The sequence below is a fragment of the Cupriavidus sp. PET2-C1 genome (assembly GCF_054515855.1).
In genome coordinates, this window is sequence record NZ_CM137259.1 from 3913373 (window position 1) to 3969611 (window position 56239).

The window sequence follows — 56239 nt, forward strand, 5'->3', positions numbered from 1 at the left end:
CGACGTGGCGCTCAAGGTGACTTCGCAGCCTCCGCTGGACCACGTAGCGCGCGACATCTGCGCCATCGACTGGCAGCTCTGCGCCTCGCCCGGCTACCTGGCCCGCCACGGCCCGCTGCAAACCCCGGCCGACCTGGCGCGCTGCCAGTTCCTGTGCCCGCCCTACCCCGCACGGCGCTTCATGCTCACGCTCGACCGTGGCGAACAGCGCGAGGAGGTGGAACTGAGCCCGCACCTGCAGTCCGAGCATTTCCCCTTCCTGATGCGCGCGGTACGCGACGGCCACGGCGTCGGCCTGCTGCCCGTCTACGCCGGCTGGGACGATGTGCGCGAAGGCCGCCTGGTGCCGGTGCTGACCGAATGGAAACCGGAAGGATTGGGCAGCCGGCTCTACATCATCACCACGCCCAACCTGCATCCGTCGATGGCCACGCGCGCCTTGATCGACTTCCTGCGCGAGCGGATTCCGGCGCTGGATGTCTTCAGCGCCCCGGGCGGTACCACTTTGTGCGCACCGTAGTCCCCGCATGCCGCTTGCAGCGCGCCAGCAAACTTTCAAATTGCAAGTTAAGATGCGCCGAAACCCCTGGCTTGCAAAACGAAAGTAAAAATCCGAGCCAACCCCGCAAGCCGCGCGAGAGGAGACCATGGGACATACCGACTTTGCCAGCATGCCTTGCCCGATTGCCCGCTCGATGGCGGTGCTGGGCGAGCGCTGGGCCATTCTTTTGCTGCGCGAGGCCTTCTACGGCAGCACTCGCTTTGACGAATTCCAGCGCCACCTCGGCATTGCGCCCAACATCCTCAGCGCGCGCCTGAAGACGCTGGTGGAACACGGCATGCTGGAGCGCGTGCCGGTGCCCGACGGTGCGCGGCATGTCTACCACCTCACCGAGAAAGGCCGCGACTTCTTCCCCGCCTTCGTGGCACTGAAGGCCTGGGCCGACCGCTGGATGACCGACGAGCGCGGCCCGCTCACCTTGCTGCAAGACAAGCACACCGGCGCGGAGATCGCCGCGCCGGCGCTGGCCCGCCCGGACGGCAGCCCGCTGACGCTGGACGACCTGCACGTGGCTCCGGGCCCCGGCGCGGGCAGCTATCTGCGGCGGCGCTTTGGCGCCGCTGGCGGCCAGCAGGCCGCGGACGAACCGCTGTCAGGCAAAACGGAGTCCAGCCATGAATGAGCCGCAAGCCAATCCCATGGCCGGAGCCGCGATGGCGCCAGCCACAGCCGCACCCATTGCCACCCCCACGCACCCGCTGATGCGCGAACTGATGCGCCGCATCCTGCTGCTGGCCGCGCCCACCAGCCTGATCGCCTTCCTGCAGGCAGGCGCGCAACTCATCGAGACCTGGCTGGCGGCGCGCCAGGGCACGGCGGCGCTGGCAGGCTGGGCGGTAGTGCTGCCGTTTGCCTTGCTGCTGCAGCAGATGTCCACCGGCGCCATGGGCGGTGGCGTGGTGGCGGCCATCGCCCGCGCGCTGGGCGCCAACAAGCGCGAGGAGGCCTCGTCGCTGGTGCTGCACGCGCTCATCATCGCGGTCACGGCGGGGCTGGCGTTTGCCGTGGCGATGGCCGGCTTCCCGCGTGGCATCCTGGGCGCGGTGGCAGGGCAGACCGCGGCGGACGCGGCCGCCACGTATGCCATCTGGCTGTTCGGCGCCGGCGCGGTGCCGGCCTGGCTGGCCAACACGCTGGCTTCGGTGCTGCGCGGCGGTGGCCGCCATGCGCTGGCGGCGCGGGTGCTCTCGCTGATGTGGATCGCCTTCCCGGTGCTGGCCTGGACGCTGGCCGAGCCGGTGGGCATGGGCCTGGCCGGCATTGGCGCGTCGCTGGCGGTGGTGTCGTGGGCGGCGGCGCTGGCCATGGCCTGGGTGGTGCTGCGGGGCGGCGCGGGGTTCGTGCCGATGCTGCGGATCCGTCCGTCACGCGCGCTGTTCACACGCATCCTGTCGGTGGGGCTGGTGGCCTGCGCGCTGGCCTCGGTGGCCAACCTGTCCACGATCCTCGTGACCACCCAGCTGCGCCACTATGGCACTGCCGCGGTGGCCGCGTACGGCATCTCGGCGCGGCTGGAGTTCCTGATGATCCCGCTGGCGTTCGGCGTGGGCTCCGCGCTCACCGCGCTGGTGGGGCGAGCGGTCGGCGCCGGCGACTGGGCCACCGCACGCCGCACGGCTTGGGCCGGCGCGCTGATGGCGCTGGCGGTGGCCGGCGCGGTGGGTGCGGTGGTGGGGCTGGTGCCGGATGCCTTTGCCGGGTTCTTCACCAAGGATGCCGAAGTGGCGAGCATCGCCGCGCGCGCGCTGTCCTGGGTTGCGCCGGCCTTCGGCGGCTTCGGACTGGGCATGGCGCTGTATTTCGCGTCGATGGGCGCGGGCCGCATGGGCTGGCCGATCGCGGCCGGCATCTCGCGCATCGCGCTGGCCGCTGGCGGCGGCTGGCTGCTGGCGAACGTCGGGGGCATGGGCCTGGACGGGCACTTCCTGGGCGTGGCGCTGGGCATCACCGCTTACGGCGTAGTGACGGCGGTCGGCGTGCGCGGCGCCAACTGGTCGGCGCGCTGAGCCTGAGCGGGCGGCGCACGCGGCCCGCTCAGCGCATCACGGCGCGCGCGTTGCCGCCCAGCCCGGCATCGCCGGCCATCCACCGCCCAGCGACTTGTACAGGGCTGCCGTGCCGCTCAACACATCGACCTGCCCCTGGATCGCGGCGAGCTGCGCATCGAACACGGTCTTGCCCCTTGAATCTGCGGGCCGGGGGCCTCACGTACGCCACCGATGCGCAAAGCGGAAAAGCGGCTCGGAGCCGACAATTCCAGGATGCCCGCCACACTGTCACAGCGTCGCGGCATCGCGGCGTCGCCGGAATGCTCTAAAACAATATCAATGCTGGAAGCATCCGGCCCCGACTCTCACACCCTGGAGGTGGCATGCCCCCTCGCACCACCGTTTTCGCCGCCGCCCTCGTGGTTGGCCTGCTGCACGGCTATATCGGGTTGCGCCTGTTACCCGACATGCCGGTGTCTTTCGCCTTCAAGGCGCTGGCCGTAGCGTGGCTGGCGATGTCGTGGCCGCTGATCCCCGCAGGACTGCTGGCGCGGCGCCTGGACCAGCCATGGTCCGATGCGCTGACCTGGGTGGGCATGCTGGCCATGGGTTTCTTCTCTTCCTTGCTGATCCTGACGCTGGCGCGCGACGTCGCGCTGCTGGCGAGCGCGCTGGCCGGCTGGCACCCGGCATGGCTGCTGCCCCGCTCCGCCGCCGCGGTGCCGGTGCTGGCGCTGCTGGTCACCGTGATGGGATTCTTCAATGCGCGGCGGCTGGCGCAGGTGGTCGAGGTGGAAGTCCCCATCGCCGGCCTGCCTGACTCGCTGCACGACTTCACCATCGTGCAGATCAGCGACATCCACGTTGGCCCCACCATCAAGCGCGCCTACCTGGAACGCATCGTCGCCCGCGTCAACGGGCTGGCCCCGGACGCCATCGCCATCACCGGCGACCTCGTCGACGGCACCGTGCGCGAGCTGTCCCGGCACACCGCGCCGCTAGGCAACCTGAAGGCGCGCCATGGCACCTACTTTGTCACCGGCAACCATGAGTACTATGCTGGCGCCGAGCCATGGATCGCGGAGCTGAACAGACTGGGCCTGCGCGTGCTGATGAACGAGCATGTGGTGATCGGGGAGGAGGAGGAAGCGCTGGTGCTGGCAGGCGTGACCGATTTTTCCGCCCACCGTTTCGACGAGAGCCATCGCAGCGACCCGGCGCGCGCGCTGCATGGCGCCCCGGCAGTGGTAGCCGCGCGCGTGCTGCTGGCGCACCAGCCGCGCACGGCGCCGGCGGCATCCACCGCGGGCTTCGACCTGCAGCTTTCCGGACATACGCATGGCGGCCAGTTCTGGCCCTGGAACCTGTTCGTGCCGATGCAGCAGCCTTATACCGCCGGTTTGAACCGGCATGAAGCGATGTGGGTGTATGTGAGCAGGGGGACCGGGTATTGGGGGCCGCCCAAGCGGTTTGGGGCGCCGTCGGAGATTACTAAGTTGAGGTTGGTGAGGAAGTGAGTGATGGGGGGGATTGGGGGGACTGAGCAACATCAGCTGCAACTGCAGCTACAACCGCAGAATCAGCTTCAAATTCAAGGGCTTAACGTCAAAATCAACCGCAACTGCAGTTTCACCTCCCCTGCGGGGCGGCGACCTACTTTTTTGTCTTGCCAAAAAAGTAGGCAAAAAAGGCGCGCCGGATGGGGCGACTACCCCCTCGGGATTTCACGAAAAGAGCGGCCGGGACCCAAACTCGCATCGCCTTAAGGCGATACTCAGACATGGGTCCCTCTTTTCCGCTCTTTTCGTGAAATCCCGAGGCGCCCCATACGGCCTTGGCACACCTTCACGGCTCGCTTCGCATCGCGCACGGGTGTTTCCCGCCCCCAGGCGGGAAACACGGCTTACCACAGAGGGATCAAATTTCGATTCGGTGTGGCCGTGATTGCCGCCCCCAGGCGGCAATCACCCACCCGCGATGCGCAGCGAGCCGTCTGCCTTTCATCTCCCGTTATGGGGCGCCTCGTCGTCGGGCGAAAAGAGCGGAAACGAGGAGGCCATGTTTGAGTATCGCCTTAAGGCGATGCGAGTTTGGCCTCCGGCCGCTCTTTTCGCCCGACGACGAGGGGGGGTCGCCCCATCCGGGTCGCTTCTTTGCCTACTTTCTTGGCGAGCCAAGAAAGTAGGTCGCCGCCCCGCAGGGGAGGTGAAACTGCAGTTGAAGTTAAGCAGTTGCAGCTGAATTTGCAGTTGCAGTTGCAGTTCAAAGCCCCCCCTTTCCCTTTACCGAACAATAGGCTTATACCGAATCCGCTTAGGCTTAGCCCCCTCCTCACCCAGGCGGCGCTTCTTGTCCGCCTCATATTCCTGGTAGTTGCCCGGGAAGAATTCCACATGCGACTCGCCTTCGAAGGCCAGGATGTGGGTGGCGATCCGGTCCAGGAACCAGCGATCGTGGGAGATCACCATCACGCAACCGGCGAACTCCAGCAGCGCGTCTTCCAGCGCGCGCAGCGTTTCCACGTCGAGGTCGTTGGACGGTTCATCGAGCAGCAGCACATTGCCGCCGGAGATCAGCGTCTTGGCCAGGTGCAGGCGTCCGCGCTCGCCGCCCGAGAGCGTGCCCACGTGCTTCTGCTGGTCCGAGCCCTTGAAGTTGAAGCGGCCGATATAAGCACGCGACGGCGTTTCGTAGCGGCCGACCGTCAGCACGTCGGCGCCGCCGGAGATCTCTTCGAACACGGTCTTGCTGCCGTCGAGCGCATCGCGGCTCTGGTCCACGTAGGCCATCTTCACGGTGGGGCCGACCTTGATCTCGCCGCTGTCCGGGGTTTCCTTTCCGGTGAGCATGCGGAAGAAGGTCGACTTGCCGGCGCCGTTGGGGCCGATGATGCCGACGATGGCGCCGGGCGGCACCTTGAAGCTGAGGTCATCGATCAGCAGGCGGTCGCCGTAGGCCTTGCTCACGCCGCTGAACTCGATCACCTCGTTGCCCAGGCGCTCACCCGCGGGGATGAAGATTTCCTGGGTTTCGTTGCGCTTCTGGTATTCCTGGCTGTTCAGTTCGTCAAAGCGCGCGAGACGTGCCTTGGACTTGGCCTGGCGCCCCTTGGGGTTCTGCCGCACCCATTCCAGTTCCTTGTGCAGCGCCTTCTGGCGGGCCGACTCGCTCGACTCTTCCTGCTTCAGGCGGGCTTCCTTCTGGTCCAGCCAGGAGCTGTAGTTGCCCTTCCAGGGGATGCCGTGGCCACGGTCAAGTTCCAGGATCCACTCGGCCGCGTTGTCGAGGAAGTAGCGGTCGTGGGTCACCGCCACCACGGTGCCGGGGAAGCGCGTGAGGAACTGCTCCAGCCATTCCACCGATTCCGCATCCAGGTGGTTGGTGGGTTCGTCGAGCAGCAGCATGTCGGGGCGCGACAGCAGCAGGCGGCACAGCGCCACGCGGCGCTTCTCGCCACCCGACAGGTTGCCCACCTTGGCGTCCCAGGCCGGCAGGCGCAGCGCATCGGCCGCGATCTCCAGCTGCAGCTCGGCGTTGTTGCCGTCGCTGGCCGCCAGGATGGCTTCGTACTTGGCCTGGTCCGCTGCCAGCGCGTCGAAATCCGCGTCCGGCTCGGCATAGGCCGCATAGATCTCGTCGAGCTTCTGGCGGGCTTCGAACACACCGCCCAGCGCGGCTTCCACCGACTCGCGCACGGTTTGCTCGGGATCGAGCTGCGGCTCCTGCGGCAGGTAGCCAATGTTCAGGTTGGGCATGGGCGTGGCTTCGCCCTCGATTTCCTTGTCGAGGCCCGCCATGATCTTCAGGACGGTCGACTTGCCCGAGCCGTTCAGGCCCAGCACGCCGATCTTGGCGCCCGGGAAGAAGGACAGGGAAATGTCCTTGAGAATGTGACGCTTGGGCGGGACGATCTTGCCCACGCGGTTCATGGTGAAAACGTACTGTGCCATGCGGATCCGGGTGAAATTGGGGGGAATCGGCCAAGTGTAGCAAAGCCGGTCCGCACAAGGCCCGTCAGGACGCCTTCCTTGCGCGTGGCGCGGCGCCCGGCGTGCCGGCTGCGCGCTTGCGCGCACGGGTCAGGCTGGAGGTCAGGCGGCGGTAAGCGATGTCCATATGCCGCTGCATGACCGTGCGCGCCAGCTCCGGGTCCTTGCCGCGCAGCGCCGCCAGGACTTCGCGATGCTCGGCGATGGCCTGGGCCCAGACCTCGGGCGTCTCGAAGTGGCTGTTCAGCTGATCGAACAGCGGCCCGAGGCGCAAGTCGAAGAGCCGGCGCACCACGCCCACCAGCACGCTGTTGCCGGTGGCTTGCGCCACCCGCACATGGAACAAGCGATCCGCATCGAGCGGCTTGATGCCGGCGGCGGCTTCGGCGGCCATCTGCGCGATGGCTTCCTCGATTGCATCGAACTGAGCCTTGCGCCCGCTCCGGGCTGCCAGCGCGGCGACCTCGCCTTCCACCAGGGCACGTGCGCGGATCAGCTCGAGCGGCCCTTCCTCGCCGGACAGGTCAAAGCCCGCGTCGACGGAAGACGGCGGCTCGCACACATAGATGCCGGAGCCCATCCGCACTTCGATATAGCCCTCAACCTCGAGCGCGATCAACGCCTCGCGCAGCGATGGGCGGCTCACGCCGAGCTGCACCGACAAATCCCGCTCCGCCGGCAGGCGCGAGCCCACCGGAAATTCGCCGGCCTGGATCAGCGTGCGCAGCTGGGCGCTGATCTGGCGGTACAGGCGTTGCGGTTCGATCGAATGGATAGGCATGTGCAGCCCGAGCGTCTGGCGAAATTGGTTTGACCATTTGTCCAGCCGGCTGGAGTCTAGGCAGCGCGCCAGCGAATGTCCAGGCGGATTCATCGCGCGCTGCAGCATACGCAGCGGCATCGGTAAAGACCACTAATTGGTAATACCAGTTTACCTGTCCAGACTCGTGAACTAGACTCCGCTCACTCGGCATGCATGCGGCAAGGCAGTGCAATTGGTCGTGGGCATCCGTATCTGCAGCGCACAAAAAAGCGGGCATCAGCACACGTAGCGCCTACGCGCCAGCCGTCGCTGCATGGCCCCCGCAATGACGCAGGAGACCCGAGTGAACGACGACAAGCCGACGCCCCCCACGCGCCGCAGCCAGGCCTGGTTTGGCCGCCTCGACCGCGATGGCTTCATCTATCGCTCGTGGCTCAAGAACCGCGGCATTCCTCACGACCAGTTCGATGGCCGCCCGGTCATCGGCATCTGCAACACCTACTCCGAACTCACGCCCTGCAACTCGCATTTCCGCACACTGGCCGAACAGGTCAAGATCGGCGTGTGGGAAGCCGGCGGCTTTCCGCTTGAATTCCCGGTGATGTCGCTGGGCGAGACCATGCTGCGCCCCACCGCCATGCTGTTCCGGAACCTGGCCAGCATGGACGTGGAAGAATCGATTCGCGGCAACCCGATCGATGGCGTGGTGCTGCTGATGGGCTGCGACAAGACCACGCCCGCGCTGATGATGGGCGCAGCCTCGTGCGACCTGCCCACCATCGGCGTCTCCGGCGGCCCCATGCTGAGCGGCAAGTTCCGCGGCGGCGAGCTGGGCTCCGGCACCGACGTGTGGAAGATGTCGGAGGAAGTGCGGGCCGGCCAGATGTCGCAGGAAGACTTCTTCGAAGCCGAGAGCTGCATGCACCGCTCGCACGGCCACTGCATGACGATGGGCACCGCGTCGACCATGGCCAGCATGGTGGAAGCGCTGGGCATGAGCTTGCCCGGCAACGCGGCGATTCCCGCCGTGGACGGCCGCCGCAATGTGCTGGCGCGAGCGTCGGGGCGCCGCATCGTGGAGATGGTGAAGGACAACCTGGTGATGTCGAAGATCCTGACCCGCGATGCGTTCGAGAACGCCATCCGCGTCAACGCGGCCATCGGCGGCTCGACCAATGCCGTGATCCACCTGCTAGCCATCGCCGGGCGCATCGGCGTCGAGCTCAAACTGCAAGACTGGGATGCGCTGGGCCACGAGCTGCCGTGCCTGCTCGACCTGCAGCCATCCGGGCGCCACCTGATGGAAGACTTCTACTACGCTGGCGGCCTGCCCGCGGTGATTCGCGAACTGGAATCGGTGCTTGCGCGCGACACACCCACCGTCAACGGCAAGACGTTGTGGGACAACTGCAAGGACGCGCCCAACTGGAACCGCGAAGTCATCCACGCCTTCGGCGCGCCCTTCAAGGCCAGCGCCGGCATCGCTGTGCTGCGCGGCAACCTGTGCCCCGATGGCGCGGTGATCAAGCCGTCGGCCGCCACGCCGGCGCTGCTCAAGCACACCGGCCGCGCGGTGGTATTCGAGAACAGCGAGCACATGCACCAGCGGCTCGACGATGAATCGCTCGATGTCGACGAGACCTGCGTGCTGGTGCTGAAGAACTGCGGCCCGCGCGGCTACCCCGGCATGGCCGAAGCCGGCAATATGCCGCTGCCGCCCAAGGTGCTGCGCAAGGGCATCACCGACATGGTCCGTGTATCGGATGCGCGCATGAGCGGCACGGCCTACGGCACGGTGGTGCTGCATGTGGCGCCCGAGGCCGCGGCCGGCGGCCCGCTGGCGCTGGTGAAGGACGGCGACATGGTGGAGCTCGACGTGGCCGCGCGCAAGCTGCACCTGCATGTCGATGAGGCGGAGCTGCAGCGTCGCCGCGCCGCGTGGCAGGCGCCCGCGCTGCCGATGGAGCGCGGCTGGACGCGCCTGTATGTCGAGCATGTGCAGCAGGCCAACCTGGGCGCCGACATGGATTTCCTGGTGGGCAAGAGCGGCGCCGCGGTGCCCAAGGACAACCACTGAGACACCCTGCCGCCCAACGAATCACCACGGCAATCCAATCGCGACGAACTGCCGCCCCCGGCACGAACGGGCATAAGCGGCTCACGGAGACACCACGCATGGCATCGGTCCAGATTCGCGGCATCCAGAAATACTTCGGCAGCACGCAGGTCATCCGCGGCGTGGACATCGATATTGCCGATGGCCAGTTCACCGTGCTGGTGGGGCCATCGGGCTGCGGCAAGTCCACGCTGCTGCGCATGATCGCCGGACTGGAGGAGATCACCACCGGCGAGATCGCCATCGGTAACCGCGTGGTCAACCGACTGCCGCCAAAGGAGCGCGATATCGCCATGGTGTTCCAGAACTATGCGCTCTACCCGCATATGACGGTCTACGACAACATGGCCTTCTCGCTCAAGCTCGCCAAGGGCGACAAGGACGAGATCCGGCGCAAAGTGGCCAAGGCATCCGCCATCCTCGGCCTGGACAATTTGCTGGAACGCTACCCGCGCCAGCTCTCGGGCGGCCAGCGCCAGCGCGTGGCCATGGGCCGCGCCATCGTGCGCGATCCGCAGGTGTTCCTGTTCGACGAGCCGCTCTCCAACCTGGACGCCAAGCTGCGTGTGCAGATGCGCGCGGAGATCAAGGAGCTGCACCAGCGCCTGCGCACCACCTCGGTCTATGTCACGCACGACCAGATCGAGGCCATGACCATGGGCGACCTGATCGTGGTGATGCGCGACGGCCGCGTGGAGCAGCGCGGCAAGCCGCTGGAGCTTTACGACCATCCCGACAACCTCTTCGTGGCTGGCTTTATCGGCTCCCCGGCGATGAACTTCCTGCCCGGCGTGCTGCGCCGCAGTGGCGGCGATGCCGCAGTCGAGTTTCCCGATGGCACGCGCCTGCCAGTGCCTGCGCGCTTCGATGCCACTGCCGGCACTGACGGCCAGCGCGTGATCTACGGCGTGCGGCCCGAGCACCTGATCCTGGGCGTGCCGGGCCAGGGCCTGCAAACGCGCGTGTCGGTGGTCGAGCCCACCGGCGCCAACACCGAGATCTATTCCCGCTTCTGCGAGGCGGAGTTCATCTCGATCTTCCGCGAGCGCCATGACTTCGCCGCGGGCGACATCCTGAACCTGGTGCCCGACCACCAGCACACGCATCTGTTCGATGCCGACTCGGGCCAGACGCTATTGCAGCGCGGCCCGGCGGCACTGGCGGACGATCCGGGAAGCAGGCATGACCAGCACGGGGCGGAGCCCCTGACCACGGAGGAGACAAAGCGATGAGCACACCGAGCAACTTCACGAGACGCGATTTCCTGGTGTCCACGGCGGCCGTTGCCGCCACCACGGCGATCGGCGGCCATGCCTTCGCCGCACCGGCTGCCCTGCAATACAAGCCGGAAGCCGGCGCCAAGCTGCGCGTGCTGCGCTGGAAGCGTTTCGTGCAGGGCGACGAAGACCTGTGGAACGCCAACACGAAGAAGTTCACCGAGCTGACCGGCGTCGAGGTACGCGTCGACAACGAAGGCTGGGAAGACGTGCGGCCCAAGGCCGCCGTCGCGGCTAGCGTCGGCAGCGGGCCGGACGTCATCGTTGGCTGGTTCGATGACCCGCAGCAGTACCCCGACAAGCTGGTCGACCTGACCGACCTGGCCACCTACCTGGGTGGCAAATACGGCGGCTGGTACGACGTGTGCCGCAAGTACGGCACGCACAACGGCAAGTGGATCGGCCTGCCGCTGGGCGTGGTCGGCAATGCGCTGGTCTATCGCGAAAGCCACGTCAAAGCCGCTGGCTTCGACACCATCCCCAAGGACCTTTCCGGCTTCCTCAAACTGTGCCAGGGCCTCAAGGCCAAGAACACGCCCTGCGGATTCGCGCTCGGCAAGGCCGTGGGCGACGGCAACAACTGGGCACACTGGCTGCTGTGGTCGCACGGCGGCATGCTGGTCGACACCAAGGGCAAGGTGGTGGTCAACTCGCCCGAGACGTGGGCCGCGCTGGAATATGCCAAACAGCTCTACGCCACCTTCGTGCCCGGCACGCTGTCGTGGCAAGACCCGTCCAACAACAAGGCCTTCCTCGACGGCCAGATCAGCCTGACCGCCAATGGCATCTCGGTCTACTACGCGGCCAAGAATTCGAAGGAACCCAAGCTGCAGGAAATGGCGCGCGACATCCAGCACGCGCACTTCCCCATCGGCACGCCCGGCAGGCCCACCGAGCTGATGCAGATCACGCAGATGATGCTGTTCAGGTATTCCAAGTTCCCGAACGCGGCCAAGGCCTACCTGCAGTTCATGATGGAGCCGGAGCAGTACAACCCGTGGATGGAAGCCGCCATCGGTTACGTCAGCCAGCCGCTCAAGGCCTATGAGGCCAACCCGATCTGGACGGCCGACCCCAAGCACACCGTGTATCGCGACTCCGCCGCGCTGATGCTCGACAACGGCCACGCCGGGCCGCTGGGCACGGCCTCGGCCGCGGCCATGGCGGACTACATCGTGGTCGACATGGTGGCCGAAGCGGCAAGCGGCTCCAAGACACCGAAGGAAGCGGCGGCGCGCGCGGCGGAGCGGGCGCAGCGGTACTACAAGACGTAGTGGCCAACTAATGGCCAATTAATGGCCAACGCCTGAAGCGAGATGAGGGCGCGGCGCCACCGCCGCGCCCGCCGAGCCGAACCCTGCGAGGTGCGCCATGCGAGGTGAACCATGATTTCCCGCCTGTTGAACAACCGCCATGCGCTGGGGCTGCTGTTCATGCTGCCCACCGCGCTCTTGCTGCTGGTTTTCCTGACGTACCCGCTCGGCCTCGGCGTATGGCTCGGCTTCACCAACACCAAGATCGGCGGCACCGGCGAATGGATCGGGCTGTCCAACTACAGCTACCTGGCGGGCGACTCGCTGACGCAGCTGGCGCTGTTCAATACGATCTTCTACACCGTGGTGGCCAGCGTGGTGAAATTCGCGCTGGGCCTGTGGCTGGCGCTGCTGCTCAACAAGAACCTGCCGTTCAAATCCTTCTTCCGCGCCATCGTGCTGCTGCCATGGATCGTGCCGACCGCGCTGTCGGCACTGGCATTCTGGTGGATCTACGACGCGCAGTTCTCCATCATCAGCTGGACGCTGGTCAAGCTAGGGCTGATCGATCGCTATATCGACTTCCTGGGCGACCCGTGGCTGGCGCGCTTGTCTACCATCGCGGCCAATGTCTGGCGCGGCATTCCCTTTGTCGCCATCTCTCTGCTGGCTGGCTTGCAGACGATCTCGCCCACGTTGTACGAGGCCGCATCCATCGACGGCGTGACGCCATGGCAGCAGTTCCGCTATGTCACGCTGCCGCTGCTGACGCCGATCATCGCGGTGGTGATGACCTTCTCGGTGCTGTTCACGTTCACCGACTTCCAGCTGATCTATGTGCTCACGCGCGGCGGCCCGCTCAACGCCACGCACCTGATGGCCACGCTGTCGTTCCAGCGCGCGATTCCCGGCGGCTCGCTGGGCGAAGGCGCGGCGATCGCCACGATGATGGTGCCCTTCCTTCTGGCCGCCATCCTGTTCTCATACTTCGGCCTGCAGCGGCGCGGCTGGCAACAAGGAGGCGACAAATGAAAGCGACGGCCGCAGCGGAGCAGCAAGACACCGCGCAGGGAATGGACTACCTGCAATCGATGCCGCGGCGCTGGGTGACCATCTACATCCCGCTGGGCATCTTCGTCTTCGTGCTGCTGTTCCCCTTCTACTGGATGGCGATCACTGCCTTCAAGCCGGACGGCGAACTCCTGATGCGCAGCGCCAACCCGTTCTGGGTGATGGCGCCCACGCTCGCCCACTTCAAGAAGCTGCTGTTCGACACCCCCTACCCGGAGTGGCTGCTCAATACCGTGATCGTCTCCACGATCTCCACCTTTGCCTCGCTGGCCGCCAGCGTGCTGGCCGCGTACGCCATCGAGCGGCTGCGCTTCCAGGGCGCGAAGCAGGTAGGCCTGGCCATCTTCCTGGCCTACCTGATCCCGCCCTCGATCCTGTTCATCCCGCTGGCATCGATCGTGTTCCAGCTCGGCCTGTTCGATACGCGCTGGGCGCTGATCCTCACCTACCCCACCTTCCTGATCCCGTTCTGCACCTGGCTGCTGATGGGCTACTTCCGCTCCATCCCCTACGAGCTGGAAGAATGCGCGCTGATCGACGGCGCCACGCGCTGGGAGATCCTGGTCAAGATCATCCTGCCGCTGGCCGTGCCGGGGCTGATCTCGGCCGGCATCTTTGCCTTCACGCTCTCGTGGAACGAGTTCATCTACGCGCTGACCTTCATCTCCTCATCGGAGGTGAAGACGGTGCCGGTGGGAATCGTCACCGAACTGATCGAAGGCGACGTCTACCACTGGGGCGCGCTGATGGCGGGTGCCTTGCTGGGTTCGCTGCCGGTGGCGCTGGTGTACTCGTTCTTTGTGGAGTACTACGTGTCGGGCATGACGGGCGCGGTGAAGGAGTAGCCGCATGGCGGCAGCCAGGACGCGTGGGGCCATGGCAGGCTAAAATGCGAAGTTATCCTGCCGTGAGCCCGCGCGCCCGGTAATGTCGCATTCGAACCACTCCGCCTCCAAGCCCGATCCCATGAGCAAACCCGCCCGCACCCTCACCTTCAAGTGCAAGAAGTGCACCAAGCCCGTCACGCTATTCCTGCAGAAGGTGTCCGCCTGCTCGCACATCACCCCGTACCAGGGCTTTTGCAAGTGCGGTGAAATGGTGCGCCACGCCACCGGCGACAAGGACGCCGTGGAGTCCTTCGTCAGCTCGGTCGACGGCAGCTGGGCCCACCATCACCACCATCACCACCATCACCATTGAGCACCCGTAGCACCCCCGCGCCCACCAGCGAGACCTGGCGCCCCGGCGTGAAGGATCCCCTGCGCTTCCTCGCCGCATATCCCGACGGCGTGCTCGACCAGGTGCGCCAGATGGTGGCCGCCAATCGCCTGGGCGAGCACCTGGCGAAGAAATATCCCGCGCGGCACACCGTACAGACCGACCGCGCGCTGTACGACTTCACCGCCGAGCTGAAGCAGGAATTCCTGCGCACCGCGCCGCCGATCCATAAGGTCGCGTTCGACGCCAAGATCGACGTGGTCCATCGCGCGCTCGGGCTGCACACCGCCATCTCGCGCGTGCAAGGCGGCAAGCTCAAGGCCAAGAAGGAAATCCGCGTGGCGTCGCTGTTCAAGGAAGCACCGCCCGAGTTCCTGCGCATGATCGTGGTGCACGAGCTCGCTCACCTGAAGGAAAGCGATCACAACAAGGCGTTCTACCGCCTGTGCGAATACATGGAGCCGGCGTACCACCAGCTGGAGTTCGATACGCGCCTGTTTTTGGCGTGGCGCGAACTGGAGCCGGCGCAGGGCTAAGCCAGGCTCCCTCACGCGCAGCCTGCTGGCTTTACCTGCGCCGCCAGGCGATGCCAGCCGGCGAAGACCCGGGCGAAGATCGATCCGAGCGGCCTGGCGGCCTTCCCATTCCGCGTACGTCAATCCGGCGATTCCGCCCCCGCAAAAATACCGAAAACGCCAAGACGCGCAAAAAATCTATATTTTCGATTCTATTGTATTTACAATCGGCCCAGATCAATGCCTGCAGCATCTTGTGGCCGCACTGGGTCCGCGGCGGTACGTAGCAAGACGCGCAGCTTTCCACAGACAAAAACAAGAAGGCTATGGCAACGCTGATTCCCGCGCTTGGCTCGGTCACGTCGCGCATGACAGGTGGGGAAAGACGCTTCGCAGAGCGGCTCGAGGCCAAGCTGGAAGACGACTATCTGTGCTGGTACGACGTCGCCATCGGTGAGAAGACCCGCCACCCTGACTTCATCGTCTTCCACCCTAGCCGGGGCCTGCTGGTGCTTGAGGTCAAGGACTGGAAGCTCAGCACGATCCAGCGCATGGACCAGCGCACCGCCGCATTGATCACCGAGCGCGGCGTGGTGCATGAAATGAATCCGCTGGAGCAGGCGCGGCAGTTCATGTTCTATGTGCTGGACCTGCTGCAGCGGGATCCGCAACTTGTCTGGCCCACCGGCTCGCTCAAGGGCAAGCCATTCTTTCCGTATGGCGCAGGCATCGTCCTCGCCAACATCACGCGTGCGCAGTTCGAGCAGACCAACCTTGGCGAAGTACTGCCCGCGCACCTGGTGATCTGCAAGGATGAAATGGCGCCCGAGGCGGAACCCGAGGCGTTCCAGAAACGGCTCTGGGAGATGTTCCCGGTCAAGTTCACGTTCAAGCTGTCGCTGCCGCAGATCGACCGTATCCGCTGGCATCTTTTCCCGCAGATACGCATGCCGGAACAGCGCGCGCTGTTCCCGGAAGACACACACGATCCGCAGGACATTCCCGACATCCTCCGGGTGATGGACCTCCAGCAGGAACAACTCGCCCGAAGCCTGGGCGAAGGCCATCGCGTCATTCACGGTGTAGCCGGGTCCGGCAAGACGCTGATACTCGGCTACCGGGCCGAATACCTCGCCAGGGCGGCAACGCGGCCCATCCTGGTGCTCTGCTTCAACAAGACGCTGGCGGCCAAGCTATCCGCGACGATGGCGGAGAAAGGCATTGAAGACAAAGTGCATGTGCACAACTTCCATGCCTGGTGTTCGCGGCAGTTGCAGGCATTCAACATTGATCTGCCCAAGGGCAGGGCCGACGACGCACTCTTCGAGTCCTTTGTGTCGCGGGTCATTGAAGGCGTCGAGCGCAAGGCCATTCCCGGTGGGCAGTACGACGCGGTGCTCATCGACGAAGGTCACGACTTCCGGCCGGAATGGTTCAAGCTCATCGTGCAGATGGTCAATCCGGATAGCAACTCGCTGCTCGTTCTGTACGACGACGCGCAATCCATCTATGGCGGCGCAAAGAAGCGCAAATTCAGCTTCGCCAGCGTCGGCGTGCAGGCAAAAGGCCGCACCACCATCCTGAAGATCAACTACCGCAATACACAAGAGATCCTGGCGGTGGCGCGCGCCTTCGCCGACGACCTGCTACGGCCGAATGACAATGGAGAAGACGAAGCGCCAACCGTACAGCCGATCGGGGCAGGCCGGCGCGGACAAAAACCGCTACTGATCGCGCTCCCCACCATCGAAGCTGAAGCGGAGCGCATCGCGCAGGTCCTGCTCGAAGAAAATCGCACGGGGACGGCGTGGGCGGAGATGGCGATCATCTATCGGCATTGGGAAATGGCAGGCCAGGTCACCAGCGTACTCGCACGCAAGGGCATTCCATTCGAATGCCCGCAGATCACCAAACGCTTTACGCCGGGTGGCGACAGCGTCAAGGTGGTGACCATGCACAGCAGCAAGGGGCTGGAGTTTCCCCTGGTCTGCATTCCAGGTGTCGGCGCGCCGCACAAGAAAGAAGAAGCCATCGAGGATGAGGCCCGCCTGCTTTACGTCGCCATGACGCGCGCCACACGCCAGCTGGTGATGACGCATGGCGAGACATCGCACTTCTCCGCGCGGCTGCGGGGGGCATTGGACAAACTGGCTTGATCGCAGGCAAGCCGCCGGCGATCATGTGACGGCGGCTTGGACCGCCGTGCTACTTCGCCACCACCCGCCAGACCACATTGCCAACATCGTCCGCCACCAGCAACGCGCCGCGCTTCTCGATGGCAACGCCCACCGGCCGGCCTTGTGCGTCGCCGTCCTGCGTCAGGAAGCCGGTCAGCACGTCGAGCGGCTCGCCGGCCGGCTTGCCGTTGGCGAACGGCACGAAGATCACCTTGTAGCCGCTGCGCGGATTGCGGTTCCACGAGCCGTGCTGGCCGACGAACATGCCGCTCCTGAAGCGCGAAGGCAGCGCGTTGCCTTGCGCCGATGCCAGGCCGAGTGACGCGGTATGCGGGCCGACGGCGTAATCGGGCGCAATGGCCTTGGCCACCATCTCCGGCCGCTGCGGCTTCACACGCGCATCGACATGCTGGCCGTAGTAGCTGAAGGGCCAGCCGTAGAAGGCGCCGTCTTTGACCGAAGTGATGTAGTCCGGCACGAGATCGCTGCCGATCTCGTCGCGTTCGTTCACCGCGGTCCATAGCGCGCCACTGTCCGGATCCCAGGCCATGCCGTTGGGATTGCGCAGGCCGCTGGCAAACACGCGGTGCACGCCGGTCTTGGGGTCGACCTCCCAGATGGCGGCCCGCCCCTCTTCCTTGTCGAGGCCATTCTCGCCGACGTTGCTGTTGGAGCCGACGGTGACGTAGAGCTTGCTGCCGTCCTTGCTGGCGATGATGTTCTTGGTCCAGTGGTGATTGATGGCGCCGGCCGGCAGGTCCACCACCTTCACGCCGGGCGCGGTGATCTCGGTCTGCCCCGGTTGATACGGGAAGCGCAGCACCGCATCGGTGTCCGCCACGTAGAAATCATTGCCCACCAGCACCATGCCGAAAGGCGAATGCAAGTCCTTGAGAAATACGGAGCGCGCGTCCGCGACGCCGTCGCCATTGGTGTCGCGCAGCAGCGTGATGCGATTGGCGCTGGGCACGCCGGCGCCCGCGCGCTTCATCACCCGCTTCATCACCCAGCCCCTGATGCCCATGCCATCTTCCGGCTTCGGCGGCGCATTGGTCTCGGCGACCAGCACGTCGCCATTGGGCAGTACGTAGAGCCAGCGTGGATGGTCCAGCTTGTCCGCGAAAGCCACGGCGACGAGGCCATCCGCTGCCGTTGGCTTGGCGCCGTCGGCCCAGCCAATGGCAGGCGCAATGCGCACCGTCGGCAGCAAGGTCTTGATTGGCGCCGGCAACGCCGGGTTGAAGCCTGTACCGGCGGACACTGGCAGGGTCGCGGTGTCGCCGCATGCCGTGAGGCCGGCCGCCATCGGCAGGCAAAGCGCCAGGACAGTTAAAAGAACTGTTAGACGCTGCACCGGCATGATCGGCTCTCCGCGGTAACACGCTTGATCGCTAGATAAAGGCGTCGCTGCGCCCTGCTGCGTCCACTATAGGACGCGCGCCCGGCAGCCGCTGTCAGCAGACTGGCATCGCGCTGTAGGACAGAGGCGATGCGCGGCAGGCACAGGCCGGGCAAGCTGGAGGGAAGGCTTCAGGCGGGGAACCCCGCCCGGGAGGACCGGCGCCGGCCTGTGGCCAGCGCCGCCTATTCGTCGTGGCCGCTCAATCGCAAGCGTAGCGGAACGCATCATCCAGGTTCAGCGGGAGCACCAGTGTACGAAGGTGTGCTGCCTGGGCCGAAGCGCACAGCGCGGCGCGCGTCGATGCGGTCTTGTACTTCGACGCGTACTCCACGTTGAATACCGCCTTGCCCTGCGCCGTGAACGGCTTGTAGCTCGCGCACTCGTTGTATTGGAAGCACTGCTCGTTCACCGCGAAATCAAAGTCAGTCGCCAGCTGCGAAACCTGGTCCACATCATTCTTCAAGCCCACGGCCAGGCCGCGCGCATGTGCCTGCGCCGCCAGGAAGCGGTTGTAGTCCAGCTGCGTGGCCGCCGTCAGCGCAAAGCCCGGCTGATTGGTATAGCCATCCACGTTATCCGCGTCCACGCCATCGCAGCCCTTGGACTTCGCCAGATCCATGCGCGCCTGCATGATTTGGCGCACGTTGGCCGAGCGCGTATCGAGCCAACGCTCGCCCGCCCAGCCCGACAACGCGTTGCCCATATCCGCCGCGGCAAACTGTTTGAAATCCGGCCGCCAGTTCTCCGAGCTACCCGCCGAGAAATAGCAGACCACACGCTTGCCCTGCGCCTTCAGAGCATGGATGGTCGCCTGCGGCGTATCCACCAGGTCGATGTCGAAGACCTGCGCCGGGTAGCTCGTGTTGACCGTACCCGTCAGCTGCAATTGCCATGTATCGGCCGCCGTCGGCACCCAGCGCGAGACTGCCAGCGTTTGCGCCGGCGGCGTCAGGGTCGCAGACGACGCATTCACCGCCGGCACGGACTTGACGGAAGCATCCGACTCCGCCGACGAGCCATCCCCTCCGCAGGCCGACAGACAGGCGATCGAGGCCATCCATGCCATGCGTGCGAGTTTCCGATTCACGGATGTGTTCCTTTTGGTTTGCTGCGGTCGGGGTGACGAAACCGGGAGAGCCAGGGCTCTGTAAGGTTGTCGGCTGGTGTGGGTAGACCTTGCAGGGTTTCGCGACAGGGTAAGGTATTCGGGTTGGATGACGGGCGCAAGGCGGGCGCAGGAACCGTTGTATTCGAGGCAGCGCGAAAGGTGTCCGGCCCAAAAAACAAAACGGGCTACGCGAATTGCGTAGCCCGTTCTTAAATTCTGGTGCCGGCTGCAGGACTCGAACCCGCCACCTGATGATTACAAATCAACTGCTCTACCTGATGAGCTAAGCCGGCATGTTTGGTGCAGACCGCGATTCTACTGCATGCGGCGCAAATTGACGATGCCTTCCTGTGCTTACTTCACTACCTTCAGCGAAGGTTTCTTCGCGCCAATGCGCGACACGGGCGGGGGCGTGGGTTCGTCGTCGCCGCTGTGGTCTTCGTTGGCTTCCGCGGTGACCAACGGCTCGCTTTCCACCGAGGACAGCTTGGGTGGCGGGTTGTTCTCGCGCTCGGTTGCTGCCTGGGTCTCGGGCACGCTGCGTTCCACGGGGAAGGCCATGCCCTGGCCGTTTTCGCGCGCGTAGATGGCGAGCACGTTTTCGATGGGCACGTCGATCTTGCGCGAGATGCCGCCAAAGCGGGCGCTGAAGCCGATCCACTCGTTGCCCATGTCCAGGCCGCTGGTGGCGTCGAAGCTGACGTTAAGCACGATCTCGTTGTTCTTGACGAACTCGCGCGGCACGCTGGTGTTGGCGTCGACGAAGACGGCGATGTACGGCGTGAAGCCGTTATCCGTGCACCACTCGTAGATGGCGCGGATCAGGTAGGGCTTGGTGGAGGTTTCAGGCATTGTGCTTCCAGTGGCGCAGTCCGGCGGCCCGAAGCGAGATTGTCGCTTCGGGCCAGAGCCGGTTTAGCGGCGCATCACCTTTTCAGACGGGGTGAGCGCTTCGATGTAGGCCGGGCGGCTGAAGATGCGTTCGGCGTACTTGAGCAGCGGCGCGGCGTTCTTCGACAGTTCGATACCGTAGTGGTCCAGGCGCCACAGCAGCGGGGCGATGGCAACGTCGAGCATCGAGAACTCTTCGCCAAGCATGTACTTGTTCTTGACGAAGATCGGCGCGAGCTGGGTCAGACGGTCGCGGATGGCGGAGCGGGCGCGCTCGTGGTTCTTCTCGGCGGCCTTGCCCTTTTCGTTTTCGAGGGCGTAGACGTGCGTGAAGAGTTCCTTTTCGAAGTTGAACAGGAACAGGCGGGCGCGGGCGCGCTGCACCGGGTCGGCCGGCATCAGCTGCGGGTGCGGGAAGCGCTCGTCGATGTACTCGTTGATGATGTTCGACTCGTACAGGATCAGGTCGCGCTCGACCAGGATGGGCACCTGGCCGTAGGGGTTCATGACCGAAATGTCTTCCGGCTTGTTGAACAGGTCGACGTCACGGATCTCGAAATCCATGCCCTTTTCGAACAGGACGAGGCGGCAACGTTGGGAGAACGGGCAGGTGGTGCCCGAATACAACACCATCATGGTTGGATTCCTTTGATGCGGGGTCGATTGGCTGGATCGGTATTCTGGCAGAACCGATATAGAGAAAGCAAATTAGAGATTCTTGCTGCACATTTAAGTGCATTCGATGCGCAATAAAGACGGCTTTGACGCACATTCATCCAGCATTGCGCCTGCAGCCTATAAAGCAAAAGGGCTGGCGCGGGGTTGCTCTGCACAACACCCGCCCCAGCCCTTCTCCCCCATCAGACCCGCGGGTCTTCCAGGGCTTTACCGCGTTTTACTTGATGTCTTTCCAGTACGAAGCGTTCAGGCGCCAGGCGAAGATGGTGAACACGCCGAGGAACATCAACACCCAGACGCCCAGGCGCTTGCGCTGGTTCTGCGCGGGTTCCGCCATCCAGTCCAGGAAGCCAACCAGGTCGCTCGTGGCCTGGTCATACTCGAGCGTGCTCATCTTGCCCGGAGTGAGCTGCTCGAAGCCGGCAAACTTGTGCACCTTCTCGCCGTGCTCTTCCACCTCGACGAACTTGGCGGCGCGCTGGCCTTGCAGCTCCCACAGCACGTGCGGCATGCCGACGCTCGGGAACACCAGGTTGTTCCAGCCCGTGGCGCGGTTGTCGTCACGGTAGAAGGTACGCAGGTAGGTGTACAGCCAGTCGTCGCCGCGGGCGCGGGCGATCACCGACAGGTCCGGCGGCGTGGCGCCAAAGAAAGCCTTGGCATCCTTCGGCGGCATGGCGATGGTCATCATGTCGCCCACCTTCTCACCGGAGAACAGCAGGTTCTGGCGGATCTGGTCGTCGGTCAGGCCGATGTCCTTGAGGCGGTTGTACCGCATCATGGACGCGCCGTGGCAGTTCAGGCAGTAGTTGACGAACAGCTTGGCGCCGCGCTGCAGCGAGGAAAGATCGCTGGTTTGCACGGGCGCCGGCTCGAGGGGGTAGCCCCCTTCGTTGGCCATGGCGGGCGCGGCGGCAAAGCAGGCGCCGGCCAGCGCGAGAATCGAAAGCAGCTTTTTCATCTTTTGTCCTTGTGCTCTTGTCGGGGTAAGTCCGGGCTCAGTGCGGGTGGAACGTGACACGTTCCGGCACTTGCTTGAACTGGCCGACTCGGCTCCACAGCGGCATGGTCAGGAAGAAGGCGAAGTACAGCAGGGTTCCCAGCTGCGACACCTTTTCACCCACCGGCGACGGAGGCTGTACGCCAAGGTAGCCCAGCACGATGAACACCACCACGAACACGACGAGAATGCTCTTGTGGAAGGACGGGCGATAGCGGATCGATTTCACCGGCGAGTGGTCCAGCCACGGCAGGAAGAACAGGATCACGACCGAGCCGCCCATCACCAGCACGCCCCAGAACTTCGCGTCGATGAAGTAGAAGCCCACGGCCAGGATCACGGCGATGGCAAGCGCGCCAACCTTGATGCGGGCGTCCTTGCTACGCAGGAACACCAGGCCAAGCAGCACCGCGAAGAACACCCACAGGATCGGCAGGAAGTTCGAGGTGGTGGCGCGCAGCATCGAGTAAAACGGCGTGAAGTACCAGACCGGCGCGATATGCGGCGGGGTCTTGAGCGGATCGGCCGGGACGAAGTTGTTCGACTCCAGGAAGTAACCGCCCATCTCCGGGAAGAAGAAGATCACCGCGGAGAAGATCATCAGGAAGCCGCCCACGCCCATCAGGTCGTGCACCGAGTAGTACGGGTGGAAGGGGATGCCGTCCAGCGGCACGCCGTTCTCGTCCTTCTTGGCCTTGATCTCGACGCCATCCGGGTTGTTCGAGCCCACTTCGTGCAGCGCGATGATGTGCGCGACCACCAGGCCCAGCAGCACCAGCGGCACGGCGATGACGTGGAAGGAGAAGAAGCGGTTCAGGGTCGCGTCGCTCACCACATAGTCGCCGCGGATGAACAGCGACAGGTCGCCGCCGATCACGGGGATGGCCGAGAACAGGTTCACGATCACCTGGGCGCCCCAGTACGACATCTGGCCCCAGGGCAGCAGGTAGCCCATGAAGGCTTCTGCCATCAGGCACAGGAAGATCAGGCAGCCGAAGACCCAGACCAGCTCACGCGGCTTGCGGTACGAGCCGTACAGCAGGCCACGGAACATATGCAGGTACACCACCACGAAGAAGGCCGAAGCGCCGGTGGAGTGCATGTAGCGCACCAGCCAGCCCCAGGGCACCTCGCGCATGATGTACTCCACGCTGGCGTAAGCCACGGGAATGCCGGCGGCGTTGAGCGTGCCGTCCGGCTTGTAGTTCATCACCAGGAAGATGCCCGTGACGATCTGGATGACCAGCACCAGCAGGGCGAGCGAGCCGAAGAAGTACCAGAAGTTGAAGTTCTTCGGTGCGTAGTACTTGGAAAGATGATCTTCCCAAAGTTGGGTTGCGGGAAAGCGTGCGTCGATCCAGCCAAGCAGGCCGGTCGTCTTTACTTGTTTTTCGGCCGCCATGGTCAAGCGTCTCCTTTTTCATCCTTGCCGATCACGATCTTGGTGTCGGACAGGAACTGGTACGGGGGTACGTCGAGGTTTTGCGGAGCCGGCTTGTTCTTGAACACGCGGCCAGCGAGGTCGAACGTCGAGCCGTGGCAGGGACAGAGGAAACCGGGATCGGAGCCGAGCTGGGGATTGGAGCCGGAGCCGAAGGGGCCGGAGGGCGAGCAGCCCAGGTGGGAGCAGATGCCCACCACGACCAGCAAATCTTTGTGTTCTGCGCGGGAACGGGTTTCGTTCTTGCAGTACTCGGGCGTCTTCATGGTGAAGGGAACGTCCGAGTTGGGGTCGGCGACTTCGGCATCGGTTTTCTTCAGCGACGCGAGCATTTCCTCGGTGCGCTTCAGGATCCAGACTGGTTTGCCGCGCCATTCAACGGTCATCATCTCGCCCGATTTCAGGGCACTGATGTCGGCTTCTACCGGGGCTCCGGCGGCCTTTGCCTTCTCTGACGGCGCAAACGTACTGACGAACGGAACCGCTACCGCCACGCCTCCGATGCCGCCAGCGACTGACGTCGCAATCAACCAATTGCGGCGACCCTTATCCACGTTCTTCACGTTTTGCTGGTCACTCATTCCAAACCCCAGGGGATGTCAAATTAGATTTTGCGTCAACCGTAAATTGTACCTTAGGCACATGTGGCATTGAAAGGCGCACGGTGATTGCGCGACGTACGATAATCGGCCACAAAAAGGGCGATGTGGCCTGTACGCTTGCGTTACAGGCGGTGATGGGGCAGGCTTTTATCCTGACGACCGTTCAACGAAAGCAACACTGGGAGAAAAGCATGGGGATGATGTCGGAGTTCAAGGCCTTCGCAATGCGGGGCAATGTGGTCGACCTGGCAGTCGGTGTGATTATCGGCGCCGCGTTTGGCAAGATTGTCGATTCCGTGGTGAATGACCTGATCATGCCGGTGGTGGGCCGCATTATTGGCAAACTCGACTTCTCTAACCTTTTCGTGGTGCTATCCGAGCCGCCGGCGGGCGTGCCGCACACGCTCGACGCCCTTAAGAAAGCCGGCGTTCCCGTATTTGCCTATGGGAATTTCCTGACTATTCTGGTCAATTTCGTCATTCTGGCTTTCATCATCTTCATGATGGTGCGCGCCATCATGAAGATGCGTGCCGCCGAACCGCCGCCGGCACCGGCCGCCACGCCCGAGGACGTGGTGCTGCTGCGCGAGATCCGCGACAGCCTGAAGGCACGCCAGCCCTGAGGCAATGCCAGGCGGGGCCCGCCACCACGCCGGGCTCGCGGCATCCGCCCGGAATCAAACCGGGTTGGGAATATCGATAAAGGTATGGCGCAGGCCGAATTGCTGCGCCAGGTGTTCGCCGAGCGACTGGATGCCATAGCGCTCGGTGGCGTGATGCCCCGCCGCCAGGTAGGCCACACCGCTCTCGCGCGCCAGATGGGTGGTCTGCTCCGAGACCTCGCCGCTCAGGTAGGCATCCACGCCGGCTGCCACCGCCGCGTCGAAGTAGCCCTGGGCGCCGCCGGTGCACCAGCCCACGGTGCGGATCATCTGCTCAGGGTCGCCGATGGCAAGCGGCTCGCGGTTGAGCACGCCACCCACATGGGCGGCCAGCGCGGCTAGCGGCATGGATTGCGGCAAAGTGCCGGTCCAGCCAAGCTGGCCGTCTCCGAAGCGCCCGGTGGGGGTGAAGCCGAGCTGCAAGCCTAGCTGCGCGTTGTTGCCAAACTCGGGATGGTCGTCGAGCGGCAGGTGATAGGCGAGCAGGTTCACGTCAGCGCCCAGCAACCGCTTCAAACGCGCGTGCTTTTGCCCGATCACTCGGGCATCCTCGTTTTTCCAGAAGTAGCCGTGATGGACCAGGATGGCATCGGCGCCGGCCTCGATGGCGGCTTCGACCAGGGCCAGGCTCGCGGTCACGCCGGTGGCGATGTGCTCCACCTCGGGGCGGCCTTGCACTTGCCATCCGTTCGGGCAATAGTCTTTGTATCGAGGCACTTGAAGCAGGTCGTTCAAGTACAATTCAAGATCTTTTGTTTTCATATCCTGCCCAAAATCCAATATGTTGCGCCGCTTTTGGCTGTTCTTTGCTCAGGCTGTCACCGTTGTGCTGGCAGTGTGGTTCGTCGTGGCCACGCTCAAACCCGAATGGCTGCAGCGCGGCCGGGTGGCCGTGCAATCCGGTTCGCCCATCGTTGCGCTGAAGGAAGTCGTCCCCAATGTGGCCGGCTCCTCCGCGCCGGGCTCCTACAGCGAGGCGGCCCAGCAGGCGATGCCCGCGGTGGTCAACATCTTCACCAGCAAGAACGGCAATAAGCAAACGCCCAATCCGCAGGCAGAAGACCCCTGGTTCCGCTTCTTCTTTGGCGATCGCCTGCCGGAGCGGCAGGAGCCGGTGTCCAGCCTTGGCTCGGGCGTCATCGTCAGCGCGGAAGGCTACATTCTAACCAACCACCACGTGGTGGACGGCGCCGATGAGATCGAGGTCGCCCTGACCGATGGCCGCAAGGCCAACGCCAAGGTCGTGGGATCGGACCCGGAAACCGACCTGGCCGTGCTCAAGATCACGCTCAAGGACCTGCCGGCGATCACGCTGGGGCGTATCGAGAACGTCAAGGTAGGCGACGTGGTGCTGGCCATCGGCAACCCCTTCGGCGTCGGCCAGACCGTCACCATGGGCATTGTCTCGGCGCTGGGCCGCAGCCACCTGGGCATCAACACCTTCGAGAACTTCATCCAGACCGACGCGGCGATCAACCCAGGTAACTCTGGCGGCGCACTGGTCGACGCGCAGGGCAACCTGCTGGGCGTCAACACGGCCATTTATTCGCGCTCCGGCGGCTCGCTGGGCATCGGCTTCGCCATTCCGGTGTCCACGGCCAAGCAAGTGATGGAATCCATCATCTCGACCGGCTCCGTGACGCGCGGCTGGATCGGCGTGGAGCCCCAGGACATGACCCCCGAGATTGCCGAGTCATTCGGCCTCGAGGCCAAGGAAGGCGCGCTGATTGCGGCCGTGGTCCAAGGCGGCCCGGCGGACAAGGCCGGCGTGAAGCCGGGCGACGTGCTGGTGTCAGTGGGTGGACAGAGCATTACTGACACCACCGCCCTGCTCAACGCCATCGCCCAGCTCAAGCCAGGCGCCGAGGCAAAGATGAAGGTTGTGCGCCGAGGCAAGCCCACCGAGCTGACGGTGATGATCGGCAAGCGGCCACCGCCGCCGCGCCGTGCCCTGCCGCTGGATGAGGAAGAGTAGCCAGCATTGCATTCCCGGACAACACGCTGCCTAACCCGACCCCGCCCTTTGTGGCGGGGTTTTTGTTGCCAATAAAACACCGGCGTGCTCAGTGCTGCGCAAGGCAATCCCGCAACATGGTTCGGCGCCCAGCCGAGCCAGGACGAGCCGCTCGGATGAAGGAACAAGCAACGCGAGAGATGAACGCCATGACGGCCTCGGGCCAGCATGGCTGGCGCGTGCGCTGACGGCGCAAGGCAAGACCGACCGCCTCGACGTCCACCGCAGCGGTCCGTGCGGCGTCGGAACGGATGGCGACGCCGCAAATCACGACTGAGACGATACTGCGCCATGACTTGAAACGCCAAGTCACGAACACCCTAGTTGCCCCATGGCGAAGCCGCCGCCAGCCGCACAAAACAAAGCGCCGGCATCCTTACGGATGCCGGCGCTTTGAGTTCAAGCCAATCTGGAGCAGGCTTACGCCTGCGCTAAATTAGAACTTGTGGCGAACACCAACCACGCCGCCGAACTGATTGCCACCAGTTTGGACGAGCGGACCGGACGTGAGCGTGTCGTTGAAACCATTCACGCTCAGAGCCGAGTTGGCACCCTTGTTCAGGATGTACGTAGCCGATGCGTACACGTCGGTACGCTTCGACAGCGCGTAGTCGGCGGTCGTCACGAACTGCCACGGGTTAGCCTTGGCGTTACGCAGGTTCTGGTAGTAAGCGGAGCCCGACAGCGACAGAGCCGGGGTCAGCTGGTAGCCGAGACCAACCCAACCCAGGTTCGAGGCAGTGTTCTGCGCGCCAGCAGCACCCGGCAGGCTCGCGTTGTTGAATGCCTTGGCATAACGGTAACCAGCGTAGAGCTTGGCCGGACCGAAAGCGTAGGTACCAGCGATGGTAGCGCGACGGATCAGCTGATTGTCGGTGAGCACGCCTGCCGACGACTTGTTCGACTGGTCATAAGCAGCACCAACCGAGAACGGGCCTGCGGCGTAGCTTGCCAGGAAGCCGTACTCGCGACCGTTGGTGAAGTTGCCAGCAACTTCTTGGTTGTTGTTGTTGAAGCTGTAGAAGGCCGAAGTGGTCAGGCCACCGAACGTGCCGGTGTACTTGATCGCATTGTCAGCACGCGAAGCGAATTCCGTACCCTGTGCGGTGATCGAGTAACGGGTCGAAATGGCCATCGGGTCATACAGCAGGCCGAAGTCATAGAACGTGGTCTGCTGACGGCCCAGGGTCAGGGTGCCGTACTGGTTCTGCAGGCCAACGTAGGCGTTACGGCCAAACAGGCGGTTGCCTTGACCCGACGTACCGTTGTCAACGTTGAAGCCGCTTTCCAGGACAAAAATGCCCTTCAGACCGCCGCCCAGATCTTCGACGCCACGCAGGCCCCAACGCGAACCGGACTGGTTGCCCGACTGCAAGGCAAACAGGTTGTGGTTGCCGGTAGTGCTTTGGTTCTTGTTGGTGTATTCAATACCAGCGTCAACCACGCCGTACAGGGTCACGCTCGATTGGGCATACGCACCACCAGCGGCCAGGGCAGCTACAGCGGCTGCAAACAGTTTCATCTTCATATCGACACTTTCCTTGTCAACTGATTGGGAAATCTTGGCTTGCCCAAGTGCTTGGGCGACGCATTTACCTTCACGTCTGTTGCGTATTATGGGTCAGCGCCCCCGGCCGCTAGAAGGCTTTTTCATCGTTAACCATGGTTACGGACACATTTTGTTGTGATGTCGCAACAGCATGGACGACGTTTTTCACCATTTTGGTGCAAAAGTTACGGCGCCAAGCCTTGTTCTCGCCATTCTGTCCGGCCGTCAATCCGGCTGGGCTTCGCTGGCTGCGGCGTCCGCTGCAACGGGCTTTGTGGTGAATCGCGCCATGATCAGCCCCAGTTCATAGAGCGCAATCAAAGGCACCGCCAGCAGCAGCTGGGACAGCACATCGGGGGGCGTCACCACGGCGGCAATCACGAAGGCGCCGACGATCACATAGGGGCGAATCTGCTTGAGCTTCTCCAGCTCGACCACGCCGAAGCGCACCAGCACGATCACGACCACCGGCACCTCGAAGGTAATGCCGAAGGCCAGGAACATGGTCATGGCGAAGCTGAGGTATTTGTCGATGTCGGTCGACATCTCGGCCCCCAGCGGCGCGTTGTAGTGCGCCATGAAATGGAACACCGTGGGAAACACGAGGAAATAAGCAAACGCCACGCCGCAGATAAACAGGATGTAGCTGCTGCTCACCAGCGGCACGATCAATCGCTTCTCATGCTGGTACAAGCCGGGCGCGACGAACTGCCATATCTGGTAGAGCACCCAGGGCAGCGCTATCAGGAAGGCTACCAGCAGCGTCACCTTCATCGGCACGAAGAAGGAGCCGGTGACGTCGGTGACGATCATCCTGCCGCCCTTGGGCAGGGACTCCATCAGCGGCCTGGCAAAGAGGTTGTAAATGTTCGGCGCCCAGTAGACCAGGCTGACGAACACCAGGATCACCCCCGATGCGGCCTTGACGATACGCGAGCGCAACTCCACCAGGTGAGAGATGAAGGTTTCCTGCGGACCATCGTCTTGCGGGTCTTGGGGATCTTGGGAACGAGAGTCGCTCATGGCGTGGACCGCTCAGCCGGGATGGCTGGCATCGAGGAATCAGTGGCGATACAACGGCACGGCGCGCAAGTCGGAACGCACGACAGCGGTGGCCGGCCGGATACCGGCGTGTGGACAAGCCCCTTCATGCTCACTCGAAGAAAGAGCGAGCGGGACCGGTGGCGGGACGGTGGCGCTTGACGCGCGCGGCGCCGGATTGCGCCCAAACGCGTACATTGTGCTGGCGCTTGTACCACAGGGGCTGCGCGCCTTGCTTGACGCGCCAGCTCTTGCGGCCGTTGCGGGGCTTGTGCGCCGCGTCCCAGGAAGGCACGTAGCCGCCGGCCGGGCTTGCCCCTGCCTGCGTGCCGGAATCGGTGCCGGTCAGCGCATCGTTCAGGGCCTGGCCGTGCTCGTGCACTTCCTTGTGGATGGTGCGCTCGACATCGCGCGCGGCATCCTCGAACTCCGTGCGCATCTTGCGCAGTTCGTCGAGCTCGACCTCGCGGCTGACTTCTGCCTTCACATCATTGATATAGCGCTGCGCGCGGCCGACCAGTGCGCCGACCGTGCGCGCCACCTTCGGCAGCCGCTCGGGACCGATCACCACCAGCGCCACCGCGCCGATCAGTGCAAGCTTGGAAATGCCGAGATCGATCATGCGAGGTTCGAGAGGATGAGGCCGTAACAACGGCCGCCCCGGCCAGCGCGCAGATCGTCACGCAGGCAAGCGTGGCAAAGCGAACGTGGCCGGCAAGGCATTGCTGCCAGGAGGAAAGACATCGGGCGTGCTGACAAGGATGGAATCGCGCTTACTGCTGGCGCGACTTTTCCTTGGCTTCGACGTCGATGGTGGTGGTGTCGCGCAACTCCTTGGCGGGCGCGTCCGGCGCGTCAGCGGGGTTCCCGTTGGCATCCTTCATGCCGTCCTTGAAGCCCTTCACGGCGCCACCGAGGTCCTGGCCGATATTGCGCAGCTTCTTGGTGCCAAAGACCAGCATGACGATCACCAGCACGATGAGCCAGTGCCAAATGCTAAACGAACCCATTTTCTGCTCCTGATGAAGCCTGGGGCGGCGCCTTGCCATCCCGGCTTGTTGTTCCGTCACTGAAGGCCATGCCGGGCGACGGTTGCCGGCACGGCATCTGACCGAAGGCCACGTGGCCCGCGGTCCTGCATGGGCTGGCTGCCAGGCTGGCTTGAAGCCAGTTTTAAGGCAGCGGCACCTTCCACTGGCTGCGCGGGCCGCCAAGCACATGCAGATGGAGGTGGTACACCTCCTGTCCGCCATCCGGGCCGGTATTGATTACCGTCCGGAAACCATTGCCACAGCCTTCCGCGCGCGCCAACTCCGGCACTTTCAACATCATTTTAGCAAGCACCGCGCCTTCGCCGGGTCCGCAATCGGCCAGCGAATCGACATGCACCTTGGGAATGAGCAGGAAGTGTACCGGGGCTTTCGGGTGGATATCGTGGAAAGCCAGCATTTCGTCGTCTTCATACACCTTGCGCGACGGCAGCTGGCCGGCCACGATCCGGCAGAAGAGGCAATTGTGCGGTGAATTCATGAAAATTTCATTGCGCGCAGCAAATCAGGCTGCGATTTCGCCGCGAACCCGTCGGGGTCCCGCCGGGATCCCGTCAGAAACATCAGAAACGCTGATCCGGGTACATCGGCTTGCTGTCGTTCAGGTAGAGCCAGCCCTTGACGATACGATACAACATCCACAGGGACAGCACGCCCCATACCGCAAAGGCCAGCGGTATCAAGAACACCGTGGCAAACAGCGCGCCGCCCAGAACGGCCCACGCCACCGACCACCAGAAGGAGCGGATCTGCCAGGCAAAGTGGGAGGCGTAGAGGGTGCCCCGGGTGTCGTCGCGCTTGACGTACCCGACCACGATGGCGATCAGCGCGGTGATGCCGCCAGTCAGCCAGAAAATGGCGTACAGGGCATAAAGAATGTGCGTCAGCTTGCGCAGGCTAGCGAGCCGGTCGTTGTCAGCGGTGATCACATCCCCCATCGTCGTTGCTCCTGAAAGCGGCTCGTAGTTGCGGGTTGCCGGCGGGGCCGGCGCGGTCATTCAACTGCCGTCGGCCTTGCGCTGGGCTTTTTCCTCGAGGCCAGACAGGCCTTCGCGGCGAGCCAGCTCGTTGACCACGTCGGCCGGCTTCAGGCCGAAACGGGCGAGCAGCACCATGCTGTGGAACCAGAGATCGGCCACCTCGTACACCACCTTGCCAATCGCCTCCGGACCCAGGCCGGCAGCGCGCGCATCCTTGGCGGCCATCACGGTCTCGGTGGCTTCCTCGCCGATCTTCTTCAGGATGGCGTCGTCACCCTTGTGGAACAGGCGTGCCACGTAAGACTTGTCAGGGTCGCCGCCGTTCTCCGGCTTGCGCGACTCCAGCACGGCGGCCAGGCGGGCCAGCACGTCCGCGCTGCTCAAGTGTTGTTCGCTCATGGCTTGGCCGCGTAGATGGTGGACGGATCCTTGAGCACGGGCTCGACGGTCTGCCAGTCTCCGCTCTCGGCGTCGCCCTCGAACTTCTGGAAGAAGCAGGAGTGGCGCCCGGTGTGGCAGGCGATGCCGTCGTTCTGGGTGACCTTGAGCAGGACCACGTCTTCGTCGCAATCCAGGCGCATCTCGTGCACCTTCTGCACGTGGCCGGATTCCTCGCCTTTGTGCCACAGGCGCTTGCGCGAGCGCGACCAGAACACGGCCTCGCCGATCTCCGCAGTGCGCTGCAGCGCTTCGCGGTTCATGAACGCGAACATCAGCACGTCGTTCGAGCCGACTTCCTGGACGATCACCGGCACCAGGCCGTTGTCGTCCCACTTAACCTTGTTGAGCCACTTCTTTGCCATGTCGGTTCGCCGTGTTCAGATTCGCACCGGAATGCCCTCGCGGGCCATGAATGCCTTTGCTTCGCCAACGGTGTGCTCGCCGTAGTGGAAGATGCTGGCGGCCAGCACCGCGTCGGCGTGCCCCAGCTTGATGCCGTCGGCCAGGTCCTTCAGGCCGCCCACGCCACCCGAGGCGATCACCGGCACGGACACCGCGTCGCTGACAGCCCGCGTGAGCTCGAGGTCGAAGCCGCTTTTGGTGCCGTCGCGGTCCATGCTGGTTAGCAGCAGCTCGCCGGCGCCGCGCGCGGCCATCTCGCGCGCCCATGCCACGGCGTCCAGGCCAGTGGCCTTGCGCCCGCCATGGGTGAAGACTTCCCAGCGCGCCGGCTCGCCGGGCGCGGAACTGCGTTTGGCGTCGATCGCGACCACAATGCACTGCGACCCGTAGCGCGCGGTGGCGTCCGACACCAGTTGCGGGTTCGCAATGGCCGAGGAGTTGACGCTGATCTTGTCCGCGCCGGCATTGAGCAGGCGCCGCACGTCTTCCACGGCGCGCACGCCGCCACCCACCGTCAGCGGGATGAAGACCTGGGAGGCCACCGCCTCGATGATGTGCAGGATCAGGTCGCGGCCGTCGCTGGTCGCGGTGATGTCAAGAAAAGTGATTTCATCGGCACCCTGTTCGTCGTAACGGCGGGCGATCTCGACCGGGTCGCCCGCGTCGCGCAATTCGACGAAGTTGACACCCTTGACCACCCGCCCGTTGGTCACGTCGAGGCAGGGGATGATACGTTTGGCTAGCATGAGATTCCTTGCCCGCCACGGCGCTGCGCGCATGCGCGGCGCCGGTGGCTGCAATTGTCGCGCGCGAGGCGCGTTGTCTTACTGCTCGGCGCCGAGCTTGTCGGCAAGCGCCTGGGCTTCGGCGAAATTGAGGTCGCCCGAATAGATCGCGCGGCCGCAGATGACGCCCTCGACACCATCCTTTTGCACACTGCACAGGCGTTCGATATCGGCCAGGTTGGACAGCCCGCCGCTGGCGATCACCGGAATCGTCGCCGACTGTGCCAGCTTGACGGTGGCATCGATATTGATGCCCTGCAGCATGCCGTCGCGGCCGATGTCGGTGTAGATGATGGCTTCCACGCCGTAGTCCTCGTACTTGCGCGCGAGATCTGCGACTTCGTGGCCGGTCAGCTTGCTCCAGCCGTCGGTGGCAACCTTGCCTTCGCGAGCGTCCAGGCCGACGATGATATGGCCGCCGAACGCCGTGCAGGCATCCTTGAGGAACCCGGGATTCTTGACCGCGGCCGTGCCGATGATCACGTACGACAGGCCGCCGTCGAGCCAGCGCTCGATGGTGTTCAGGTCGCGGATGCCGCCGCCGAGCTGGATCGGGATCTCATCGCCCACCTCGGCGATGATGGCCTTGATGGCAGCTTCATTGCGGGGCTTGCCCACGAACGCACCATTGAGGTCGACCAGGTGCAGGCGCCGTGCGCCCTGCTCCACCCAGTGACGTGCCATGGCGGCGGGATCTTCGGAAAAGACGGTGGCCTGGTCCATGTCGCCTTGTTTAAGGCGTACACATTGACCGTCCTTCAGGTCGATGGCCGGAATGAGCAACATAAGTGTGACGAGCGTGATTGAGTGAAAGAGAAAATTGAGCTAGCCACCGTGGCCGGCCAACTCGGTCCCGAAAAAGCCGCTATCGAGGTTCAGGGATTCCAATGCACGAAGTTCCGGTACAACTGCAAGCCCATGGCGGCGCTCTTTTCCGGGTGGAACTGCGTGGCAAAAATATTATCGCGCGCTACCGCGCTCGTAAATAAGACACCGTAGTCGGTTTCGCCGGCGATATGCGCCGGATCCTGCGCATGCACGTAGTAACTATGCACGAAATAGAACCAGCTTTCATCGGGGATGCCAGCCCACAGCGGATGGGAGCGCGCCTGCCGCACCCGGTTCCAGCCCATCTGCGGCACCTTGTAACGTGAGCCATCCGGCTGGGTCATGCCCTCCAGCTCGAAGCGGATCACCTCGCCGGGCAACAGCCCCAGGCAAGGCGTGCTGCCGTCCTGCGCCCTACTTTCCTTGCTGAAGTCGAACAGCATCTGTTCGCCAACGCACACGCCCATCATCGGCTTGCTGGCAGCGGCCTCGATCACCGCCTGCTGCAAGCCGGACGCGCCCAGCGCGCCCATGCAGTCGGGCATCGCCCCCTGGCCGGGCAGCACCACGCGGTCCGCCGCGCGGATCGCCTCGGGCTGGTCCACCACCTGCACGTCCGCCTCGGGCGCCGCCGCACGCAGGGCCTGCGCCACCGAGCGCAGGTTGCCCATGCCGTAATCCACAATTGCTATGGTAGTCATGATTTCAAAACAGGCAACAATGTCTTAAGCCCGTCCACAATGAATTCCACGGCCAGCGCCGATAGGATCAGTCCCATCAGGCGCGTGCCGATATTGATGCCAGTGCGGCCGATCACGCGCGCGATCGGGTCCGCCGCGCGGAATACTATATATACCACTGCGCCAAGCGCGATCCCAATTCCGACCAAAATCAGCAACTGGTACCAGTGCTGGGTCTTGCCGGCATAGACGATGACCGTGCTGATCGAGCCGGGCCCGGTCAGCAAGGGCAGCGCCAGCGGCACCACCGCGATGCTGGCCTTGGCTTCCGCCTCGTCCTCTTCCTCGGGCGTCGCCTTGGTACGGCCGGTCTGGGCGTTCAGCATGTTCATCGCCATCATGATCATGATGAGGCCACCGCCGACCTGGAGCGAGGCCACCGAGATATTGAAGAACTCAATGATCTGCTGGCCCAGCAAGGCGGAAATGCCCACTACCGTCGCCACCGAGATCGACGCGATCTTGATGGTATGCCGCTTTTCTTCTTCGGTCTGCTGGGTAGTCAGGCTGATGAAGAACGGGATGGCCCCGATCGGGTTGATCAGCGCCAGCAGCGAGATGAACGACTTAAGCGTATCCATCGGGTTGGGCTAATGTCGCGCTAATGCCGCGTTGGTGCCGCATCGGCACCACATTGATCGGAAATTTGCCGCCGGCGGCGCAGAACGCGCCGCCATGCGAGGCTGGTGGACGCCGCTAAGGCTCAGCCGACGAGGGTGCCCTTGGTCGACGGAATCGTGTTGCCGGCGCGCGGATCCATTTCCACCGCCATGCGCAGCGCGCGGCCGAAGGCCTTGAACACGGTTTCGCATTGATGGTGGGCATTGATGCCGCGCAGGTTGTCGATATGCAGCGTCACCGCGGCATGGTTGACGAACCCGCGGAAGAACTCGATGGTCAGGTCCACGTCGAAGCTGCCCACCCGCGCGCGGGTAAACGGCACGTGGAACTCCAGGCCCGGGCGGCCGGAGAAGTCGATCACGACGCGCGACAGGCATTCGTCCAGCGGCACATAGCTGTGGCCGTAGCGGGTGATGCCCTTCTTGTCGCCAATGGCCTTGGCAACGGCCTGGCCGAGCGCGATGCCAACGTCTTCCACCGTGTGGTGGTCATCGATATGGGTGTCGCCGCTGGCTTCGACCTCGAGGTCGAACATGCCATGGCGGGCGATCTGGTCCAGCATGTGGTCGAGGAACGGCACGCCGGAGGCCAGTTTCTGGCGGCCGGTGCCATCGAGATTCAGCGAAACGCGAATTTGCGTTTCCGAAGTATTGCGGGTGACCTCTGCAACACGCATGGTGTTAATCCTGCAACGCCGCCTGGAAGGCAGCGAGAAATTGCGCGTTCTCTTCGGGAGTGCTGACCGTGACGCGCAGACAGTTGGCCAGCAATGGGTGCATTTTACCCACGTTCTTGATCAAAACCTTGCGCGCGAGCACCCCGTCGAACACACGAGCGGAATCGTCGACACGCACCAGCAGGAAATTGGCGGCGCTCGGGTAGACCGTCACGCCCGGCAAGGCAGCCAGGGCGCTGGCCACGGTGGTGCGCTCGGCGCGCAGTTGCGCAGCCTGCTGGTCCAGCACGTCGACATGCTCCAGCACGAACAGCGCGGTGGCTTCGGTCAGCACATTGACGTTGTACGGCGGGCGCACCTTGTCGATCTGCGAAAGCCAGGCCGGCGCGCCGGCCAGGTAGCCCAGCCGGATGCCGGCCAGGCCCAGCTTGGACACGGTGCGCATCACCAGCAGGTTGCCGAACTCGGCCAGGCGCGGCATCCAGGTGTCCTGGGCGAACGGCTGGTAGGCCTCGTCGACCACCACCAGGCTCTGGCAGGCCTCGCCCTGGGCGGCGCGCACGATGGCTTCCATGTCATCCGCATCGAACAGGTTGCCGGTGGGATTGTTGGGGTAGGCCAGGTAAATGATGGCCGGCTGGTGCTCTGCCATGGACGCGAGCATGGCAGCCCGGTCAAGCGTGAAATCCGCCTTGAGCGGCACGCCGACGAATTCCAGCCCGGCGAACTGGGCGGACATGGCGTACATGACGAAGCCCGGCACCGGTGCCAGCACCTTGGCGCCCGGCTTGGCGGCGGCCAGCGACAACATGCTGATGATCTCGTCCGAGCCGTTGCCCAGCAGCACGTCCATGCCCGCTGGCACGTCCATGACCGTCTTCAGGCGCGCGCGCAGCACTTCGCTGCTCGGCACCGGATAACGGTTCAGCGCCACCTCGGCCAGCCGCGCGGCCAGCTTGGCGCGCAGGGCGTCGGGCAGCTGGTAGGGGTTCTCCATCGCGTCCAGCTTCACCAGACCGTGCGAATCCGGCACATGGTAGGCGCCCATGGCGCGTACGTCGTCACGGATGATGCGTTCGATCAGGGAAGCTTGCACTACGGACATTGGATTACCTCTTTGGTCGGTGGTTGTCGGTGCTGATTGCTGCAATCCGGCCGGGCGCCGAGAAAACCGGAACCCGGCCGCTGTGCCTCAGTTACGCCTGAGGCGATACTCGGCGCTGCGGGCGTGGGCCTGCAAACCCTCGCCGTAGGCCAGCTCGGCGGCGATCTGGCCCAGCATCTGGGCGCCCTGCTCGCTCACTTCGATCAGGCTGGAGCGCTTCTGGAAGTCGTACACGCCCAGCGGCGACGAGAAGCGCGCGGTGCGCGAGGTCGGCAGCACGTGGTTGGGCCCGGCACAGTAGTCGCCCAGCGACTCGCTGGTATAGCGGCCCAGGAAGATCGCGCCGGCGTGGCGGATCTTCTCGGCCCAGTGGCGCGGGTTTTCGGCGGAAATCTCCAGGTGCTCCGGCGCGATCGCGTTGGCGATCTCGCAGGCCTCGTCCATGTCGCGTACCCGGATCAGCGCGCCGCGCCCGGACAGCGAGGCACGGATGACATCGCGGCGAGGCATGGAGTCAAGCTGGCGGTGGATGCTTTCTTCCACCTGGGCCAGGTAATTCGAGTCCGGGCACAGCAGGATGGATTGCGCGAGCTCATCGTGCTCGGCCTGCGAGAACAGGTCCATCGCCACCCAGTCCGGATCGGTGGTGCCGTCGCAGATCACCAGGATCTCGGACGGGCCGGCGATCATGTCGATGCCGACGGTGCCGAACACGCGGCGCTTGGCCGCCGCCACGTAGGCGTTGCCCGGGCCGACGATCTTGTCGACCTGGGGCAGCGAGCCCGTGCCGTAAGCCAGCGCGCCAACCGCCTGCGCGCCGCCAATGGTGAACACGCGGTCCACGCCGGCGATCTGCGCCGCGGCCAGCACCAGTTCATTGCGCACGCCGCCCGGCGTGGGCACGACCATGATGACTTCCTTGACGCCGGCCACGCGCGCGGGGATGGCGTTCATCAGCACGGACGACGGATACGCCGCCTTGCCGCCCGGCACATAGATGCCGACGCGGTCCAGCGGAGTCACCTTCTGTCCCAGCACGGTGCCGTCGGACTCGGTGTATTCCCAGCTGTGGCTGCCGCACTCGATCTTTTGCTTCTCGTGGTAGGCGCGCACGCGCGCCGCCGCGGTTTCCAGCGCGGCGCGGCGCTTGGGCTCGAGCTCGTCGAGCGCGGCTTCGAGCTTGGCCGGCGAGATCTCCAGCGCGGCCATGGAGCTGGCGTCGACGCGGTCGAAGCGCTGCGTGTACTCCAGCACCGCGGCGTCGCCGCGCGCTTTCACATCGGCAAGGATCTGCGCCACGGCGCGATCGATGGCATCGTCTTCACCGGCTTCGAACGCCAGCACCTTGCGCAGCTCGGCGGCAAAGCCCTGCTCGGTTGAATCCAGCCGGCGGATTTCGAGGTTTTCCATAGAATTTTCGTTCATGACTCCATTCCCCAGGCTCTTTCTCGCGCGGCGTCAGGCCAGCGCGGCGGAGGCCCGTTCAAACGCGTCGAGAATCGGGGCAAGCCGCTCACGCTTGAGTTTGAGGGCAGCCTGGTTGACCACCAGGCGCGACGATATCTGCACGATCTCTTCCACTTCGACCAGGTTGTTGGCGCGCAAGGTCCCGCCGGTGCTGACCAGGTCGACGATGGCGTCGGCCAGGCCCACCAGCGGCCCGAGTTCCATCGAGCCGTACAGCTTGATCAGGTCCACGTGCACGCCCTTCTTGGCGAAGTGCTCGCGCGCGGTCTGCACATATTTGGTAGCCACGGCCAGCCGCGCGCCCTGGCGCACCGCGCTGGCGTAGTCGAAGCCCGCCGAGGTCGCAACCGACATGCGGCATTTGGCGATATTCAGGTCGATCGGCGCGTAGAGCCCGGCCATGCCGTGTTCCATCAGCACGTCCTTGCCGGCCACGCCGAAGTCGGCCGCGCCGTATTGCACGTAGGTCGGCACATCGGAGGCGCGCACGATGATGACGCGCACGTCCGGATCGGAGGTGGGCAGGATCAGCTTGCGCGAGGTTTCCGGATCCTCGGTGACATGGATGCCGGCCGCCTCGAGCAGCGGCATGGTTTCGGTGAAGATCCGGCCCTTGGAGAGGGCCAGCGTCAACTGGGTCGGGGAGGGGCTCATCTGCGTCCTTTTATCTTTTCGTGCGCTCAGGCGATGCGGCGGATCTTGGCGCCCACGGCCGACAGCTTGTCTTCCATGCGGTCATAGCCACGGTCAAGGTGATAGATGCGGTCGATCACGGTTTCGCCCTCGGCCACCAGGCCGGCGATCACCAGGCTGGCGGAGGCGCGCAGGTCGGTCGCCATCACCTTGGCGCCCGACAGCCGGGGCACGCCGGTGACCACCGCGGTATTGCCTTCGACCGTGATGTCGGCGCCCAGCCGGCTCAGCTCCTGCACGTGCATGAAGCGGTTCTCGAAGATGGTTTCGGTAATGCGGGCCACGCCGCCGGCCACACTGTTCAGCGCCATGAACTGCGCCTGCATGTCGGTCGGGAAAGCCGGGTATTCGGAGGTACGGAAGCTCACCGACTGCGCGCGCTGGGCCATCGTCAGGTGGATCCAGTCTTCGCCGGCCTCGATGGCGGCGCCGGCTTCGCGCAGCTTGTCGAGCACCGTGTCCAGGATGTGCGGCGACACGCCGCGCAGCACCACATCGCCCAGCGTCGCGGCGGCCGCGCACAGGAAGGTGCCGGCCTCGATGCGGTCGGCGATCACGGCATGGCTGGCGCCATGCAGGCGATCCACGCCCTGGATGACAAGACGGTCGGTGCCGATGCCCTCGATGCGGGCCCCCATCTTGACCAGCAGGTTGGCCAGGTCGGTCACTTCGGGCTCACGCGCGGCGTTCTCGAGCACGGTCTCGCCGTCGGCCAGCGTGGCGGCCATCAGCAGGTTCTCGGTGCCGGTCACGGTGATCATGTCGGTCACCACGCGCGCGCCCTTCAGGCGCTTGGCGCGGGCATGGATGAAGCCGTGCTCGATGCTGATCTCGGCGCCCATGGCCTGCAGGCCCTTGATGTGCTGGTCGACCGGGCGCGCGCCAATGGCGCAGCCGCCGGGCAACGACACGCGCGCTTCGCCAAAGCGTGCCACCAGCGGGCCCAGCACCAGGATGGATGCGCGCATGGTCTTGACCAGCTCGTAGGGAGCCTCGGGCGAGTTGACGTCGGCGCCGTTGAGCGTCACGCGCGTGCCGTCCTGCTCGGCCTTCATGCCCATCTGGCGCAGCAGCTTGAGCGTGGTATCCACGTCCTGCAACCTGGGAACGTTGTCGAGCGAGATGGTGTCGGCGCTAAGCAGCCCCGCGCACAGGATCGGCAGCGCGGCGTTCTTGGCGCCGGATACGCGGATCTCGCCTCGCAGCGGGCCATTGCCCTGGATCTCGAGTTTGTCCATGTTCTTTCAATTCCGGCCGGCCGCCCGCTGGCGTCCGGCATGTTTCATTACGGTCCGTGGCAGTGCGTCAAGGCGCGCCGCCGCAGCATCTGATACCCGTGGGCCGCCGCGCGCGTGGCGCGAACCCTGATTGTCATGTCCGGCCTGTCGGGCGGCCAGCTTGTTGGTCCGTATTTATTCGTGCGAGTCCGCCTTGTCCTGGCGCTTAGCTTACTGCTTGCCCTCGCCCGCCTGCGCCTGCCATTCGGCCGGCGTCAGCGTCTTCATCGACAGTGCGTGGATCTCGGCGCGCATGCGGTCGCCCAGCGCGGCATAGACCTGCTGGTGCCGCTGGATCAGGCGCTTGCCGTCGAACTGGGCGCTGACGATGGTGGCAAAGAAGTGCTGGCCGTCGCCCTCCACTTCCAGGTGTTCGCAGGACAGCCCTTGGGCGATGTAGTCACTGACTTGTTGGGGTGTAGGCAGCATGGTGGTCTTTTCGCGTTGATTCGCTTGCGGTTCCGGATCCAGATAGATGGGCTCTTGGCGTTCTGCTCTTTCTTGTGGGTAGCGTTCAGTGGCGCAGCTTGTAGCCGCTCTTGAGCAGCTGCAGCGCGACCGTGGCAAGCACCACGAAGGCCGTACCCACGACTGCGAGGCTGAAGGCCGGCGCCACGTCGGAGACGCCAAAAAAGCCATAGCGGAAGCCGTCGATCATGTAGAAGAACGGATTGGCGTGCGACACCGCCTGCCAGAAGGGAGGCAGCGAGTGGATCGAATAAAACACGCCGGACAAGAAGGTGGCCGGCATGATCAGGAAGTTCTGGAAGGCCGCGAGCTGGTCGAATTTCTCGGCCCAGATCCCGGCGATCAGCCCCAGCGTGCCAAGGATCGCCGCCCCCAGCACGGCAAACACCAGGATCCACGCAATGTTGGCGAAATGCAGGTTGGCGAACCAGGCCGTCACCAGCAACACGCCCAGGCCCACGGCCAGGCCGCGCACGATGGACGCCACCACATAGGCGCCGAACATTTCCCAGTGCGACAGCGGCGGCAGCATGATGAACACCAGGTTGCCGGTGATTTTGGACTGGATCAGCGACGACGAACTATTGGCGAAGGCGTTCTGCAGCACGCTCATCATCACCAGCCCCGGCACCAGGAACGCGGTATAGCTGATCTGGTCGTACACCTTCACCCGGTTCTCAAGCACGTGGCCGAAGATCAGCAGGTACAGGATCGCGGTGAGCACCGGTGCCGCCACGGTCTGGAAGCTGACCTTCCAGAAACGCAGCACTTCCTTGTAGAGCAGCGTGCGAAAGCCCACCAGCCCCCCCACCGCCATCGGCGCAAGGTGGGTGTTGATGGCGTCTTGCGTAGCGTCGAATTCGGTCGGCATCTTCATGCTGCAGCCCCTATCGCCGTATCCGGCAGCGCGCCAGGCATATGGCCTTCGCGCCGCATGATCTGCACGAACACGTCCTCCAGGTCTGCCTTGTTGATTTCCATGTCTTCGATCTCGCAGCCGGCCTCGCGGCAGGCGGCCAGGATCGGCTCCACCGCCGGGTAGCCCGACAGCCGCAGCCGCACCGCGCGTTCGCCCGGGTTGGAGGAAGGCATGCGCAGCGGCTCAAGCGTGGCCGGCAAGGTACCACGGGAAAATGTCAGCGCCAGCTGCAGCCCGGCGAACTGGCTCAGCAGGTTGCTGGTGCGGTCCAGCGCCACCACCTCGCCGAACTTGAGCATGGCGATGCGGTCACACAGCGCCTCGGCCTCTTCCAGGTAGTGGGTGGTCAGGATGATGGTGTGGCCCTCGCGATTCAGGCGCGAAATGAACTTCCACAGCGTTTGGCGCAACTCCACGTCAACCCCGGCGGTGGGCTCGTCGAGCACGATGACCGGCGGCCGGTGCACCAGCGCCTGGGCCACCAGCACGCGGCGCTTCATGCCGCCGGAGAGCTGGCGCATGTTGGCGTCGGCCTTGTTGGTGAGATCGAGGTTGGCCATGATCTCGTCGATCCAGTCGTCATTGCGGGTCAGGCCGAAGTAGCCGGACTGCAGGCGCAGCGTCTCGCGCACCGTGAAGAAGGGATCGAAGACCAATTCCTGCGGCACCACGCCCAACATGCGCCGCGCCAGCCGGTAATCGGACACCACGTCGTGACCGAGCACGCTGACGCTGCCGGAATCGGCACGGTTCAGGCCCGCCAGGATGGAGATCAGCGTGGTCTTGCCTGCACCGTTGGGGCCGAGCAGGCCGAAGAATTCTCCCCGCTCGACGGTGAAGCTGACGCCCTTGAGCGCCTGCAAATTGCGGTAGCGCTTGCGAACGTCTTTGAGTTCGATGGCTTTCATGGCCGGATACTGTTTGGCAGGCGCGTAGGGCTCTGGTGGGCTCGCACGCCGGCCTCCTTGAAATGGCGGGGACCGCCTGGGTGCTTCGACCGTGTCTTGTCCGTGCCTTATATGCCGGAACGGTCGAACAACCCGGAATTATAGGGGATGCGGGAGCAGTCCCGCTTTGAGCGCGAGGCGTGGCGTGAGCCATCGCCCGGGCATCGCGGTAGCAAGCGCAGATCAGCAGCTTGCCACGGATGCCGGTTCAATGTCGGTGGGAAACGGTGTCTTGCGCGCCCCGCGCGCCCGTGGCGCCTGCCTGGGCGCCGAGTTGCAGCAGGGAATCGACGCCGTACAGCGCGGCCAGCTCAGCCAGCTGGGCCGGTACGCCGACGAACACGAGCGGCTGGCCGCGGCTGGCGGCATCGCGCTGCCAGGCCAGCAGCACCGCGACGGCGGCGGAGTCGACCTGGGTCAGCTTGCCGCAATCCACCTGGGCTTCGCCCTGGGCCAGGCGTGCCAAGCCGTCACGCAGCACGGTGGCGGCGTTGCGGTTGGTCAGCGAGGTGTCGAGCGAAAGCATCTGGCAGCGGTCCGGGGATGCGGGTCTGTAAAAAAGCACTCCCACGGGTGCGGGAGCGCTCATTGTAGAACACTTCGGCCAGCCATGCTGGGCCGCGGCCTGCCGCTCAGGCAGGCTCGCAGGCTCAGTTCTTGGCGTTGGCGAGCTGGCGGTTGCGGTCCTGCAGCGTCTTGATCACGCCGTCCACGCCCTGCTGGCCCACGATGGTGTTGAAACTGCCCTTGTAGGCCTCGGTCAGCCAGGCGCCCAGCACGTTGATGTCATAGACCTTCCAGCCTTGCGGGGTCTTCTCGAGGCGGTAATCGAGCTGGATCGGCTCGCCCTTGTTGATGACCTGGGTGCGAATGGTGGCATCGGTATCGTCCGGGCTGCCGCGGTACGGGCGGAACTGCACGCTCTGGTCGCGAATCTGCGCGATGGCGCCCGAATAGGTGCGGATCAGCAGGGTCTTGAACTCGTCGGTGATCTGCTTTTGCTGCTCGGGCGTGGCCTTGGACCAGTTGCGGCCCATGGCGATCTGCGTGGTCTTCTGGAAATTCGCGTTGGGCAGGATCTTCTGCTCCACCAGCGCCGAGATCTTGCCGATGTTCCCGGCCTGCATGTCCTTGTCCGCCTTGACCGAAGTCATCACGTCGCCGACCACCGCCTTGACCAGCCCGTCGGGCGTGCTGGCATCCTGCGATTGGGCGTGGGCGGCACCGGAAAAGGCAACCACGGTAAGAAAAGGCAGCAACAGTCGCTTCAGCATATTTCGTCCTTATCAATTCGATAACGCAGGGACACCGAGGTACGGCATCCTAGCGCGTCCCGGCACCAAGGCCGGCAATAGTCTTGCGCCGAGTTGGAGTTCGGGCAAGGCCTGGGAGTTCGCGGTGCCGGAGCTTCCGGCACCACATTTTCATACTTTGTTGCACCACTCACAGCCGCGACACGAGCCGCGGCAAATCCCACTCAGCGCAAGCGGAAATTGCCGATATTGCCGGGCATCTGCACGGGTGGCGTGGGCAGCGCCTGGTTTTCCTGCGTGGCATCCGGCGGTGGGCTGGTCGGCACGGTATCGTCGCTCTCCGGCGGGTTGCCGTCATGGATCTGGTACTCGCGGCGCTGCAGGTACGCATCGCGCATGAAGGCGTACTTGTCGAGCGCCGCCATCTCGATCAGGCTCGTGGCGCCAAGCAGCGAAGCCCGGGTGTTGACGACACGCACCCCGAACAGCGAGTTGCGCAGCCACACGGGCTCGATATACGCCGATGGATCGATCTGGCGGTCGACCAGCATGCCAGTGGTATCGCGCACCGTGCTAGGCCCGAACAGCGGCAGCACCAGGTACGGACCGGCCGGCACACCCCATACGCCCAAGGTCTGGCCGAAGTCTTCCTTGTACTTCGGCAAGCCCGCCGGCGTGGCGATGTCGATCAGCCCGCCGATGCCCAGCACGCTGTTGATGGCCACGCGCATGGTGTCTTCCGCGGCGCGGGTGGGCTTGCCCTGAAGCAGGTTGTTGACGGCCGAGTAGACATCGCTGACGTTGGAGAATGCGTTGTCGATCGCGGTGCGGATCGGCGACGGAACGTAATCTGCATACACCTGGGCTACCGGGCGCAGCACGGTCCTGTCGACGGCGTCGTTGACCTTGAAGACTTCCCGGTTGAAGGGCTCGATCGGATCCTTCGGGTTGGCGGTCGGGCCAGTGGCGCAACCTGCCGCCAGCCATGCAACCGATGCTGCCAGCAAGCAGTTTCGTCCCACGCGCCAGCGCGCGGCAGCACGCCTGCCGGTCATTTCACCACCCCCGCTGCGCCGCTGGCGGCTCCAGCAGCAGCGCCGCCGGCATTGTTGCCGCCCGCCCCCGCATCGGCGGCCTTGTTATACAGGAACTGCCCGATCAGGTTTTCCAGCACCACGGCCGACTGCGTCATGGTGATGCGCGAGCCTTCCGCCAGCATGGCGGTGTCGCCACCCGCCTCAAGGCCCAGGTACTGCTCCCCGAGCAAGCCCGAGGTCAGGATCTTGGCCGAGGTGTCCTTGGGAAACTGGTAGCGCTTTTCCAGGTTGAGCGTCACGGTCGCCTGGTAGGTCTTGTCGTCGAAGCGGATATCCGCCACGCGGCCCACCACCACGCCGGCGCTCTTCACCGGGGCGCGCGGCTTCAGGCCGCCGATATTATCGAAGCGCGCCTGCACCGAGTAGGTGTCCTGGAACGACAGGGCGCTCATGTTGCCGGCCTTGAGCGCCAGGAACAGCAGCGCCACGAAACCCGCCACCACAAACAGCCCAACCCAGAAATCGAGTGTATTTCTTTTCATCTGCGTCTCTTCTTCAAGTACTCCGGCTCCGGCGACCGCACCGGCCAAGTCAGCTGAACATCAGCGCGGTCAGCAGGAAATCCAGTGCCAGCACCGCCAGCGAGGCAATCACCACGGTGCGCGTGGTGGCACGCGACACGCCTTCCGGCGTCGGCTTGGCCTGATAGCCCTGGTACAACGCTATAAACGTCACCGCGACGCCAAAAATGAAGCTCTTTATGACGCCATTGAGCACGTCATTGCGAACATCCACCCCGTTTTGCATCTGCGACCAGAACGCGCCCGCGTCCACGCCGATCATCTGCACCCCGACCACATAGCCGCCCAGGATGCCAACGGCGCTGAAAATCGCCGCCAGCACCGGCATGGCGACCACGCCAGCCCAGAAGCGCGGCGCGATCACGCGCTGCAGCGGATTGACCGCCATCATTTCCATGGCGGTGAGTTGCTCACCCGCCTTCATCAGGCCGATCTCGGCGGTCAGTGACGTGCCGGCGCGGCCGGCGAACAGCAGCGCCGTCACCACCGGGCCCAGTTCGCGCACCAGCGACAGCGCCACCAGCAGCCCCAGCGCCTGCTCGGAGCCGTAGCGATTTAGCGTGTAATAGCCCTGCAAACCCAGCACAAAGCCGACAAACAGGCCTGAAACCGCAATGATCACCAGCGAGAGGTTGCCGACAAAGAAAATCTGGTCGCTCACCAGCCGGAAGCGGCGCAGCAGCGCCGGAGACATCGCCAGTACCGTGAAAAACATGCGCGTGGCATGACCCAGGCCGCTGACCGACTGCCGCACCGCGGAGCCGATGCTCGTGAAAAATCCCATCATTGTCCGGCCCCGCTCACGAAGTCCTCGGCCAGCGACGGCCCCGGATAATGGAACGGGACCGGGCCGTCAGGCTCGGCATGGACGAACTGGTGCACGAAGGGATCCGTCGAGGCACGCAGGGCCTCGGGCTCGCCTTCGGCGGCAATGCGGCCATTGGCAATGAAATAGACGTAGTCGGCGATGAGAAAGGTCTCGTTGACGTCGTGCGACACGATGATGGTAGTGGCCCCCAGCGCGTCGTTCAGGCTGCGGATCAGGCGCGCGGTCAGGCCCAGCGAGATCGGGTCGAGGCCGGCAAAAGGCTCGTCGTACATCAGCAGGGCCGGATCGAGCGCGATCGCGCGGGCCAGCGCCACCCGGCGCGCCATGCCGCCGGAGATCTCCGCCGGCATCAGCTCGCGCGCGCCGCGCAGGCCGACGGCGTTGAGCTTCATCAGCACCAGGTCGCGGATCATCGACTCGGGCAAGTCGGTATGTTCGCGCAACGGGAAGGCAACGTTGTCGAACACGGAGAGATCGGTGAACAACGCACCGAACTGGAACAGCATGCCCATCTGCCGCCGCACGGCGTACAGGTCATTGCGGTCGAGGGCCGGGATATTGGCGCCGTTGAAGAGCACCTGGCCGCTCTGCGGCCTGACCTGGCCGCCGATCAGGCGCATCACGGTGGTCTTGCCGCAGCCGGAGCCGCCCATGACGGCCACCACCTTGCCACGCGGGAAGCGCATGCTAAGGCCCGAAAGGATTGGCTTGCCGCCCGCCGTATAGGCGAAATCGACAGATTGGAGCTCGACGAGGTTTGAGGCGGAATCGGTCACGTTGGCACCGTGTTAGGCAGTCCGCCATTATAAGGGCTACTACCTAGCGCTGCCCGAGGCAGTGTGGCGCAATCCACATCCACTCAACGCAAATAATTGTTTCATCACATTTGAGTTGCGGACTTCGGACATCTCTGCCAAAAAGCGAAGCTTAAGGCTCAGTTGGCCCACCAGTTTGCCGCAAGATGACCTGCCACTGGATCGACTCCGACCGGATCGCCGTCGCAAAGGCTTCCGGCGAATCGCGCAACGGCGTCAGGCCCGCCGCCAGCAGGCGATCCCGCACCTCGCGCTCACCCATGACGCCGTCCAGCTCGCTGGCGATCCGCGCCACGATGACATGCGGGGTCTTGGCCGGGGCAATGACGCCGTACCAGGCTCCCGCGCCATAGCCATCCACCCCCGACTCCTGCAGCGTGGGCACCGTGGGCGCCAGTTGCGAACGCGCCACACCAGTCACGCCGAGCAGGCGCAAATTGCCGCTCTTGACCTGGGCCTGCACGGATGCAAACGCGCAGAAGCAAGCGCTGACGCGCCCGGCCAGCATCTCCTGCACCACCGCCGCCTCGCCCTTGGCCGTAACCAGCGGCACTCCGTTCGGTACACCATGCACAGCGTATTGGGCATAAAGGTGCGAGGGGCTGCCGGCCTGGCCGGAGCCGTAGCTGTAGGATCCCGGACTGGCATTGACCGCAGCGAGCCATTGCTGCGGCGTGCGCATCGGCAGGCGCGCATCGATCACCAGGAACAGCGGCATGGTCGCGACCCGCGCCACCGGCGTGAAGTCGCGCACTACGTCATAAGGCACCGGCTCCAGGCCCGGCTGGATCAGCATGGTGGCCTGGTGGAACAGCAAGGTATGCCCGTCGGAACTGGCCTTGGCCACCACGTCTCCCGCCGTGGTGCCGCCCGCACCGGGCCGGTTGTCGACGTCGACCGGCACGCCCAGACGTACCGCCAGGCGCTCGGCCAGCAGGCGCGCCACGGCATCCGGCACGCCGCCGGCCGGAAAAGGCACGATCAGGCGAATGGGGCGGACGGGAAACGATATTGGGCGCGCAAACGCTGCCGACGCCGGGGTAGCCGGCACGGAGGCCGGCCGGGCCAGGCCGGGCCCGCTCGCGGCAAGCAGCAGGGCAGCGAGGCACAGCGGCTGCCAGACGTGCAGAAACAACTGCCGACAAGCCGGCATGGCAGCGGGGTGAAGCAACTTCGCCTTACCTCGCCAAAGCCGCGAAACAATGCGCACTTCGGACATCAATTCCTCCGGGCCACTGGCATCGCCGTGGCGTCTTGATCGGCTGAAAAGGGATTAGCGAGGCAGTCTTTGTGTACTTTGTTTTAATTGTCAGGTCATTCTACGAAGAATGCCCAGAACCGCACAGACCACGTTAACCATAGCCGGGACAACCCTGTGAGCACGGCTGGACGCGGGTCTCCGGGCATCCAGGGCACCCCGGGCCAGACGCCGCCTATAATCGCCCGTCATGCGTGAATACACTCCTCGGCCCATGCTGGCCACCGACCTGCCCGCCGTGCTGGAAATCCAGGCCCAGTGCTATCGCGGCATGCTGCTCGAGTCCGCCGCGGCCCTCGGCAGCCGCCTGGCGCTGTCGCCCGCCACTTGCTGGGTGGCCGCCGGCCCGGATGGCGAGCTGGCAGCCTATCTGTTTACCCACATGTGGCCCCAGGACAGCCTGCCGGCACTCGACGGCGTGCTGGAGCGGCATTGGGTCCGCGATGGTGAGCCGGCCAGCATACTGACCTGGTTCGTGCACGATATGGCGGTGGCGCCCGCCGGTCAGGGCCGCGGCCTGGCGCCAATGCTCTACGCCGCGGCCCATGCAGCCGCGCTCGATGCCGGATTGCGCTCATCGCGGCTGGTCGCCGTGCAATCGGCTGCGGCATGGTGGCGCAGACTCGGGTACGCGAATCTGACGCCTGCCAGCGCTGCCCTGTCCGCCAAACTGTCGGCTTACGGCGACGACGCCGTGCTGATGGGCCGTACGCTGCAGCCAGGCTGAGCGCGCCGCTATAAAAAAACCCGCCCGGCTTGCGCGGGGCGGGTCTTGTGGCGCGAGCAACGCGTCACGGCATCAGCAAAGCCATGGCGCAGATCAGCGCGGCAGCTCGGAATGCCCCATCAGGAAGGCATCGACCGAACGCGCGGCCTGGCGGCCTTCGCGGATCGCCCACACCACCAGCGACTGGCCGCGGCGTACGTCGCCAGCGGCGAACACCTTGGGCACGTTGGTGTGATAAGCGCGATCGCCTTCGGTGCTGGCACGGGCGTTCTTGCGCGCATCGGTATCCACGCCGAAAGCGGAGAGCAGCGAGCCCACCGGGTTGGTGAAGCCCATGGCCAGCAGCACGAGGTCCGCCTTGAGGATGAACTCGCTGTCCGGCACTTCCTGCATCTTGCCGTCCTTCCATTCGACGCGGCAGGCCTTGAGCGCGGTGATCTTGCCGTTCTCGCCAATGAACTCCTTGGTGGCGACCGACCAGTCGCGGTTGCAGCCTTCGTCGTGCGAGGACGAGGTGCGCAGCTTGATCGGCCAGTACGGCCACACCAGCGCCTTGTTCTCTTCTTCCGGCGGCTGCGGCAACAACTCGAACTGGATGATCGATTCCGCGCCGTGGCGGTTCGACGTACCTACGCAGTCGGAGCCGGTATCGCCGCCACCGATCACGATCACGTGCTTGCCGTCGGCGCGCAGCGCGTTGGGCTCGTCGCCGGCCACTTCCTTGTTCTGCGGGATCAGGAATTCCAGCGCGTAATGGATGCCGTCGAGGTCGCGCCCCGGGACCGGCAGGTCGCGCGGCACTTCCGAGCCACCCGCCAGCACCACGGCGTCGAACTGGTCTTGCAGAGCCTGCGCCGAAATGGTTTCACGCGCATAGTTCTTGATGCCGGCCGGCAGTTCGCCGTCGGTCACCATCACGCCGGCACGGAAGGTCACGCCCTCGGCCTGCATCTGTTCCATGCGGCGGTCGATCAGCCACTTCTCAAGCTTGAAATCGGGGATGCCATAGCGCAGCAGGCCACCGATGCGGTCGTTCTTCTCGAACACGGTCACGTCGTGCCCGGCGCGCGCCAGCTGCTGGGCGACGGCCATGCCGGCGGGGCCGGAGCCGACCACGGCAACGGTCTTGCCGGTCTTGTGCTTGGGCGGCTGCGGGGCAACCCAGCCTTCTTCCCAGGCCTTGTCGATGATGGCGTGCTCGATCGACTTGATGCCGACCGGTGCTTCATTGATGCCCAGCGTACAGGCAGCTTCGCACGGTGCCGGGCAGATGCGGCCGGTGAACTCGGGGAAGTTGTTGGTCTGGTGCAGCACCTCGATCGCCGACTTCCAGTCCTGGCGATACACCAGGTCGTTGAAGTCAGGGATGATGTTGTTGACCGGGCAACCGTTATTGCAGAACGGGATGCCGCAGTCCATGCAGCGCGCGCCCTGGATCTTCGCTTCGCTGTCGGACAGCGCGAATACGAATTCCTTGTAGTGCTTCACGCGCTTGGTTACGGGCTCGTAACCTTCGTTCTGGCGCGGAAATTCGAGAAAGCCAGTCGCCTTACCCATGTTGCGTCCTTGGTCATGCTGAGCGGCACCGGCGCATGCGCCGGCCCCGCTGTGAGGTCAGTATCTTGTGAGGCCGTCGCAAATCCGCGACAGCGCTCATGCTTGGTCGGGCTCGCTGCCCTGCCCTTGGGGCTCAGGCGGCGATGGCTTCCCGGTCGCTGTCTTTCGCTTCCTGCTCCTTAGCGTACATCTCGCCCAGTGCGCGCTTGTACTCGGTCGGGAAGACCTTGACGAACCTGCGGCGTGCCGTGGTCCAGTCGGCCAGCAATGCCTTGGCGCGCTCTGAGCCCGTGAAGCGGAAATGCTGCTCGATCAAGCCCTTGAGGATGATTTCGTCAAGCTGGCGCTGCCCGCCCATCTTGTGCCAGGAAGCGGGCGACTGGCCCTTCTCCTGGTCGGCCGCGGCCAGCACCGTTTCCAGTGCCACCATCGAGGTGTTGCAGCGCTTGTCGAACAGGCCGTCCTCGTCGTAGACATAGGCCATGCCGCCCGACATGCCGGCCGCGAAGTTGCGCCCGGTGCCGCCCAGCACCACCACGGTGCCGCCGGTCATGTACTCGCAGCCATGGTCGCCCGTGCCTTCCACCACCGCGGCCGCGCCGGAGTTGCGCACCGCGAAGCGCTCGCCTGCCACGCCGTTGAAGAAGGCTTCGCCGGCAATCGCGCCGTACAGCACGGTGTTGCCCACGATGATGTTCCGTGTCGGGTCGCCGCGGAACTCATGCGGAGCGCGCACGATCACGCGGCCGCCGGACAGGCCCTTGCCCACGTAGTCGTTGCCGTCGCCCACCAGGTCCAGCGTGACGCCATGCGCCAGGAACGCGCCGAAGGACTGGCCGGCGGTGCCTTGCAACTGGATGTGGATGGTGTCGTCAGGCAGGCCTTCATGGCCGTACTGCTTGGCCACCACGCCCGAGAGCATCGCGCCGACGGTACGGTTGACGTTCTTCACCGGCTGGATGAACGACACGCGCTCACCCTTGTCGATGGCCAGGCGAGCCTTGGCGATCAGCACGTGGTCCAGCGCCTTGCCGGCTTCCAGCGACAGGCCATGGTCCTGCACGTCGGTGTGGAAGCGCGGCAGTTCGGCGGGGAACGGAGCCTGGTAGAACACGCGGGTGAAATCGAGGCCGCGCGCCTTCCAGTGCTCGATGCCGGGCTTGGTGTCGAGCAGGTCGGCGCGGCCGATCAGCTCGTCGAACGTGCGGATGCCCAGTTGCGCCATGATCTCGCGGGCTTCTTCGGCGATGAAGAAGAAGAAGTTCACCACGTGCTCAGGCTTGCCCTGGAATTTCGCGCGCAGCGCCGGATCCTGCGTGGCCACGCCCACCGGGCAGGTGTTCAGGTGGCACTTGCGCATCATGATGCAGCCTTCGGCCACCAGCGGTGCGGTAGCGAAGCCGAACTCGTCGGCGCCCAGCAGCGCACCGATGACAACGTCGCGGCCGGTCTTCATCTGGCCGTCGGCCTGCACGCGGATACGGTTGCGCAAGCCGTTGAGCATCAGCGTCTGCTGCGTCTCGGCCAGGCCCAGCTCCCACGGCGTGCCGGCGTGCTTGATCGACGACAGCGGCGAAGCGCCGGTGCCGCCATCATGGCCGGCGATCACCACGTGATCGGCCTTGGCCTTGGCCACGCCCGCGGCCACGGTGCCCACGCCCACTTCGGACACGAGCTTGACCGAGATATCGGAGGCCGGGTTGACGTTCTTCAGGTCGTGGATCAGCTGCGCCAGATCCTCGATCGAGTAGATGTCATGGTGCGGAGGCGGCGAGATCAGGCCCACGCCCGGCACCGAGTAACGCAGCTTGCCGATGTAGTCCGAAACCTTGTGGCCGGGCAGCTGGCCGCCTTCGCCGGGCTTGGCGCCCTGTGCCATCTTGATCTGGATCTGGTCGGCGGACGCCAGGTATTCGGCGGTCACGCCGAAACGGCCCGAGGCCACCTGCTTGATCTTCGAGCGCAGCGAGTCGCCAGCCTGCAGTTCCTGGTCGCGCACCACGGCTTCGGTGCCCAGCAGGCCCTGCAGCGTGTCGCCTTGCTTGATGGGAATGCCGCGCAGCTCGTTGCGGTAGCGGTTCGCGTCCTCGCCACCTTCACCGGTGTTGGACTTGCCGCCGATGCGGTTCATCGCGACCGCCAGCGTGGCGTGGGCTTCGGTGGAGATCGAGCCCAGCGACATGGCGCCGGTGGCAAAGCGCTTGACGATCTCCTTGGCCGGCTCCACTTCTTCCAGCGCAATGGCGCGGGCCGGATCGACCTTGAACTCGAACAGGCCGCGCAGCGTCATGTGACGGCGGCTCTGGTCGTTGATGATGTTGGCGTATTCCTTGTACGTCTGGTACGCGCCCTTGCCGTCGTCGGCGCGCACGGCGTGCTGCAGCTTGGCCACCGAATCCGGGGTCCACATATGCGCTTCGCCGCGAACGCGGTAGGCGTACTCGCCGCCGGTCTCCAGCATGGTGTCCAGCACCGGGTTGTCGCCGAAGGCGTCCTGGTGCAGGCGCAGCGCTTCCTCGGCCACCTCGAAGATGCCGATGCCTTCGACGTTCGTTGCGGTGCCGTGGAAGTACTTCTGCACCAGCTCGCGCGACAGGCCGATGGCTTCGAAGATCTGCGCACCGGTGTACGACATGTAGGTGGAGATGCCCATCTTGGACATCACCTTCTGCAGGCCCTTGCCGATCGCCTTGACGAAGTTCTTGACCGCCTTCTCGGGCGACAGGTCGCCGGACAGGCCTTGTGCCATGTCGGCCAGCGTTTCCATCGCCAGGTACGGGTGCACGGCTTCGGCGCCATAGCCGGCCAGCAGCGCAAAGTGATGCACCTCGCGCGCCGTGCCGGTTTCCACCACCAGGCCGGCCGAGGTACGCAGGCCCTTGTCCACCAGGTGGTGGTGGATGGCGGACGTTGCCAGCAGCGCGGGGATGGCCACGTGCTCCGCATCGACGCGGCGGTCCGACACGATCAGGATGTTGTAGCCCGAGCGCACGGCATCCACGGCTTCCGCGCACAGCGAGGCCAGGCGGGCTTCGATGCCTTCCTTGCCCCAAGCCTGCGGGTAGCAGATGTTCAGTTCATACGAACGGAACTTGCCGCCGGTGTAGTGCTCGATATTGCGGATCTTGGCGATGTCCTTGAAGTCCAGCACGGGCTGGGACACTTCGAGGCGCATCGGCGGGTTGATGTTGTTCAGCTCGAGCAGGTTGGGCTTGGGTCCGATGAAGGACACCAGCGACATCACCATGTTCTCGCGGATCGGGTCGATCGGCGGGTTGGTGACCTGGGCGAAGAGCTGCTTGAAGTAGTGGTACAGCGTCTTGTTCTTGGACGACAGCACGGCCAGCGGGCTGTCATTGCCCATCGAGCCGGTGGCTTCCTCGCCGGCCAGCGCCATCGGCGCCATCAGGAACTTGACGTCTTCCTGCGTATAGCCGAAGGCTTGCTGGCGATCCAGCAGGCGGGCGTCCGGCTTCTTCTCGGCAGCCACGTCCTCGGGCTTGGCATCCAGCTCGTCGAGCTTGATGCGCACGGCGTCGATCCAGCTCTTGTAGGGCTTGGCGTTGGCCAGGTTGTCCTTGAGTTCCTTGTCGTCGATGATGCGGCCTTGCTCCATGTCGATCAGGAACATCTTGCCCGGCTGGAGGCGCCATTTCTGCACGATGCGCGACTCGGGGAACGGCAGCACGCCGGCTTCCGAAGCCAGCACCACGATGTCGTCCTCGGTCACGTAGAAACGTGCCGGGCGCAGGCCGTTACGGTCCAGCGTGGCGCCGATCTGGCGGCCATCGGTGAAGCAGATCGCGGCAGGGCCGTCCCACGGCTCCATCATGGCAGCGTGGTATTCGTAGAAGGCACGGCGATTGTCGTCCATCATGGTGTGCTGTTCCCAGGCTTCCGGGATCATCATCATCATGGCGTGGACGAGCGGGTAGCCGGCCATCGTCAGCAGTTCGAGGCAGTTGTCGAACGATGCCGTGTCCGACTGGCCGGGATAGATCAGCGGCCACAGCTTGGGCAGGTCGTCGCCCAGCACCGGCGACGAGATCGCGCCGGTCCGCGCGTTGACCCAGTTCACGTTGCCCTTGACCGTGTTGATTTCGCCGTTATGGGCGACCATGCGGTACGGGTGGGCCAGTTCCCAGGCCGGGAAGGTGTTGGTGGAGAAGCGCTGGTGCACCAGGGCCAGGGCCGAGACGGCGCGCGGGTCCTGCAGGTCCAGGTAGTACTCGCCGACTTGCGTTGCCAGCAGCAGGCCCTTGTACACGACCGTGCGTGCCGACATCGACGGCACGAAATATTCCTTGCCGTGCTTGAGCTTGAGCGCCTGGATGGCGTGGCTGGCGGTCTTGCGGATCACGTAGAGCTTACGTTCCAGCGCGTCCGTGGTCATGATGTCGCGGCCACGACCAATGAAGATCTGGCGGATCACCGGCTCGGTGGTGCGCACCGTCGGCGACATCGGCATGGCGGCATCCACCGGCACGTCGCGCCAGCCCAGCACGACCTGGCCTTCCAGGCGTACGGTGCGCTCGAGTTCTTGCTCGCAGGCCAGGCGGGAGGCGTGCTCCTTCGGCAGGAAGATCATGCCCACGCCGTACTCGCCGGACGGCGGCAGGGTCACGCCCTGCTTGGCCATGTCTTCGCGGTAGAACTGGTCCGGGATCTGGATCAGGATACCGGCACCGTCGCCCATCAGCGCATCGGCGCCGACCGCGCCGCGGTGATCCAGGTTTTCCAGGATCTTCAGCCCTTGCTGGACGATCTCATGGCTCTTCTTGCCCTTGATATGGGCAACCATGCCAACGCCGCAGGCGTCTTTTTCATTGGCGGGGTCGTACATGCCCTGGGCTTGCGGACGCGAGGCAGGCACGTGCGTGGCGGCGGCAGACTCTGCGGCCTGCGCTTGGGCCATCGTTTGCTTTGATTGGGATTGCGATTGGTCCACGGGCTTGATTCCGGTGAGGGCTGCGAGCCAGCAAGGCAGACCGGAACGGGAACCGCACTCTTCCACCGGGGCCGGTTGGAAACCGGGGACGGGGAACCAGAGAGACAGCGGGGCCGCAGCGGCGTACACAGGCGTGACGCGCCGCACAATGAATGTGGGTGGAGCAACTATAAAAGAATCGTACGCGTCCCGCAAAATTTTTAAATGGGGTCAGATCATATTTAATCTCGCACCACAACGGGGATGGTCTTTATTTGGGGACAGATAAAAAATGGTGCATCGCGGGGCGTGCTTCATTGATCTCGCCGCAGTCAGGCGCGCAACGCTTCACACACCCGGCCCGAGGCTAGACGGTGTCCGGCTCGGACTCCCTGTCCATTGCGGACCGGCCCGCCGGGCGGCCCTTGGGCAACGGCTGCACGCGCCGCCCACCCTGTCGCTCCAGTTGCGCAAGGAAGGCCGCGTCACCCAGAGGCCAGCCGCTATGCGCATGGCTGCGAAGCGTGGCCAGGGTCATCG

At 64.6% G+C, this 56239-nt stretch carries 56 protein-coding genes and 1 tRNA gene (2 of these 57 cut by a window edge); 15 read left to right on the top strand and 42 right to left on the bottom strand.

Going from position 1 to position 56239, the window contains the following annotated elements; genetic code table 11:
• The 3 genes from ACX12D_RS17665 to ACX12D_RS17675 all read left to right on the top strand — a co-directional run.
• Window positions 1–520: the 3' portion of a LysR family transcriptional regulator gene (locus ACX12D_RS17665; protein WP_459372133.1), read on the top strand. Its footprint begins 413 nt before the window's first position; the window shows 520 of its 933 coding nt (coding positions 414–933); its start codon lies off the left edge, out of view; it ends in the stop codon at window positions 518–520.
• A gap of 127 nt (window positions 521–647) precedes the next feature.
• Complete coding sequence (locus ACX12D_RS17670) at window positions 648–1184, top strand: winged helix-turn-helix transcriptional regulator (RefSeq protein ID WP_459372134.1); 537 nt, start codon at window positions 648–650, stop codon at window positions 1182–1184.
• Window positions 1177–2568 (top strand): MATE family efflux transporter, encoded by a 1392-nt coding sequence (locus tag ACX12D_RS17675; protein WP_459372135.1) that lies wholly within the window; start codon window positions 1177–1179, stop codon window positions 2566–2568. Before ACX12D_RS17670 ends, ACX12D_RS17675 begins: the two co-directional genes overlap by 8 nt.
• Window positions 2569–2604: 36 nt before the next feature.
• Here ACX12D_RS17675 and ACX12D_RS17680 read toward each other — a convergent pair whose 3' ends face one another.
• Window positions 2605–2733 (bottom strand): hypothetical protein, encoded by a 129-nt coding sequence (locus tag ACX12D_RS17680; RefSeq protein WP_459372136.1) that lies wholly within the window; start codon window positions 2731–2733, stop codon window positions 2605–2607.
• Window positions 2734–2933: 200 nt separating this feature from the next.
• Here ACX12D_RS17680 and ACX12D_RS17685 point away from each other — a divergent pair, with 200 nt between their 5' ends.
• Window positions 2934–4067, top strand: a complete 1134-nt coding sequence (locus tag ACX12D_RS17685) for a metallophosphoesterase (protein ID WP_459372137.1) — start codon at window positions 2934–2936, stop codon at window positions 4065–4067.
• A 765-nt stretch (window positions 4068–4832) separates the two neighbouring features.
• Here the strand turns inward: ACX12D_RS17685 and ettA are convergent.
• Window positions 4833–6500, bottom strand: a complete 1668-nt coding sequence (ettA, locus tag ACX12D_RS17690) for an energy-dependent translational throttle protein EttA (protein WP_459372138.1) — start codon at window positions 6498–6500, stop codon at window positions 4833–4835.
• Window positions 6501–6564: 64 nt separating this feature from the next.
• Window positions 6565–7320, bottom strand: coding sequence for a FadR/GntR family transcriptional regulator (locus tag ACX12D_RS17695; RefSeq protein WP_459372139.1), 756 nt, complete (start codon window positions 7318–7320; stop codon window positions 6565–6567).
• Window positions 7321–7645: 325 nt separating this feature from the next.
• On the opposite strand from ACX12D_RS17695, the gene ACX12D_RS17700 reads away from it, so the two are divergent.
• The 8 genes from ACX12D_RS17700 to ACX12D_RS17735 all read left to right on the top strand — a co-directional run bounded on the left by ACX12D_RS17700 (window position 7646) and on the right by ACX12D_RS17735 (window position 16908).
• Entirely contained in the window at window positions 7646–9379 is a 1734-nt protein-coding gene (locus ACX12D_RS17700; protein ID WP_459372140.1) for an IlvD/Edd family dehydratase, read from the top strand.
• A 98-nt stretch (window positions 9380–9477) separates the two neighbouring features.
• A complete protein-coding gene (locus tag ACX12D_RS17705) occupies window positions 9478–10650 on the top strand; it encodes an ABC transporter ATP-binding protein (RefSeq protein WP_459372141.1) in 1173 nt (390 codons plus the stop codon).
• Window positions 10647–11969: an ABC transporter substrate-binding protein gene (locus tag ACX12D_RS17710; protein ID WP_459372142.1), complete on the top strand. Its 1323-nt coding sequence runs from the start codon at window positions 10647–10649 to the stop codon at window positions 11967–11969. Before ACX12D_RS17705 ends, ACX12D_RS17710 begins: the two co-directional genes overlap by 4 nt.
• A gap of 111 nt (window positions 11970–12080) precedes the next feature.
• Window positions 12081–12980 (top strand): carbohydrate ABC transporter permease, encoded by a 900-nt coding sequence (locus ACX12D_RS17715; protein ID WP_441637804.1) that lies wholly within the window; start codon window positions 12081–12083, stop codon window positions 12978–12980.
• Window positions 12977–13864 (top strand): carbohydrate ABC transporter permease, encoded by an 888-nt coding sequence (locus ACX12D_RS17720; RefSeq protein WP_441637806.1) that lies wholly within the window; start codon window positions 12977–12979, stop codon window positions 13862–13864. The genes ACX12D_RS17715 and ACX12D_RS17720 overlap by 4 nt, the downstream gene beginning before the upstream one ends.
• Window positions 13865–13985: 121 nt before the next feature.
• Window positions 13986–14219 carry a hypothetical protein gene (locus tag ACX12D_RS17725; RefSeq protein WP_459372143.1) on the top strand — a complete coding sequence of 78 codons (234 nt, stop codon included), beginning with the start codon at window positions 13986–13988 and terminating at the stop codon, window positions 14217–14219.
• Window positions 14220–14278: 59 nt separating this feature from the next.
• A complete protein-coding gene (locus ACX12D_RS17730) occupies window positions 14279–14773 on the top strand; it encodes a M48 metallopeptidase family protein (RefSeq protein ID WP_043352367.1) in 495 nt (164 codons plus the stop codon).
• Window positions 14774–15078: 305 nt separating this feature from the next.
• Window positions 15079–16908, top strand: a complete 1830-nt coding sequence (locus ACX12D_RS17735; RefSeq protein ID WP_459372145.1) for a DEAD/DEAH box helicase — start codon at window positions 15079–15081, stop codon at window positions 16906–16908.
• 49 nt (window positions 16909–16957) lie between these two features.
• On the opposite strand, the gene ACX12D_RS17740 is transcribed toward ACX12D_RS17735, so the two are convergent.
• The 8 genes from ACX12D_RS17740 to petA form a co-directional block, all read right to left on the bottom strand.
• Complete coding sequence (locus ACX12D_RS17740) at window positions 16958–18289, bottom strand: PQQ-dependent sugar dehydrogenase (RefSeq protein ID WP_459372146.1); 1332 nt, start codon at window positions 18287–18289, stop codon at window positions 16958–16960.
• Window positions 18290–18530: 241 nt separating this feature from the next.
• On the bottom strand, window positions 18531–19388 hold the full coding sequence (locus tag ACX12D_RS17745; protein ID WP_459374052.1) for an endo alpha-1,4 polygalactosaminidase: 858 nt from the start codon (window positions 19386–19388) through the stop codon (window positions 18531–18533).
• Window positions 19389–19656: 268 nt separating this feature from the next.
• A tRNA-Thr gene (locus ACX12D_RS17750) sits at window positions 19657–19732 on the bottom strand.
• A 61-nt stretch (window positions 19733–19793) separates the two neighbouring features.
• Entirely contained in the window at window positions 19794–20291 is a 498-nt protein-coding gene (locus ACX12D_RS17755; protein ID WP_441637812.1) for a ClpXP protease specificity-enhancing factor, read from the bottom strand.
• A 63-nt stretch (window positions 20292–20354) separates the two neighbouring features.
• Window positions 20355–20966, bottom strand: coding sequence for a glutathione S-transferase N-terminal domain-containing protein (locus tag ACX12D_RS17760; protein WP_006159674.1), 612 nt, complete (start codon window positions 20964–20966; stop codon window positions 20355–20357).
• A gap of 259 nt (window positions 20967–21225) precedes the next feature.
• Window positions 21226–21969 (bottom strand): cytochrome c1, encoded by a 744-nt coding sequence (locus ACX12D_RS17765; RefSeq protein WP_441637815.1) that lies wholly within the window; start codon window positions 21967–21969, stop codon window positions 21226–21228.
• A 37-nt stretch (window positions 21970–22006) separates the two neighbouring features.
• Entirely contained in the window at window positions 22007–23410 is a 1404-nt protein-coding gene (locus tag ACX12D_RS17770; protein WP_441637817.1) for a cytochrome b, read from the bottom strand.
• Between the two features lie 2 nt (window positions 23411–23412).
• Window positions 23413–24030: a ubiquinol-cytochrome c reductase iron-sulfur subunit gene (gene petA, locus ACX12D_RS17775; protein WP_267604528.1), complete on the bottom strand. Its 618-nt coding sequence runs from the start codon at window positions 24028–24030 to the stop codon at window positions 23413–23415.
• A 212-nt stretch (window positions 24031–24242) separates the two neighbouring features.
• Here petA and mscL point away from each other — a divergent pair, with 212 nt between their 5' ends.
• A complete protein-coding gene (gene mscL, locus ACX12D_RS17780; protein WP_459374053.1) occupies window positions 24243–24674 on the top strand; it encodes a large conductance mechanosensitive channel protein MscL in 432 nt (143 codons plus the stop codon).
• A gap of 54 nt (window positions 24675–24728) precedes the next feature.
• Here the strand turns inward: mscL and ACX12D_RS17785 are convergent, their stop codons facing one another.
• Window positions 24729–25475, bottom strand: coding sequence for a Nif3-like dinuclear metal center hexameric protein (locus ACX12D_RS17785; protein WP_043352388.1), 747 nt, complete (start codon window positions 25473–25475; stop codon window positions 24729–24731).
• Window positions 25476–25494: 19 nt separating this feature from the next.
• Between ACX12D_RS17785 and ACX12D_RS17790 the strand changes: the two genes are divergently transcribed.
• Window positions 25495–26688 (top strand): Do family serine endopeptidase, encoded by a 1194-nt coding sequence (locus ACX12D_RS17790; RefSeq protein WP_459372148.1) that lies wholly within the window; start codon window positions 25495–25497, stop codon window positions 26686–26688.
• A gap of 475 nt (window positions 26689–27163) precedes the next feature.
• On the opposite strand, the gene ACX12D_RS17795 is transcribed toward ACX12D_RS17790, so the two are convergent.
• From ACX12D_RS17795 to ACX12D_RS17925, 27 genes are all read right to left on the bottom strand, one after another.
• Window positions 27164–28255, bottom strand: a complete 1092-nt coding sequence (locus tag ACX12D_RS17795) for a porin (RefSeq protein WP_459372149.1) — start codon at window positions 28253–28255, stop codon at window positions 27164–27166.
• Window positions 28256–28501: 246 nt separating this feature from the next.
• Window positions 28502–29299 carry a twin-arginine translocase subunit TatC gene (tatC, locus tag ACX12D_RS17800; protein ID WP_150985700.1) on the bottom strand — a complete coding sequence of 266 codons (798 nt, stop codon included), beginning with the start codon at window positions 29297–29299 and terminating at the stop codon, window positions 28502–28504.
• Between the two features lie 130 nt (window positions 29300–29429).
• Window positions 29430–29939, bottom strand: a complete 510-nt coding sequence (gene tatB / locus ACX12D_RS17805; RefSeq protein WP_459372150.1) for a Sec-independent protein translocase protein TatB — start codon at window positions 29937–29939, stop codon at window positions 29430–29432.
• 151 nt (window positions 29940–30090) lie between these two features.
• Window positions 30091–30327: a Sec-independent protein translocase subunit TatA gene (tatA, locus tag ACX12D_RS17810; RefSeq protein ID WP_043350196.1), complete on the bottom strand. Its 237-nt coding sequence runs from the start codon at window positions 30325–30327 to the stop codon at window positions 30091–30093.
• A 163-nt stretch (window positions 30328–30490) separates the two neighbouring features.
• Window positions 30491–30847 (bottom strand): histidine triad nucleotide-binding protein, encoded by a 357-nt coding sequence (locus tag ACX12D_RS17815; RefSeq protein ID WP_459372151.1) that lies wholly within the window; start codon window positions 30845–30847, stop codon window positions 30491–30493.
• Between the two features lie 82 nt (window positions 30848–30929).
• A complete protein-coding gene (locus tag ACX12D_RS17820; RefSeq protein ID WP_459374054.1) occupies window positions 30930–31304 on the bottom strand; it encodes a DUF4870 family protein in 375 nt (124 codons plus the stop codon).
• A gap of 60 nt (window positions 31305–31364) precedes the next feature.
• The gene (locus ACX12D_RS17825; RefSeq protein ID WP_459372152.1) at window positions 31365–31745 is read right to left on the bottom strand and encodes a phosphoribosyl-ATP diphosphatase; all 381 of its coding nucleotides are present in this window, start codon (window positions 31743–31745) and stop codon (window positions 31365–31367) included.
• Window positions 31742–32149, bottom strand: a complete 408-nt coding sequence (gene hisI / locus ACX12D_RS17830) for a phosphoribosyl-AMP cyclohydrolase (protein WP_043350207.1) — start codon at window positions 32147–32149, stop codon at window positions 31742–31744. The genes ACX12D_RS17825 and hisI overlap by 4 nt, the downstream gene beginning before the upstream one ends.
• Before the next feature lie 15 nt (window positions 32150–32164).
• Window positions 32165–32935, bottom strand: a complete 771-nt coding sequence (gene hisF / locus ACX12D_RS17835) for an imidazole glycerol phosphate synthase subunit HisF (RefSeq protein WP_174424913.1) — start codon at window positions 32933–32935, stop codon at window positions 32165–32167.
• Window positions 32936–33013: 78 nt separating this feature from the next.
• On the bottom strand, window positions 33014–33760 hold the full coding sequence (hisA, locus tag ACX12D_RS17840; protein ID WP_006159658.1) for a 1-(5-phosphoribosyl)-5-[(5-phosphoribosylamino)methylideneamino]imidazole-4-carboxamide isomerase: 747 nt from the start codon (window positions 33758–33760) through the stop codon (window positions 33014–33016).
• A gap of 89 nt (window positions 33761–33849) precedes the next feature.
• The gene (gene hisH / locus ACX12D_RS17845) at window positions 33850–34503 is read right to left on the bottom strand and encodes an imidazole glycerol phosphate synthase subunit HisH (RefSeq protein ID WP_441637830.1); all 654 of its coding nucleotides are present in this window, start codon (window positions 34501–34503) and stop codon (window positions 33850–33852) included.
• Window positions 34500–35123: a YchE family NAAT transporter gene (locus tag ACX12D_RS17850; RefSeq protein ID WP_035870676.1), complete on the bottom strand. Its 624-nt coding sequence runs from the start codon at window positions 35121–35123 to the stop codon at window positions 34500–34502. Before ACX12D_RS17850 ends, hisH begins: the two co-directional genes overlap by 4 nt.
• Before the next feature lie 122 nt (window positions 35124–35245).
• Window positions 35246–35839, bottom strand: coding sequence for an imidazoleglycerol-phosphate dehydratase HisB (gene hisB, locus ACX12D_RS17855; RefSeq protein ID WP_006159655.1), 594 nt, complete (start codon window positions 35837–35839; stop codon window positions 35246–35248).
• A gap of 4 nt (window positions 35840–35843) precedes the next feature.
• On the bottom strand, window positions 35844–36944 hold the full coding sequence (gene hisC / locus ACX12D_RS17860; protein WP_459372154.1) for a histidinol-phosphate transaminase: 1101 nt from the start codon (window positions 36942–36944) through the stop codon (window positions 35844–35846).
• A gap of 87 nt (window positions 36945–37031) precedes the next feature.
• Window positions 37032–38369: a histidinol dehydrogenase gene (gene hisD / locus ACX12D_RS17865; RefSeq protein WP_459372156.1), complete on the bottom strand. Its 1338-nt coding sequence runs from the start codon at window positions 38367–38369 to the stop codon at window positions 37032–37034.
• Window positions 38370–38402: 33 nt separating this feature from the next.
• The gene (hisG, locus tag ACX12D_RS17870) at window positions 38403–39065 is read right to left on the bottom strand and encodes an ATP phosphoribosyltransferase (protein ID WP_150985708.1); all 663 of its coding nucleotides are present in this window, start codon (window positions 39063–39065) and stop codon (window positions 38403–38405) included.
• 26 nt (window positions 39066–39091) lie between these two features.
• Window positions 39092–40342 (bottom strand): UDP-N-acetylglucosamine 1-carboxyvinyltransferase, encoded by a 1251-nt coding sequence (gene murA, locus ACX12D_RS17875; protein WP_459372157.1) that lies wholly within the window; start codon window positions 40340–40342, stop codon window positions 39092–39094.
• Between the two features lie 210 nt (window positions 40343–40552).
• Window positions 40553–40810 carry a BolA family protein gene (locus ACX12D_RS17880; protein ID WP_043352389.1) on the bottom strand — a complete coding sequence of 86 codons (258 nt, stop codon included), beginning with the start codon at window positions 40808–40810 and terminating at the stop codon, window positions 40553–40555.
• A gap of 85 nt (window positions 40811–40895) precedes the next feature.
• The gene (locus ACX12D_RS17885) at window positions 40896–41666 is read right to left on the bottom strand and encodes an ABC transporter permease (RefSeq protein WP_416050396.1); all 771 of its coding nucleotides are present in this window, start codon (window positions 41664–41666) and stop codon (window positions 40896–40898) included.
• A 56-nt stretch (window positions 41667–41722) separates the two neighbouring features.
• Window positions 41723–42676 (bottom strand): ABC transporter ATP-binding protein, encoded by a 954-nt coding sequence (locus ACX12D_RS17890; RefSeq protein ID WP_459372158.1) that lies wholly within the window; start codon window positions 42674–42676, stop codon window positions 41723–41725.
• A gap of 247 nt (window positions 42677–42923) precedes the next feature.
• The gene (locus ACX12D_RS17895; protein WP_459372160.1) at window positions 42924–43241 is read right to left on the bottom strand and encodes an STAS domain-containing protein; all 318 of its coding nucleotides are present in this window, start codon (window positions 43239–43241) and stop codon (window positions 42924–42926) included.
• A 124-nt stretch (window positions 43242–43365) separates the two neighbouring features.
• A complete protein-coding gene (locus ACX12D_RS17900; protein WP_441637844.1) occupies window positions 43366–43989 on the bottom strand; it encodes an MlaC/ttg2D family ABC transporter substrate-binding protein in 624 nt (207 codons plus the stop codon).
• 203 nt (window positions 43990–44192) lie between these two features.
• A complete protein-coding gene (locus ACX12D_RS17905; RefSeq protein WP_459372161.1) occupies window positions 44193–45023 on the bottom strand; it encodes an MlaA family lipoprotein in 831 nt (276 codons plus the stop codon).
• Window positions 45020–45547 carry an outer membrane lipid asymmetry maintenance protein MlaD gene (mlaD, locus tag ACX12D_RS17910; protein ID WP_043352390.1) on the bottom strand — a complete coding sequence of 176 codons (528 nt, stop codon included), beginning with the start codon at window positions 45545–45547 and terminating at the stop codon, window positions 45020–45022. Before mlaD ends, ACX12D_RS17905 begins: the two co-directional genes overlap by 4 nt.
• A 49-nt stretch (window positions 45548–45596) precedes the next feature.
• Window positions 45597–46373, bottom strand: coding sequence for a lipid asymmetry maintenance ABC transporter permease subunit MlaE (mlaE, locus tag ACX12D_RS17915; RefSeq protein ID WP_043350253.1), 777 nt, complete (start codon window positions 46371–46373; stop codon window positions 45597–45599).
• Complete coding sequence (locus ACX12D_RS17920) at window positions 46370–47191, bottom strand: ABC transporter ATP-binding protein (RefSeq protein WP_459372162.1); 822 nt, start codon at window positions 47189–47191, stop codon at window positions 46370–46372. Before ACX12D_RS17920 ends, mlaE begins: the two co-directional genes overlap by 4 nt.
• Window positions 47192–47342: 151 nt before the next feature.
• Window positions 47343–48449, bottom strand: a complete 1107-nt coding sequence (locus ACX12D_RS17925; protein ID WP_459372163.1) for a Bug family tripartite tricarboxylate transporter substrate binding protein — start codon at window positions 48447–48449, stop codon at window positions 47343–47345.
• Between the two features lie 229 nt (window positions 48450–48678).
• On the opposite strand from ACX12D_RS17925, the gene ACX12D_RS17930 reads away from it, so the two are divergent.
• A complete protein-coding gene (locus ACX12D_RS17930; RefSeq protein WP_459372164.1) occupies window positions 48679–49215 on the top strand; it encodes a GNAT family N-acetyltransferase in 537 nt (178 codons plus the stop codon).
• Window positions 49216–49308: 93 nt separating this feature from the next.
• Here ACX12D_RS17930 and ACX12D_RS17935 read toward each other — a convergent pair whose 3' ends face one another.
• From ACX12D_RS17935 to ACX12D_RS17945, 3 genes are all read right to left on the bottom strand, one after another.
• Window positions 49309–50772, bottom strand: coding sequence for a glutamate synthase subunit beta (locus tag ACX12D_RS17935; protein ID WP_441637855.1), 1464 nt, complete (start codon window positions 50770–50772; stop codon window positions 49309–49311).
• A 133-nt stretch (window positions 50773–50905) separates the two neighbouring features.
• Entirely contained in the window at window positions 50906–55687 is a 4782-nt protein-coding gene (locus ACX12D_RS17940; RefSeq protein WP_459372165.1) for a glutamate synthase-related protein, read from the bottom strand.
• Window positions 55688–56066: 379 nt separating this feature from the next.
• Window positions 56067–56239 carry the end of a transposase gene (locus ACX12D_RS17945; RefSeq protein WP_459372166.1) on the bottom strand. 550 nt of this gene lie beyond the right edge of the window, so 173 of the gene's 723 nt are visible here — the last part of the coding sequence; its start codon lies off the right edge, out of view; its stop codon occupies window positions 56067–56069.

Excerpts from the sequence above, each read along its gene's own strand:
- ACX12D_RS17670 (WP_459372134.1), top strand. The coding sequence starts at position 648 with ATGGGACATACCGACTTTGCCAGCATGCCTTGCCCGATTGCCCGCTCG.
- ACX12D_RS17675 (WP_459372135.1), top strand. The coding sequence starts at position 1,177 with ATGAATGAGCCGCAAGCCAATCCCATGGCCGGAGCCGCGATGGCGCCA.
- ACX12D_RS17685 (WP_459372137.1), top strand. The coding sequence starts at position 2,934 with ATGCCCCCTCGCACCACCGTTTTCGCCGCCGCCCTCGTGGTTGGCCTG.
- ettA (WP_459372138.1), bottom strand. The coding sequence starts at position 6,500 with ATGGCACAGTACGTTTTCACCATGAACCGCGTGGGCAAGATCGTCCCG.
- ACX12D_RS17695 (WP_459372139.1), bottom strand. The coding sequence starts at position 7,320 with ATGCCTATCCATTCGATCGAACCGCAACGCCTGTACCGCCAGATCAGC.
- ACX12D_RS17705 (WP_459372141.1), top strand. The coding sequence starts at position 9,478 with ATGGCATCGGTCCAGATTCGCGGCATCCAGAAATACTTCGGCAGCACG.
- ACX12D_RS17710 (WP_459372142.1), top strand. The coding sequence starts at position 10,647 with ATGAGCACACCGAGCAACTTCACGAGACGCGATTTCCTGGTGTCCACG.
- ACX12D_RS17715 (WP_441637804.1), top strand. The coding sequence starts at position 12,081 with ATGATTTCCCGCCTGTTGAACAACCGCCATGCGCTGGGGCTGCTGTTC.
- ACX12D_RS17720 (WP_441637806.1), top strand. The coding sequence starts at position 12,977 with ATGAAAGCGACGGCCGCAGCGGAGCAGCAAGACACCGCGCAGGGAATG.
- ACX12D_RS17725 (WP_459372143.1), top strand. The coding sequence starts at position 13,986 with ATGAGCAAACCCGCCCGCACCCTCACCTTCAAGTGCAAGAAGTGCACC.
- ACX12D_RS17735 (WP_459372145.1), top strand. The coding sequence starts at position 15,079 with ATGGCAACGCTGATTCCCGCGCTTGGCTCGGTCACGTCGCGCATGACA.
- ACX12D_RS17740 (WP_459372146.1), bottom strand. The coding sequence starts at position 18,289 with ATGCCGGTGCAGCGTCTAACAGTTCTTTTAACTGTCCTGGCGCTTTGC.
- ACX12D_RS17745 (WP_459374052.1), bottom strand. The coding sequence starts at position 19,388 with ATGGCCTCGATCGCCTGTCTGTCGGCCTGCGGAGGGGATGGCTCGTCG.
- ACX12D_RS17755 (WP_441637812.1), bottom strand. The coding sequence starts at position 20,291 with ATGCCTGAAACCTCCACCAAGCCCTACCTGATCCGCGCCATCTACGAG.
- ACX12D_RS17760 (WP_006159674.1), bottom strand. The coding sequence starts at position 20,966 with ATGATGGTGTTGTATTCGGGCACCACCTGCCCGTTCTCCCAACGTTGC.
- ACX12D_RS17765 (WP_441637815.1), bottom strand. The coding sequence starts at position 21,969 with ATGAAAAAGCTGCTTTCGATTCTCGCGCTGGCCGGCGCCTGCTTTGCC.
- ACX12D_RS17770 (WP_441637817.1), bottom strand. The coding sequence starts at position 23,410 with ATGGCGGCCGAAAAACAAGTAAAGACGACCGGCCTGCTTGGCTGGATC.
- petA (WP_267604528.1), bottom strand. The coding sequence starts at position 24,030 with ATGAGTGACCAGCAAAACGTGAAGAACGTGGATAAGGGTCGCCGCAAT.
- mscL (WP_459374053.1), top strand. The coding sequence starts at position 24,243 with ATGGGGATGATGTCGGAGTTCAAGGCCTTCGCAATGCGGGGCAATGTG.
- ACX12D_RS17785 (WP_043352388.1), bottom strand. The coding sequence starts at position 25,475 with ATGAAAACAAAAGATCTTGAATTGTACTTGAACGACCTGCTTCAAGTG.
- ACX12D_RS17790 (WP_459372148.1), top strand. The coding sequence starts at position 25,495 with ATGTTGCGCCGCTTTTGGCTGTTCTTTGCTCAGGCTGTCACCGTTGTG.
- ACX12D_RS17795 (WP_459372149.1), bottom strand. The coding sequence starts at position 28,255 with ATGAAGATGAAACTGTTTGCAGCCGCTGTAGCTGCCCTGGCCGCTGGT.
- tatC (WP_150985700.1), bottom strand. The coding sequence starts at position 29,299 with ATGAGCGACTCTCGTTCCCAAGATCCCCAAGACCCGCAAGACGATGGT.
- tatB (WP_459372150.1), bottom strand. The coding sequence starts at position 29,939 with ATGATCGATCTCGGCATTTCCAAGCTTGCACTGATCGGCGCGGTGGCG.
- tatA (WP_043350196.1), bottom strand. The coding sequence starts at position 30,327 with ATGGGTTCGTTTAGCATTTGGCACTGGCTCATCGTGCTGGTGATCGTC.
- ACX12D_RS17815 (WP_459372151.1), bottom strand. The coding sequence starts at position 30,847 with ATGAATTCACCGCACAATTGCCTCTTCTGCCGGATCGTGGCCGGCCAG.
- ACX12D_RS17820 (WP_459374054.1), bottom strand. The coding sequence starts at position 31,304 with ATGGGGGATGTGATCACCGCTGACAACGACCGGCTCGCTAGCCTGCGC.
- ACX12D_RS17825 (WP_459372152.1), bottom strand. The coding sequence starts at position 31,745 with ATGAGCGAACAACACTTGAGCAGCGCGGACGTGCTGGCCCGCCTGGCC.
- hisI (WP_043350207.1), bottom strand. The coding sequence starts at position 32,149 with ATGGCAAAGAAGTGGCTCAACAAGGTTAAGTGGGACGACAACGGCCTG.
- hisF (WP_174424913.1), bottom strand. The coding sequence starts at position 32,935 with ATGCTAGCCAAACGTATCATCCCCTGCCTCGACGTGACCAACGGGCGG.
- hisA (WP_006159658.1), bottom strand. The coding sequence starts at position 33,760 with ATGTTGCTCATTCCGGCCATCGACCTGAAGGACGGTCAATGTGTACGC.
- hisH (WP_441637830.1), bottom strand. The coding sequence starts at position 34,503 with ATGACTACCATAGCAATTGTGGATTACGGCATGGGCAACCTGCGCTCG.
- ACX12D_RS17850 (WP_035870676.1), bottom strand. The coding sequence starts at position 35,123 with ATGGATACGCTTAAGTCGTTCATCTCGCTGCTGGCGCTGATCAACCCG.
- hisB (WP_006159655.1), bottom strand. The coding sequence starts at position 35,839 with ATGCGTGTTGCAGAGGTCACCCGCAATACTTCGGAAACGCAAATTCGC.
- hisC (WP_459372154.1), bottom strand. The coding sequence starts at position 36,944 with ATGTCCGTAGTGCAAGCTTCCCTGATCGAACGCATCATCCGTGACGAC.
- hisD (WP_459372156.1), bottom strand. The coding sequence starts at position 38,369 with ATGAACGAAAATTCTATGGAAAACCTCGAAATCCGCCGGCTGGATTCA.
- hisG (WP_150985708.1), bottom strand. The coding sequence starts at position 39,065 with ATGAGCCCCTCCCCGACCCAGTTGACGCTGGCCCTCTCCAAGGGCCGG.
- murA (WP_459372157.1), bottom strand. The coding sequence starts at position 40,342 with ATGGACAAACTCGAGATCCAGGGCAATGGCCCGCTGCGAGGCGAGATC.
- ACX12D_RS17880 (WP_043352389.1), bottom strand. The coding sequence starts at position 40,810 with ATGCTGCCTACACCCCAACAAGTCAGTGACTACATCGCCCAAGGGCTG.
- ACX12D_RS17885 (WP_416050396.1), bottom strand. The coding sequence starts at position 41,666 with ATGGCGGTGGGGGGGCTGGTGGGCTTTCGCACGCTGCTCTACAAGGAA.
- ACX12D_RS17890 (WP_459372158.1), bottom strand. The coding sequence starts at position 42,676 with ATGAAAGCCATCGAACTCAAAGACGTTCGCAAGCGCTACCGCAATTTG.
- ACX12D_RS17895 (WP_459372160.1), bottom strand. The coding sequence starts at position 43,241 with ATGCTTTCGCTCGACACCTCGCTGACCAACCGCAACGCCGCCACCGTG.
- ACX12D_RS17900 (WP_441637844.1), bottom strand. The coding sequence starts at position 43,989 with ATGCTGAAGCGACTGTTGCTGCCTTTTCTTACCGTGGTTGCCTTTTCC.
- ACX12D_RS17905 (WP_459372161.1), bottom strand. The coding sequence starts at position 45,023 with ATGACCGGCAGGCGTGCTGCCGCGCGCTGGCGCGTGGGACGAAACTGC.
- mlaD (WP_043352390.1), bottom strand. The coding sequence starts at position 45,547 with ATGAAAAGAAATACACTCGATTTCTGGGTTGGGCTGTTTGTGGTGGCG.
- mlaE (WP_043350253.1), bottom strand. The coding sequence starts at position 46,373 with ATGATGGGATTTTTCACGAGCATCGGCTCCGCGGTGCGGCAGTCGGTC.
- ACX12D_RS17925 (WP_459372163.1), bottom strand. The coding sequence starts at position 48,449 with ATGTCCGAAGTGCGCATTGTTTCGCGGCTTTGGCGAGGTAAGGCGAAG.
- ACX12D_RS17930 (WP_459372164.1), top strand. The coding sequence starts at position 48,679 with ATGCGTGAATACACTCCTCGGCCCATGCTGGCCACCGACCTGCCCGCC.
- ACX12D_RS17935 (WP_441637855.1), bottom strand. The coding sequence starts at position 50,772 with ATGGGTAAGGCGACTGGCTTTCTCGAATTTCCGCGCCAGAACGAAGGT.
- ACX12D_RS17940 (WP_459372165.1), bottom strand. The coding sequence starts at position 55,687 with ATGGCCCAAGCGCAGGCCGCAGAGTCTGCCGCCGCCACGCACGTGCCT.